Annotated in this window: 63 protein-coding genes (1 of these 63 cut by a window edge); 32 read left to right on the top strand and 31 right to left on the bottom strand. The window is 41.1% G+C overall.

All coding sequences use genetic code 11. From position 1 onward, the window contains the following. The 4 genes from CLV32_RS11745 to CLV32_RS11730 all read right to left on the bottom strand — a co-directional run. Window positions 1-543, bottom strand: the 5' end (the start) of a protein-coding gene (locus tag CLV32_RS11745) for a TolC family protein (RefSeq protein ID WP_133555738.1). The gene continues 933 nt to the left of window position 1, outside the view; 543 of the gene's 1476 nt are visible here — the first part of the coding sequence; it begins with the start codon at window positions 541-543; the stop codon falls past the left edge of the window. Window positions 544-551: 8 nt separating this feature from the next. Continuing rightward, window positions 552-1916 carry an HlyD family secretion protein gene (locus CLV32_RS11740; protein WP_133555736.1) on the bottom strand — a complete coding sequence of 455 codons (1365 nt, stop codon included), beginning with the start codon at window positions 1914-1916 and terminating at the stop codon, window positions 552-554. After that, the gene (locus tag CLV32_RS11735) at window positions 1909-2913 is read right to left on the bottom strand and encodes an ABC transporter transmembrane domain-containing protein (protein ID WP_133555734.1); all 1005 of its coding nucleotides are present in this window, start codon (window positions 2911-2913) and stop codon (window positions 1909-1911) included. The genes CLV32_RS11740 and CLV32_RS11735 overlap by 8 nt, the downstream gene beginning before the upstream one ends. A gap of 62 nt (window positions 2914-2975) precedes the next feature. Further along, on the bottom strand, window positions 2976-3287 hold the full coding sequence (locus tag CLV32_RS11730) for a hypothetical protein (protein ID WP_133555732.1): 312 nt from the start codon (window positions 3285-3287) through the stop codon (window positions 2976-2978). Between the two features lie 251 nt (window positions 3288-3538). Here CLV32_RS11730 and CLV32_RS11725 point away from each other — a divergent pair, with 251 nt between their 5' ends. Further along, window positions 3539-4075, top strand: coding sequence for a hypothetical protein (locus tag CLV32_RS11725; protein WP_133555730.1), 537 nt, complete (start codon window positions 3539-3541; stop codon window positions 4073-4075). Between the two features lie 50 nt (window positions 4076-4125). Here CLV32_RS11725 and CLV32_RS11720 read toward each other — a convergent pair whose 3' ends face one another. Further along, window positions 4126-5883, bottom strand: a complete 1758-nt coding sequence (locus tag CLV32_RS11720; protein ID WP_133555728.1) for a S41 family peptidase — start codon at window positions 5881-5883, stop codon at window positions 4126-4128. A gap of 160 nt (window positions 5884-6043) precedes the next feature. On the opposite strand from CLV32_RS11720, the gene CLV32_RS11715 reads away from it, so the two are divergent. Next, entirely contained in the window at window positions 6044-7084 is a 1041-nt protein-coding gene (locus tag CLV32_RS11715; protein ID WP_133555726.1) for a sensor histidine kinase, read from the top strand. Further along, window positions 7081-7794: a LytR/AlgR family response regulator transcription factor gene (locus CLV32_RS11710; protein WP_133555724.1), complete on the top strand. Its 714-nt coding sequence runs from the start codon at window positions 7081-7083 to the stop codon at window positions 7792-7794. The genes CLV32_RS11715 and CLV32_RS11710 overlap by 4 nt, the downstream gene beginning before the upstream one ends. 23 nt (window positions 7795-7817) lie before the next feature. Here CLV32_RS11710 and CLV32_RS11705 read toward each other — a convergent pair whose 3' ends face one another. Together CLV32_RS11705 and CLV32_RS11700 are read right to left on the bottom strand one after the other, a co-directional pair. After that, a complete protein-coding gene (locus tag CLV32_RS11705) occupies window positions 7818-9410 on the bottom strand; it encodes a serine hydrolase (protein ID WP_166641938.1) in 1593 nt (530 codons plus the stop codon). Between the two features lie 86 nt (window positions 9411-9496). Beyond that, window positions 9497-9844 carry a DUF6249 domain-containing protein gene (locus tag CLV32_RS11700; protein WP_133555720.1) on the bottom strand — a complete coding sequence of 116 codons (348 nt, stop codon included), beginning with the start codon at window positions 9842-9844 and terminating at the stop codon, window positions 9497-9499. Window positions 9845-9959: 115 nt separating this feature from the next. Between CLV32_RS11700 and CLV32_RS11695 the strand changes: the two genes are divergently transcribed. The 3 genes from CLV32_RS11695 to CLV32_RS11685 all read left to right on the top strand — a co-directional run bounded on the left by CLV32_RS11695 (window position 9960) and on the right by CLV32_RS11685 (window position 12027). Beyond that, window positions 9960-10544, top strand: coding sequence for an RNA polymerase sigma factor (locus CLV32_RS11695; RefSeq protein WP_133555718.1), 585 nt, complete (start codon window positions 9960-9962; stop codon window positions 10542-10544). Further along, complete coding sequence (locus CLV32_RS11690; RefSeq protein ID WP_133555716.1) at window positions 10541-10861, top strand: hypothetical protein; 321 nt, start codon at window positions 10541-10543, stop codon at window positions 10859-10861. The genes CLV32_RS11695 and CLV32_RS11690 overlap by 4 nt, the downstream gene beginning before the upstream one ends. A gap of 143 nt (window positions 10862-11004) precedes the next feature. Then, window positions 11005-12027, top strand: a complete 1023-nt coding sequence (locus CLV32_RS11685; RefSeq protein WP_133555715.1) for an LLM class flavin-dependent oxidoreductase — start codon at window positions 11005-11007, stop codon at window positions 12025-12027. Between the two features lie 20 nt (window positions 12028-12047). On the opposite strand, the gene CLV32_RS11680 is transcribed toward CLV32_RS11685, so the two are convergent. The 5 genes from CLV32_RS11680 to CLV32_RS11660 form a co-directional block, all read right to left on the bottom strand. Then, a complete protein-coding gene (locus CLV32_RS11680; RefSeq protein WP_133555713.1) occupies window positions 12048-12821 on the bottom strand; it encodes a hypothetical protein in 774 nt (257 codons plus the stop codon). Between the two features lie 48 nt (window positions 12822-12869). Continuing rightward, window positions 12870-13520, bottom strand: coding sequence for a response regulator (locus tag CLV32_RS11675; protein ID WP_133555711.1), 651 nt, complete (start codon window positions 13518-13520; stop codon window positions 12870-12872). After that, window positions 13517-15754 (bottom strand): ATP-binding protein, encoded by a 2238-nt coding sequence (locus tag CLV32_RS11670; RefSeq protein WP_133555709.1) that lies wholly within the window; start codon window positions 15752-15754, stop codon window positions 13517-13519. Before CLV32_RS11670 ends, CLV32_RS11675 begins: the two co-directional genes overlap by 4 nt. 136 nt (window positions 15755-15890) lie before the next feature. Next, complete coding sequence (locus CLV32_RS11665) at window positions 15891-16418, bottom strand: hypothetical protein (protein WP_133555707.1); 528 nt, start codon at window positions 16416-16418, stop codon at window positions 15891-15893. A gap of 18 nt (window positions 16419-16436) precedes the next feature. Further along, window positions 16437-18221, bottom strand: coding sequence for an outer membrane protein assembly factor BamB family protein (locus CLV32_RS11660; protein WP_133555705.1), 1785 nt, complete (start codon window positions 18219-18221; stop codon window positions 16437-16439). Between the two features lie 186 nt (window positions 18222-18407). Here CLV32_RS11660 and CLV32_RS11655 point away from each other — a divergent pair, with 186 nt between their 5' ends. After that, window positions 18408-19316 carry a LytR/AlgR family response regulator transcription factor gene (locus CLV32_RS11655; protein WP_133555703.1) on the top strand — a complete coding sequence of 303 codons (909 nt, stop codon included), beginning with the start codon at window positions 18408-18410 and terminating at the stop codon, window positions 19314-19316. Between the two features lie 108 nt (window positions 19317-19424). Beyond that, window positions 19425-20942, top strand: a complete 1518-nt coding sequence (locus CLV32_RS11650) for an ArnT family glycosyltransferase (protein ID WP_133555701.1) — start codon at window positions 19425-19427, stop codon at window positions 20940-20942. A gap of 19 nt (window positions 20943-20961) precedes the next feature. Here CLV32_RS11650 and CLV32_RS11645 read toward each other — a convergent pair whose 3' ends face one another. The 3 genes from CLV32_RS11645 to CLV32_RS11635 form a co-directional block, all read right to left on the bottom strand. Then, window positions 20962-22443 carry a Fic family protein gene (locus CLV32_RS11645; protein ID WP_133555699.1) on the bottom strand — a complete coding sequence of 494 codons (1482 nt, stop codon included), beginning with the start codon at window positions 22441-22443 and terminating at the stop codon, window positions 20962-20964. 176 nt (window positions 22444-22619) lie between these two features. Beyond that, complete coding sequence (locus CLV32_RS11640; protein ID WP_133555697.1) at window positions 22620-23063, bottom strand: hypothetical protein; 444 nt, start codon at window positions 23061-23063, stop codon at window positions 22620-22622. Between the two features lie 141 nt (window positions 23064-23204). Beyond that, window positions 23205-23657 (bottom strand): hypothetical protein, encoded by a 453-nt coding sequence (locus tag CLV32_RS11635; RefSeq protein WP_133555695.1) that lies wholly within the window; start codon window positions 23655-23657, stop codon window positions 23205-23207. A 512-nt stretch (window positions 23658-24169) separates the two neighbouring features. Between CLV32_RS11635 and CLV32_RS11630 the strand changes: the two genes are divergently transcribed. From CLV32_RS11630 to CLV32_RS11610, 5 genes are all read left to right on the top strand, one after another. Beyond that, a complete protein-coding gene (locus CLV32_RS11630; protein ID WP_133555693.1) occupies window positions 24170-24637 on the top strand; it encodes a hypothetical protein in 468 nt (155 codons plus the stop codon). A gap of 25 nt (window positions 24638-24662) precedes the next feature. Next, complete coding sequence (locus CLV32_RS11625) at window positions 24663-25106, top strand: hypothetical protein (protein WP_133555691.1); 444 nt, start codon at window positions 24663-24665, stop codon at window positions 25104-25106. Between the two features lie 102 nt (window positions 25107-25208). Then, window positions 25209-26111, top strand: coding sequence for an NmrA family NAD(P)-binding protein (locus CLV32_RS11620; RefSeq protein WP_133555689.1), 903 nt, complete (start codon window positions 25209-25211; stop codon window positions 26109-26111). A 4-nt stretch (window positions 26112-26115) separates the two neighbouring features. Continuing rightward, a complete protein-coding gene (locus CLV32_RS11615) occupies window positions 26116-27036 on the top strand; it encodes a helix-turn-helix domain-containing protein (protein WP_133555687.1) in 921 nt (306 codons plus the stop codon). 139 nt (window positions 27037-27175) lie between these two features. After that, complete coding sequence (locus tag CLV32_RS11610; protein ID WP_133555685.1) at window positions 27176-27772, top strand: hypothetical protein; 597 nt, start codon at window positions 27176-27178, stop codon at window positions 27770-27772. Between the two features lie 86 nt (window positions 27773-27858). Here the strand turns inward: CLV32_RS11610 and CLV32_RS11605 are convergent, their stop codons facing one another. Beyond that, entirely contained in the window at window positions 27859-28563 is a 705-nt protein-coding gene (locus CLV32_RS11605; RefSeq protein WP_133555684.1) for a hypothetical protein, read from the bottom strand. Between the two features lie 250 nt (window positions 28564-28813). Between CLV32_RS11605 and CLV32_RS11600 the strand changes: the two genes are divergently transcribed. Further along, a complete protein-coding gene (locus CLV32_RS11600; RefSeq protein ID WP_133555682.1) occupies window positions 28814-29272 on the top strand; it encodes a MaoC family dehydratase in 459 nt (152 codons plus the stop codon). Window positions 29273-29346: 74 nt separating this feature from the next. After that, complete coding sequence (locus CLV32_RS11595) at window positions 29347-29745, top strand: hypothetical protein (protein WP_133555680.1); 399 nt, start codon at window positions 29347-29349, stop codon at window positions 29743-29745. 17 nt (window positions 29746-29762) lie between these two features. On the opposite strand, the gene tssD is transcribed toward CLV32_RS11595, so the two are convergent. Next, complete coding sequence (tssD, locus tag CLV32_RS11590) at window positions 29763-30272, bottom strand: type VI secretion system tube protein TssD (RefSeq protein ID WP_133555678.1); 510 nt, start codon at window positions 30270-30272, stop codon at window positions 29763-29765. Between the two features lie 143 nt (window positions 30273-30415). Here tssD and CLV32_RS11585 point away from each other — a divergent pair, with 143 nt between their 5' ends. After that, a complete protein-coding gene (locus tag CLV32_RS11585) occupies window positions 30416-30838 on the top strand; it encodes a hypothetical protein (RefSeq protein ID WP_133555676.1) in 423 nt (140 codons plus the stop codon). A gap of 25 nt (window positions 30839-30863) precedes the next feature. Here CLV32_RS11585 and CLV32_RS11580 read toward each other — a convergent pair whose 3' ends face one another. Further along, window positions 30864-31769, bottom strand: a complete 906-nt coding sequence (locus CLV32_RS11580; protein WP_133555674.1) for a helix-turn-helix domain-containing protein — start codon at window positions 31767-31769, stop codon at window positions 30864-30866. Window positions 31770-31784: 15 nt separating this feature from the next. Further along, window positions 31785-32597: an SDR family oxidoreductase gene (locus CLV32_RS11575; protein WP_133555672.1), complete on the bottom strand. Its 813-nt coding sequence runs from the start codon at window positions 32595-32597 to the stop codon at window positions 31785-31787. A 176-nt stretch (window positions 32598-32773) separates the two neighbouring features. Here CLV32_RS11575 and CLV32_RS11570 point away from each other — a divergent pair, with 176 nt between their 5' ends. From CLV32_RS11570 to CLV32_RS11545, 6 genes are all read left to right on the top strand, one after another. Next, window positions 32774-33679, top strand: coding sequence for an NmrA family NAD(P)-binding protein (locus tag CLV32_RS11570; RefSeq protein WP_133555670.1), 906 nt, complete (start codon window positions 32774-32776; stop codon window positions 33677-33679). Window positions 33680-33687: 8 nt separating this feature from the next. Continuing rightward, complete coding sequence (locus CLV32_RS11565) at window positions 33688-34608, top strand: helix-turn-helix domain-containing protein (protein WP_133555667.1); 921 nt, start codon at window positions 33688-33690, stop codon at window positions 34606-34608. 109 nt (window positions 34609-34717) lie between these two features. Then, window positions 34718-35011 carry a hypothetical protein gene (locus CLV32_RS11560; RefSeq protein ID WP_133555665.1) on the top strand — a complete coding sequence of 98 codons (294 nt, stop codon included), beginning with the start codon at window positions 34718-34720 and terminating at the stop codon, window positions 35009-35011. 237 nt (window positions 35012-35248) lie between these two features. Further along, window positions 35249-35965, top strand: coding sequence for an SDR family NAD(P)-dependent oxidoreductase (locus CLV32_RS11555; protein ID WP_133555663.1), 717 nt, complete (start codon window positions 35249-35251; stop codon window positions 35963-35965). A gap of 6 nt (window positions 35966-35971) precedes the next feature. After that, window positions 35972-37219 carry an NAD(P)/FAD-dependent oxidoreductase gene (locus CLV32_RS11550; RefSeq protein ID WP_133555661.1) on the top strand — a complete coding sequence of 416 codons (1248 nt, stop codon included), beginning with the start codon at window positions 35972-35974 and terminating at the stop codon, window positions 37217-37219. A gap of 61 nt (window positions 37220-37280) precedes the next feature. Further along, the gene (locus CLV32_RS11545) at window positions 37281-37616 is read left to right on the top strand and encodes a hypothetical protein (RefSeq protein ID WP_133555659.1); all 336 of its coding nucleotides are present in this window, start codon (window positions 37281-37283) and stop codon (window positions 37614-37616) included. On the opposite strand, the gene CLV32_RS11540 is transcribed toward CLV32_RS11545, so the two are convergent. Together CLV32_RS11540 and CLV32_RS11535 are read right to left on the bottom strand one after the other, a co-directional pair. After that, a complete protein-coding gene (locus CLV32_RS11540) occupies window positions 37610-38488 on the bottom strand; it encodes a hypothetical protein (RefSeq protein WP_133555657.1) in 879 nt (292 codons plus the stop codon). The genes CLV32_RS11545 and CLV32_RS11540 overlap by 7 nt on opposite strands. A gap of 240 nt (window positions 38489-38728) precedes the next feature. Next, the gene (locus CLV32_RS11535) at window positions 38729-39286 is read right to left on the bottom strand and encodes a cupin domain-containing protein (protein WP_133555655.1); all 558 of its coding nucleotides are present in this window, start codon (window positions 39284-39286) and stop codon (window positions 38729-38731) included. A gap of 217 nt (window positions 39287-39503) precedes the next feature. Between CLV32_RS11535 and CLV32_RS11530 the strand changes: the two genes are divergently transcribed. Next, on the top strand, window positions 39504-39947 hold the full coding sequence (locus CLV32_RS11530) for a DUF3592 domain-containing protein (RefSeq protein WP_133555653.1): 444 nt from the start codon (window positions 39504-39506) through the stop codon (window positions 39945-39947). Between the two features lie 192 nt (window positions 39948-40139). On the opposite strand, the gene CLV32_RS11525 is transcribed toward CLV32_RS11530, so the two are convergent. The 4 genes from CLV32_RS11525 to nudK form a co-directional block, all read right to left on the bottom strand. Next, window positions 40140-40763 (bottom strand): hypothetical protein, encoded by a 624-nt coding sequence (locus tag CLV32_RS11525; RefSeq protein ID WP_133555651.1) that lies wholly within the window; start codon window positions 40761-40763, stop codon window positions 40140-40142. 522 nt (window positions 40764-41285) lie between these two features. Then, window positions 41286-41681 carry a DUF3592 domain-containing protein gene (locus tag CLV32_RS11520; protein ID WP_133555649.1) on the bottom strand — a complete coding sequence of 132 codons (396 nt, stop codon included), beginning with the start codon at window positions 41679-41681 and terminating at the stop codon, window positions 41286-41288. 343 nt (window positions 41682-42024) lie between these two features. Further along, entirely contained in the window at window positions 42025-42483 is a 459-nt protein-coding gene (locus tag CLV32_RS11515; protein WP_133555647.1) for a hypothetical protein, read from the bottom strand. Window positions 42484-42615: 132 nt separating this feature from the next. After that, window positions 42616-43197, bottom strand: a complete 582-nt coding sequence (gene nudK, locus CLV32_RS11510; protein ID WP_133555645.1) for a GDP-mannose pyrophosphatase NudK — start codon at window positions 43195-43197, stop codon at window positions 42616-42618. A 299-nt stretch (window positions 43198-43496) separates the two neighbouring features. Here nudK and CLV32_RS11505 point away from each other — a divergent pair, with 299 nt between their 5' ends. From CLV32_RS11505 to CLV32_RS11495, 3 genes are all read left to right on the top strand, one after another. After that, window positions 43497-44000, top strand: a complete 504-nt coding sequence (locus CLV32_RS11505; protein WP_133555643.1) for an RNA polymerase sigma factor — start codon at window positions 43497-43499, stop codon at window positions 43998-44000. Continuing rightward, on the top strand, window positions 43990-44607 hold the full coding sequence (locus CLV32_RS11500; protein WP_133555641.1) for a hypothetical protein: 618 nt from the start codon (window positions 43990-43992) through the stop codon (window positions 44605-44607). The genes CLV32_RS11505 and CLV32_RS11500 overlap by 11 nt, the downstream gene beginning before the upstream one ends. Window positions 44608-44750: 143 nt before the next feature. Continuing rightward, window positions 44751-45074: a TfoX/Sxy family protein gene (locus CLV32_RS11495; protein ID WP_133555639.1), complete on the top strand. Its 324-nt coding sequence runs from the start codon at window positions 44751-44753 to the stop codon at window positions 45072-45074. 9 nt (window positions 45075-45083) lie between these two features. Here the strand turns inward: CLV32_RS11495 and CLV32_RS11490 are convergent, their stop codons facing one another. Next, a complete protein-coding gene (locus CLV32_RS11490) occupies window positions 45084-45794 on the bottom strand; it encodes a LytR/AlgR family response regulator transcription factor (RefSeq protein ID WP_133555637.1) in 711 nt (236 codons plus the stop codon). Further along, complete coding sequence (locus tag CLV32_RS11485; protein ID WP_166641937.1) at window positions 45791-46780, bottom strand: sensor histidine kinase; 990 nt, start codon at window positions 46778-46780, stop codon at window positions 45791-45793. Before CLV32_RS11485 ends, CLV32_RS11490 begins: the two co-directional genes overlap by 4 nt. 258 nt (window positions 46781-47038) lie before the next feature. On the opposite strand from CLV32_RS11485, the gene CLV32_RS11480 reads away from it, so the two are divergent. The 4 genes from CLV32_RS11480 (at window position 47039) to CLV32_RS11465 (ending at window position 49592) form a co-directional block, all read left to right on the top strand. Continuing rightward, window positions 47039-47857: a DUF3108 domain-containing protein gene (locus CLV32_RS11480; RefSeq protein WP_133555633.1), complete on the top strand. Its 819-nt coding sequence runs from the start codon at window positions 47039-47041 to the stop codon at window positions 47855-47857. 129 nt (window positions 47858-47986) lie between these two features. Beyond that, window positions 47987-48484, top strand: a complete 498-nt coding sequence (locus tag CLV32_RS11475; RefSeq protein WP_133555631.1) for a GNAT family N-acetyltransferase — start codon at window positions 47987-47989, stop codon at window positions 48482-48484. 77 nt (window positions 48485-48561) lie between these two features. After that, a complete protein-coding gene (locus tag CLV32_RS11470) occupies window positions 48562-49134 on the top strand; it encodes a Crp/Fnr family transcriptional regulator (RefSeq protein WP_243732295.1) in 573 nt (190 codons plus the stop codon). Between the two features lie 74 nt (window positions 49135-49208). Beyond that, window positions 49209-49592: a DUF4260 domain-containing protein gene (locus CLV32_RS11465; protein WP_133555627.1), complete on the top strand. Its 384-nt coding sequence runs from the start codon at window positions 49209-49211 to the stop codon at window positions 49590-49592. A 40-nt stretch (window positions 49593-49632) separates the two neighbouring features. On the opposite strand, the gene CLV32_RS11460 is transcribed toward CLV32_RS11465, so the two are convergent. Both CLV32_RS11460 and CLV32_RS11455 read right to left on the bottom strand, forming a co-directional pair. Next, window positions 49633-51207 carry a S41 family peptidase gene (locus tag CLV32_RS11460; protein ID WP_133555626.1) on the bottom strand — a complete coding sequence of 525 codons (1575 nt, stop codon included), beginning with the start codon at window positions 51205-51207 and terminating at the stop codon, window positions 49633-49635. 210 nt (window positions 51208-51417) lie between these two features. Next, the gene (locus CLV32_RS11455; RefSeq protein ID WP_133555624.1) at window positions 51418-52302 is read right to left on the bottom strand and encodes an alpha/beta fold hydrolase; all 885 of its coding nucleotides are present in this window, start codon (window positions 52300-52302) and stop codon (window positions 51418-51420) included. Between the two features lie 268 nt (window positions 52303-52570). On the opposite strand from CLV32_RS11455, the gene CLV32_RS11450 reads away from it, so the two are divergent. Then, window positions 52571-53698, top strand: a complete 1128-nt coding sequence (locus CLV32_RS11450; protein ID WP_133555622.1) for a dipeptidase — start codon at window positions 52571-52573, stop codon at window positions 53696-53698. A gap of 16 nt (window positions 53699-53714) precedes the next feature. After that, on the top strand, window positions 53715-54308 hold the full coding sequence (locus CLV32_RS11445; RefSeq protein ID WP_166641936.1) for an O-methyltransferase: 594 nt from the start codon (window positions 53715-53717) through the stop codon (window positions 54306-54308). A gap of 46 nt (window positions 54309-54354) precedes the next feature. Here the strand turns inward: CLV32_RS11445 and CLV32_RS11440 are convergent, their stop codons facing one another. Together CLV32_RS11440 and CLV32_RS11435 are read right to left on the bottom strand one after the other, a co-directional pair. Further along, window positions 54355-54714 carry a hypothetical protein gene (locus CLV32_RS11440; RefSeq protein ID WP_133555618.1) on the bottom strand — a complete coding sequence of 120 codons (360 nt, stop codon included), beginning with the start codon at window positions 54712-54714 and terminating at the stop codon, window positions 54355-54357. A gap of 553 nt (window positions 54715-55267) precedes the next feature. Continuing rightward, window positions 55268-57067: heavy metal translocating P-type ATPase (locus tag CLV32_RS11435; RefSeq protein WP_133555616.1), on the bottom strand; the 1800-nt coding region annotated here is incomplete at its 5' end.

The raw sequence follows: 57067 nt of genomic DNA, 5'->3' as shown, positions 1-57067 counted from the left end.
ACTATTGATCTGCTTCAGCTGCTCTGCTTCGGCATACTGCACCATAATCCTGGATTGACGGAGCGTATTCCGCCGGGCATCAATAATCAAACCCTGTCCCAATGGAATGCTTAGGCCTACGGCCGATAAACCCTGACCATTGGTTCTGCTTTCGGGATTCACATAGGTGCCAACATTACGGTCGTAACCCACCTTTAAATCTGCTCCCGCCAGCCACAAAGGGATCTTAAGCTCGTTGCTCCATTTGTTATAATACTCCGTGTCACCAAATAACTTCCTGCCAAAGCCCGACTTCAGCTCCGGGTCAAAATAGCCCAGCGACTGCAGTACATTTGCCCTTGCCGTTTCGCTCAGCAGTGCTGCCTGCTTAATCACCGGGTGATATCTGAATACCAATAACTGCAAGTCTTCCAGTGCAAAAACTTTTGCAGTATCCGGCTGCATTTTAACAGCAACAGTATTCTGTGCCGACACATCGTATATATTGCCCAGCAATAGCAGAAACATTGCTATTTCATAAAGTCTTTTTAAGATTCTATCCATCTCCTCTCCTATTTCTTCTCTTTATCACTCAGAACGGGCTCTTTTTCCAAACTTGGCGGGAAACCGTTAAGCTGTCTCCAGATCTCATACCACAGCGGCACAGATCTCAGGATAACGCGACCAAATACACCTGAGCCCTGTCTCAATTGTGGTGGCCAGGGTTCATCTTTAGTTGGAACAGGATTAGTCTGACTAACCAATAACCTATACTTACCGCCACTGCTACTGATCTTATCAATGGAAAATACTTTGCCCGCAAAAGTTCCCACAGCTACCGATGGCCAGCCGGAAAACTGTACCGATGGCCAGCCTTCAAATTGTAATCGTACATCACTGGTATCCAAGATCAAAGGAACATCCATTGCACTTACAAATATTTCTACGGCCACCAGTGGCGATTTTGGTTGCAGTGTTGCCACCGACTCGCCCTCTTTAATGTTTTCACCGATACCTGCTTTAAGTGTTTTAACCACAAAGCCGTCCTGCGGTGCCCGCACTACATACCAGCCTCGTCTGATGCTGATATTGGAGATGTCGTTCCTGAGTTTTGCAATGTCTCCCTGTGCACTCGCTCTGCTGGAAATTGCTGAACTCATGTCTGATTGTGCTTTAGAAATCGACTCCTGATATTTTGCCCTTATGTTATCGAGTTCTATCGTTGAATTCAATAAATTCTGAGTGGAGTTGCTAAGCTTATTCTGCTGACTAATCACCTTTGCATTATCTTCCTGCAGCTTTAACCGCCGTGTTTCGATATCCGTTAACGAGAATAACCCGTTTTTATAACCCGTTTCATAACGCTCCAACCTGGTTTTAGTAGTCTCGTAAAACTTCTGTACCGCAAGCAGGTCTGCACTGTCTATAGATACATAATTCTTTGCCTGGCGCACCTTGTTTTCTGCGGCCTGCATCTGAAAACGCAGTCCATCAGTCATTGCCCGCATCTGTGCCTTTGTAGCATCTATTTTTTGCACCGCAGCAGTTTCAGTTCCGCGTTTGGCATCGAGCTGTTCATTTAAACGTTCGGGTAATTCCGGATCGAAATACGACTGACTGGTTTCAGAAATCACCATGATGGTATCACCTTTTTTAACTTCCTGTCCTTCGCGTACTGCCCAATGTTCTATTCGTCCGCCAATCTGATTCTGGATGGTCTGCGGCCGGTCTTCTGGTCTTAATGCCGTTACTGTGCCGCGGCCAGGAATGGTTTGCCTATAGGGCAGAAAAAGCAGGATAAAGAAAAATATCCCGATAAATAAAGCTACCCTGCCAAGCAGTTCCGGCCCCCTCACATTGATGATTTTCTTTGTGGCGTTTACCGAGAGGCTTTCCCATTCTTTAAGTTGCGCGAGGTGCTGATTTGATTTACCCATTGTTCAGATCTCCTTCCTCCAACTCCAGGTCGGTTACCACAGCAAGTTTTTCACTTCCCGTAACCATGTCAAACACGGTATTCAGGTTGGTCATTAACTTCTCAATGGCATAGCTGATCTGCACAATGATTACCTCGGCAGCAACAAATTGTCCGAATGTGATCTGGCGTTCTACAACAAAGTAAGAACCCAATAGTAAAAGTGCGCCCATCAGCATCGTGCGCATAGCGACGGCACTAAAGAAAAATCTTTTCAATACGCCGAAGTGGTCGTTACGTGCCTGGATGTAATTGGCAGTAATCTCATCAGTCCGGCTAATGATCTCTTTTCTTTTGGCAGCACTATTCCGGTAGGTATCCAGATCAGCCGCTACTTCTTCCAGGTAGCCAACTACTTCGTATTTATAGCCTGATTCTTCAATACTGGTCTCCACACCCGGGCGGTAATAAGCGAATAAAATGATACCGATAACAACGATTACAAGAATCCCAAATACCATAAATACCGGATGGTAAAAAGAAAGGAGGATCACACTAAAAAAGATTTGCACGCCGGCAGCAATAATGTCGACAAGCAATTTGGTGAGTCCTTTCTGTATAGTCAGGATATCGAAAAACCGGTTAATCAGCTCAGAAGGGTTTTCACCTTCCAAAGCTCTTTTTTTGATCCGGGGAAGGCGAAACGCAAACTCCAACGCCGCTTTAACAAAGATTTTCTGTTCAAGAAATTCAACCAGCGTAAGTTGACCGATCAACAGGAACCCACCCACCATAATACCCACTAATATCACTGCAATGAGGATATAAGTAGAACTGTACATAGCACCGTTTGAGAGCAGGTTAAATACTGCACTGGTGCCCAGTGGTAAAGAAAGTCCGATTAGGCCAATTAACATGGCGTACACTAAAATATAGTTAATGGTTTTACGCTCGTAGTGTAGCAAGCGTACTAACCTTTGCCAGGGCGTAGGCGCGCCGGCAACGTGATGATTTTTCATTAATTTAAAATTTGTAGGTAAATGATACTTCTTCTAGGGCATAGCATAGCCCAGGCATAGTACTAAGACTGGAAATCCGGAGGCGGGGTAGGTACATTCCTCGGTGGAAACGCACCTATGCGTAACTGATCTAAACGCTTAAAAAGCGGCAGATGTTTGGTAGCAGAAGGGTGTTCGTAAGCTACGCCAAGGTAGTCGTGGTGTAGCAGCTGTTTCTTAGATTTATCGAGAGACTCTTCTTCTTTATTCTTATTTTCTTCCGAACTCTTCTCAATAGAATATGAATCTGCAGGAGATGAAAATGCAGAAATGGAATACGCACAGAACTTAATGAGCAAAATACTCAATAAAGCCAAGCCTATTGTACATTTCAATATTTTATTCCTGAATATCCCCATTATCAGCTGCAAAGATAATCGGGCAATACACTTTTCAATATCAAATAGCACAATTCTTATTCAGTGAAAAGTCAAATTTCTCATTAATTACTAGATTATTAGAAAATCTCAACTACTTATTAAAAATTGATTATAAATTAAGACCCAAAACAGTGTGTAGTGAATTTTATATCCACCATGAATCGAGGTAGATTACATTTGGGAGGAAATATGAAAGAGACTTTTCCATGGCAAGAAACTATTATATGGCCCTAATCACTAATAAAAGATTCTACGTGCTTATTATAACTACTTTGTTGTTGACAAATTGTAGTTCACACTATTTTGATGATCATGGATCAGAGATTACGGATAGCATAAGTTACGTTACTGTAACAGGCAATTATGAATTTAAACCTCAATCATATCAGACAGAATATCTCAAAATCGCTCAGACAGATTCATTAGTATTAACAATTTCGCAAGATTCAATAGTCAGTCTTCAAAATCGAATATTTAAGGGAAAATATACCCTAGTTAAGTTTCAGAAAGATAGCAAAACCAAGCCTACAAAAATCAGGTCAGGACAATGGGAGTTTCTCTGTGTCAAAAATGAAAACGGGTCTTATAGTAGTTGGATGCACTTACAGGATCTAGACCAGGGTAAAGTAGGCATATCATTCAAAATAACACAAAATGCATCTGGCAGATATTTTATTAACGGTTATGAACAAAATGAGGAGGGTGCTGAACGCTATACGTTTAAAAAAATAGAGCCTGATTGATCTGTTCGGAGAAGCCGTTCACAATCATTTTTAGTGTGAATAATTACGTGCTAATGGTGCGTAAGATATTCAATTGATTTTTCCAACTGCATATCCTTTTGAGAAATCAAATCTTGCAGGGTAGGCTGGTACAATACATCGGGTATAATCCCTATACGCTGCGTTTCCTTGCCATCCTGATAAAAGATTCCGTTGCCGGTAAATAGAAATTGATAACCACCGGGAAGGTTCAGGTATTTCAAGTCTCCATCCGCACCGGCAGTCTGCGTACCGAAAACGGTAGTATTCTTGTTAATCTGACGGAGCATCATGGTAAACCACTCGCCCATGCTTTGGGTGTTTTCGTCAGTCAGGATTACAATCTTACCTTGATACAAGGGCATCTTCGTTTTGATGTCTTTAGAAAGATAAACTTCAACGCCATCTTTCAGCGCAAAGGCACCAGGATTACTGATATCGGCGGCATAGTACCGTGCAAATTTAAAAGCTGGTTTACCCAATGCCATAGGCAGGTAATAATAGAACAGACCTGGAGAAGCGGGATATTTACGCATATCAAAAATGATCGCTTTCTTTTGATTGAGGTTCTGCGAAAAAGCTATTAAACCACTGTCTGAAGGCAAAGATTTGTCCAAAAAATACCCTGCTCTAATCAACGCAATGTTGCCCGGCAAATCCTCATACGGTTTTAGTAATTGAGTCTCATTATATTTTTGCGTGAAGAACTTGTTCACAATAGCGCCAACATTTTTGTCCTTGCGTACTAAAAGCATTAACGACAAATCCAACTGCTGGTTAGCCCGTTTTACGCGCAACTTAAGTTCAGCACTGTTTACCCCGGAAAAGGCCAAAGCATTGCTGGTTTCCAAAAGTCTGTATTTCACAGCCTGGTTAGAGGCTGGCAGCAAAGTAGCACGCTGTTTTAACCAGTCGTGAACGGGAACCCCATTGATAGCACTAATGATATCACCTACTTTAAGATCGTTGGCACGGGCAAGGGAATCGTTCAGAAATTCTTTAACCACAATCTGATCATGGTCAATTTTATAGGTAAATGGCGGGTAGTATTTCAGATCGAAGATGGTAGTAGTTGTTTTTAGCTGATCTAAAAAACCCGCGGCATGCGTATCATCTATGGCTGTTTCCAGCATCAGGATACTTTTTTCGTATTCTGTCCTGGATTTTACACCGCGAAATACCGGGATCAATTGCTGCAGGGTAACCTCCAGCTTTTGATCCATCACATAGCGGTAGGGGAACAGATAGGCAACGGCATTCCAGGCTTTAGCCAGTGCCAATAAATTCATGGGTTCGTTATCAAAAGTGTAATCCGGATAAGTTTGCTCACGTGGGGCTGCCGATGACTTGGCAGGCTCAGAAATAAACCAGTGTTGTTTACCGGGGTTGAATGTTTTTGTCAGGGCTAACAATTGCTGCTGTATCCCAGTAGAAAATATATTATCCTTAATCCAGGCATAATCGATGTTTTTAGTAAGCACCTTTTTGCTATCAACTGCGAGGGGCTTTAAGCTGGGCGACCCTGGATTGTCTGTCAGGACTGCCGTAATTAACGTCGTCCATTGCTTTTCATCTGCCGACTTCACTTTTTCTATTGATGCAAGAAAAATACTGTCCGCATGAAAGCCACCTGCTGCAGCATTTAACGACCTATATTTTACCATGCCCCAAACCTGAATAAATGCCTTAATCCGCTCGTTTGTTCCAGGCAAATCGCCAGAGGCATAAGCAGCATTAAATGAGCTGATGAATAGTAAGAAGATGACGTTGTAGTAGTGATATCTTTTCATGCCTATGTGTTATTTTTAGTTTGGTTAGCTATGTTGTCTTTTGTTTTGAATACCCAAATGTTCGTCAAAACGCAATCAATGAAGAAAGTAATTGACGAACGCCACGATAACCTTGACAAGAGGAGTATGCGCAGTATATATTTTGAAGTAATTTTAGGCCATGAATAAACAGAAGATAATTTACCTGCATCTCGGCTATTGGCTGCTTGTTATTGTGCAGGTGTTGCTGGTAGGTTTAGGAACCGGTGTTCTGGGCACACAAATCGACTGGAAGCTGTTTTTTACGATCGTGCTACCAGTAAAGGTTTTACAGGTAGCCTGTTCTGCAGCTTTTTTCTACCTCAATTATCTCTATTTGATTCCACGTTTCTTAAAGAAAAAGAACGTGCTGCAATACCTCATCGCGCTGAGTATGGGTTTACTCCTATTTACTCCATTGTACTATTATCTGGAACAATACTTTTACCCAGCTATCGGCTGGAAAACCTACGAACTGGACCTTACCTTTTCGTCGGCCCTGATGATTACCCTGAGCGCCAATTTCCTTCATATCTTTTTAGGGATTTCCTTAAGTTATCTAATGGACTGGCGAACTATGCGCATGCAGAAAGAAATAGCCGAAAAAGAGCAGCTGCAAACAGAGCTGGCATTTCTTAAGTCGCAGATCAACCCACATTTTCTTTTTAATACCATTAATGATATTTATTCGCTGACAGAACAACAGTCGGAAGAAGCCCCTGAAGCGCTCCTTAAACTTTCAGAATTATTGCGTTACATGTTGCGCGAAAGCAACGATTCCTTTGTACCCTTAGTCAGGGAACTCGTATACCTGGAAAATGTAATCGAACTGCAAAAAATCGGACAAAAGGGCCATGCCTACATAGATTTTGAAATTGATGGTGAGCCTGGCAAACTTAATATTGCACCCTTAATCCTGATAAATTTCATTGAAAACGCCTTTAAACACGGTGTTTTTACAAGTCCGGATTCTCCCATCCACATCCATATCCAACTAAACGGCAACACCTTTCATTTCAACATTACCAACACCATTAATGCGCTTAAAAAAGATAAGACAGGAGGGATCGGTTTAGCGAATGTGAAAAGACGGTTAGCCCTGATTTACCCAAATAAACATAAACTTGTAGTAGCGCAGGATGCTGCGCATTTTACTGTCGACTTAAAAATTGATTTATCATGATCAGATGCATTGTTGTAGACGATAAGCCACTGGCTATCGATTTGCTAACACGTTATATTGCCAAAGTACCTCTTTTAGAACTGACGTACAGCACAACCAACCCGCTTGATGCTTTGAATAAAGTTGCCGAAGGCGAAGTAGACCTCATCTTTCTGGATATCCAGATGCCTGAATTAACAGGACTTGAATTCATGAAAATCGTAAAAGGAAAATGTCAGATTATCCTGACAACAGCCTATAGTGAATATGCACTGGAAGGTTTCGAAAATGATGCTGTCGATTATCTGCTTAAACCTGTTTCTTTCGATCGTTTTTATAAAGCGGTAGAGAAAGTTAAAGTAATCATTAAAGGCTTGTCGAACCTGACTAACGAAACCATTGATAGTAAAAACGAAAAGACACTTGACCATATTTTTGTCAAAACGGAATACAAGTTAATACGGGTAGCACTTTCAGCAATATTGTATGTGGAGGGGATGCAAAATTACGTAAACATCTACACGGTGAACGAGAAGATTACCAGCTTGCAGACTATGAAAAAGATGGAAGAGCAGCTCCCCCATCCGTATTTTGTTCGCGTCCACAAATCCTTCATTGTAGCGATCGATAAAATTGATAACATAGAACGAAATCGTATTGCAATTGCAGATAAAGTGATTGCATTAGGCGATAATTATCGTACCGCCTTCTACAGTGCTATTAATCAGTAAATACCGCTCTCGCTTGTCTAAGATCACATTCTGAATCCTACCATTTCACTGTTTTGAACTTTTGTTACCGAGATAACGATTCCCTTTTTGTCTGAATTAAAAATCAGCACCGCATCCAGGTCTTTGGCATAAAACTTATTCTTGCCGAAGGGGAAAAGCACTTTCTGGTCTTGCCCCATACGTCCATAAAGTTGCCCATCCTGTAGAAACACTTCGAAGACCATTTTCCCAAAAGCATATTTACCAATATAGGCTTCGAGAACTTTCTGCGGCAATTTAATCTTTTGAGGAACCGCAAACGGCACTTTGCTCTTTTTCCAGATACGCGTATTGCCGACACCCTTGATCTGATAACCCTCGATGTTGCCCTTGCTATCACGACTAAATAAAATAGTGTTTAACGTACGCTCCATATTAAAAGCATCTTTTTGATAAGGTATCAATAGCACTTTATTACCACCGCGTGTATAATGATACAATTCACCATCCTGGTCGGCAATGAAGCGTTCACCTTCATCAGCATTCAAGTATCCTGACTGGTAGCTATGACGTTCTTTATCCGACAGCGCAATTTTATCAAACCGGTAAGGCCTGCCTAATGCCGCAGCTGCTGCTTTGCTGGCTGAGATATCCAAATTGCTATTATATTCGTTGTTAGACAATACAGCGACAAGGATTTTTTCTGCTGGCATGTAGACCACATCGGTAAAAAAACCGTTAACTACGCCGGTATGCTTAACCGACTTACTACCCTGGATATTACCAATTTCCCAGCCATACCCATAACCAGTCTCCTCTCCATTTGGAAGCACGAAACTAGTGAAAGCCTTTTCCAGACTTTCGTTACTAATTATGTGGCCTGCAGACAGCGCGGTGTACCACTTTAACAAATCTCCGGCAGTAGATAACAAAGATCCCGCAGCATAAGGCAAGGTCATACTCAGGTAGGGCGCATTTACGTAGTTGCCATTACCACCCCGATATCCCGCTAACCGGTTAGAGATGATTTGCCTGGTATCATCATAACTTGTATGATCCATATGCAGTGGTTTAAAGATGTTTTCTTGAACAAATTGCTCATAGGTTCTACCACTAACCCGTTCAATGATATAGCCCAATAAAATATAACCGGAATTACTGTAAAGCTGATTGCTCCCAGGCTCAAAATCCAGCGGTTGGTCTTTGAATAATGCAATCAGTTGCTTCGGACTAAGATCCTGCCGCTTCAACTGCTCTGTAAACGCGGGTAGTGCGGTATAGTTTTTCACTCCTGCAGTATGGCCCAACAAATATTCGATGGTGATCCTGCCGCCATTGGGATAATCTGGGATAAATTTGGAAAGGCTATCACTTAGGGATAGTTTACCTTTTTCAACAAGCTGAAGTATACTTACTGCAGTGAATTGCTTGGTGATTGAGCCAAGCCGAAAGACATGATCTGTAGTCATAGGAGCCCCCGATTCAAGATTTGCCAGACCGAATGCCTTATAGTACAACGGCTGCCCGGCCCTTGAAACGAGTACTACCCCTCCTGGAGCACGGGCGCTAAACACGCTCAAAAACATAGAGTCAAGCGTACTTTGAAGTGTCTGAGCCTGCATTGAAGCACTGCTCATAAAGATTAAAAAATGGCATAGGAATAGCCTGAAGCAAATTTTCATTATTCTGAATGTTAGTAAAAAATAATAGTTGATTAGGTAGATTAGTTGGTGTTGTTACGACGCTCGAAAATATTCAACAGCCAGTAACATACAATTAAGCTAATGCCTATAAAGCAAAAAACACAGGCAGACATGATCAATATCGATGGCAAGGCAAGGTAAGTTGTTATCAGAGATCCTGATAATATACCTATCGATGTCCCCATGCAGATCACGCCCAGTAACAACAGCAATTTATGCCAGTGGCGCTGATGCTTAAAATGATCCGGAGCAAGTCCATTCTCAATAATTGCCATACGTTCTTTATGACGCGTAGTAAAAAAGTAATAGACCACACCGAACAGGACAAGTGAAACAGCGATGAGGACTGCAGCGGAAGTCATCTCCATAATATTATTTATTTGTTAGCTATAAGACCCTATAAAAGAAAAGGTGGTCACATAATTCGAAAATAAAATTCAGGTTTCCTGTGACCAGCCCAGGAACGCCAGCGTCTAACAAACAATGGTATTTAAAAAAGCTGGGTACACTGAGGACGATTATCTGAAGCGGGCAATCCGCGGAGAACGGATTGGACTTGAGTACCTTGTACAGACGTATCAGTCCATGGCCTATACCATAGCGATTAGGATTGTAAAAAACAGTGAAGATGCTGAGGAAGTTGTTCAGGATAGCTTCTTAAAAGCATTTAAATACCTGAGTGATTTTAGGGGTGCTTCCAAATTCTCGACGTGGCTCTACCGGATTGTTTATCATACTGCCCTTAGCAAAATTCAAAGGGTAGTATTGCTTACCAGCGTTTTAGATGAATCGACTCAATACATTACTGATACTAATGAGAAAAATGATCCGTGGCTGGGCCTGGTCAATGCCGATCGGCAAAAATATATAGGAAGGGCTATTGACCAGTTAAAAGAAGATGACCGGGTAGTTATTACACTACACTATATTGCCGAAAAAAGCATTACAGAAATCAGCGAGATCACTGGCTTGGGACGTTCGGCAATCAAAATGCGCTTACTGCGTGGAAGACACCAACTGGAAGTATTATTGAAAAGATTATTGATTAAGGAATTTAAAGAGCTATGAAAAACAAGCAGGCTAAAAATGATAAACTCAAAACGCTGATTAGCAAATACGGAATTACCCAGCCGTCAGAACAATTTTCGCTGCGGCTTAAAAACATGATTGTTACTCAATACAGAATACGTTATGCATTACGCTATAAAAAAGAGGAACGGCTCGGAAAGTTCATCCTGACTTTTGTAGTTGCTACTTGTTTTTTGATTTTATTTCAACTCACGCTATCTACCCTCGCAATCGAGGTTATATTGATTGTAACGCTGTTCGGTACTGGTGTTGCAGCAGTAATTAGCATGCTCCATACTTACGGAAGATCTGAATAACGTCATTTAATAGGATGTGTTGCGCGGCCTGATTTTGATTATTTACATTTGAGTTTAATAATGAAGAAGAGCAGGAACCAAAATCATATAGGTTTGTTAAGGTCATTATAGTTTTCATCATTATTTCGCAAATAAAAAATTTTATGAAGAAAATAGGATTTTTATCATTTGGACACTGGTCTAATCATCCTTCCTATCAAACACGTACAGCGGCCGACACATTACTGCAGTCGATCGACCTGGCTGTTGCTGCTGAGGAAATTGGTCTGGATGGTGCTTATTTCAGGGTACACCATTTTGCAGCTCAGCTGGCCTCACCCTTTCCGTTACTTTCGGCAATCGGTGCTAAAACCAGCAAAATAGAGATTGGCACCGGGGTGATTGATATGCGTTATGAAAACCCTTTATACATGGCAGAAGATGCCGGTGCGGCAGACCTTATCTCTGGTGGGCGCTTGCAACTCGGTCTAAGCAGAGGATCGCCCGAGCAGGTAATTGAGGGATGGCGTCACTTTGGTTATGCTCCCGCTGAGGGGGAAACCGATGCAGATATGGGACGAAAAAAGGTCCTGGAATTTCTGGATAAACTCAGTGGTAAGGGATTTGCCGAGCCTAACCCTAACCCCATGTTTCCCAATCCACCGGGATTATTACGCTTAGAGCCCTATTCTGAAGGATTACGTGAACGCATCTGGTGGGGCGCTGCATCAAACGCAACAGCCGTTTGGGCGGCCGAAAATGGGATGTTCCTCCAAAGCTCTACCTTGAAATATGACGAGAATGGAAAGCCGTTCCACGTCCAGCAGGCAGAACAAATCAGATTATATAAAGAAGCCTGGAAAAAAGCAGGACATACGCGTGAACCAAGAGTTTCAGTTAGCCGTTCTATCTTCCCCATCGTTAATGAACAGGACAGATATTATTTCGGACAGCAAGGGAATGGCGCTGATAAGATCGGTTACATCGAAGCTGATAAACGTGCCATTTTTGGAAAAAGCTATGCTGCAGAACCAGATCAACTGATTAAGGAATTAGCAGAAGATGAGGCTATCCAGGAAGCAGACACACTACTGTTAACGATCCCAAATACTTTGGGCGTCGATTATAATGTACACATATTGTCTGCTATGTTACAACATGTGGCACCTGGATTGGGCTGGCGTTAAGAAGTGGTTGTAACAGGATTTTACTCGTAGGTTTGCTCTGTAATACCGATCAGGATGTGCGCGCCTTCGCGCCATTTTGTCCATCCGGAGTAATTCTTTGCATCCTCAAAATTAGACTCCCTGCCAAAACCCTTTTTTAATTTGATCCATTCACCCTGTACGGCCTCCACACCAAATGGCAAAAAGGTATTTTCCTTATTCTCGAAGATCGCTTTGCCATTTGGTTTATCATAAATAACCAGCTTGTCTTTCGTGATAAATTCAACACGCTTCAGATAGCGATCCCATGTTTCGTAAACAGACCATTTAGGATTGTATTTGGAACCCGGACAATTGATGCAGTTGTTATCAGCAAGTTGATGCTCTGCAACATAGTAGGCCGCAGCAGGATCCCTCTTGATGACCAAAGTATCCCAGGTTTGTTCATTACTCACAATAGTGTACGACGAGGCCGTGGTATCCAGCACCCTAAATTTAAGCACAGGAGCAAAGCGGATCAGCCCCATCTGGATATTCTTTCGCCCAGCTTCATCACTATCGCCCTCACTCATCTGGTAAGGGTTCAACTTTCCCTTGGTCACAAATTTAGTAGCCCCTGATTTCCGCTGTTCAAATTTTAGCGTATCAAATGGCGCACTGTCGTTGGCCTTGCGAAAAAGTGGAAGTGGATATTGCGTATTTACAGTGATCAGCCCAAGGCCAATAGCTTTCGCCTCTACAGGATTATTTCTTTCTCCTTTACACTGATACAGGAAGAAGATCACTGGTAGTAATAAGATGAGGTATCTGTACATGTGTTGTTGAATATGCGTATTTCACTACATGCAATCACCAGACCAATTCTACTCCAAACCACTTTTGATCGCAAATTTCACTAAGCCAACCGTACTCTTGGAATTGGTTTTTTCCAGCAGATGCTGCCGGTGGTTATCCACCGTTTTTTTGCTGATAAACAATTTATTGGCAATCTCCTCACTCGTCAGTTCTTTAACAATTAAAGCGAGCACTTCTTTTTCGCGCTGCGACAGCTGACTCAATTGCTCATCCTGCATCTTCTGCTTGTGGTATTGGTTGTAAATGATGGGCACAATATCCTGCGAAAAATAGGTGCCGCCAGCAACAATGCGATGCATGGCCTGTAAGAGTTCATCACGACCGGCATTCTTCAGAATGTATCCATCAGCTTCGGCCATTACAGCCTCTTTAACGGCAGGTGTGTTGTTATACATACTTAAAATAAGTACCTGTATATGCGGAAATTTATCCTTGACCATACGGCACAACTGTGTACCGGTAAGCAAAGGCATACTGATATCGGTAAGCAGAAACTGAAACTTGTCAGGCTCAGCCGCAATGCGTTCATAGGCCGCCTGACCATCGTTGGCCTCATCACATACATGATAAGCTTCATGCCCGCTCAGCAGACTCTTAAGTCCGTCGATAACCATCTGGTGGTCATCGGCGATCAGGATATTTATTGGCGTGCTTATCATCCGGGAATGGTTATTTCTATTTGTGTTCCTGTTAATTTTTCAGAGCGTACTTGCAAATTGCCATCCAGCAGGTTAACGCGGGCGGCAATGTTTTTCCAGCCAATCCCTTTCGAGTTTTTGATCTGCTCAATATCAAAGCCGCTGCCGTTATCTTTAATGGCAATGATGATCACGTTGGGGCGCTGGGTCACGGTGAGTTCAATTACCGAAGCCTGAGCATGTTTTACAATATTGCTCAATGCCTCCTGGACAATGCGATAAATAGACAGCTCATTTGATTTTTCAAACTGATGTGCCCGCACTTCATCAGGAACATCCAAAACCACCTGCGTGCTGCCCGCCTTACTTACCTTGGCTGCCAGGTCTTCCAGAGCAGAAAACAGACCAAAGTTCAGTTCCTCCGGTATCAGGTTGTGCGAGATATGCCGTACCTCGGTAATCGTTTGGTCAACCAGGCCAATCGTGTGCATTAAATTAGGATCCTCCTGATGTTGCGAACCGAGATTAGACAGATTCATCTTGACTACAGAAAGCAGCTGACCGATGCTGTCGTGCAGATCACGGGCTATACGAATCCGTTCCTTTTGCTCCCCTTCAAACAAAGATCTGGTTTCAATTTCCTGTTGCTTATAGATCTCTGCCTGCAACCTGGCTTCCTGACGCAACTTATATCGCCTGTAATAGGCATAGGCAAGTACCACAGCAGCCAATATCAAAATTATGATAGCAGCGATCACGCTATTGCGCTGCCTGATTTTCAGTTTCTGATTCGCTAGCTCAAGCTCTTGAACGCGGCTTTGCTTTTTAAGATACGTGATACTTTGTGCTTTCTGCCGGTTATCCAATACCTGATTGGCTATTTGCTGGTGTTGGTTTTTCAGTTCCAACTGGTTAATCAGCAATGCCTGATCCTGTTTATCCAGGCGTGATTGTTTCTGTTGGATGCTAAGCTCCTGATTATTGAGCTGCAGCAGATTAAGTTTAATCTGGGCATCTTTCTTTTCAGTTTCATAGCGGGTCTGCATTTCGCTGATCGACTTGTTAACATCTGTACTGGCCAGGCTATCTCTCAAACCAAGATATTGATCAAAGGTCTGGTTGGCGGCCTTCTGGTTACTGGTGGCAATTGCATACAGCATTCTTAGCTTATAAAGCTCCGCACGGTCTTCCTTGAAATCATATTTTTTGGCCAGGGGTTCTGCTTCATCCAATGCAGCCGCCATCGTCGGGAGGTCATTCTTATCCAGGGCGGTCTGTGCAATATTCACATTGGCAGAAACAATCCCATAAGAGTCGTTCAAACGTACAGATACCTGTTTAGAGATCTGAAAATGTTTTAACGCATTGGTAAAGTCCATTTTCTCTGCGTAAAGCAGCCCAATATTATCATTGGCATTACGGATCCCCGCATTATTCTTATACTTCTCAAACAAGGGAAGTGCTTTGTTGATATACGAAATTGCCTCATCATACTTTTTTAAGGAGCGAAGAATAGAGCCCCGCACAGCGAATGCCGTTGCCAGTTGCCCTTCGTTTTTAAGCAGGGTAAACTTTTCAATGGCAAGCTGGTTATATTTCAGTGCTTCATCATAGCGCTTCAAAAACTTATATGGAAGCGTAATGTTGAAAGCAACAGAACCAATGCCTTTATCGTTGTGCAGGCGCTCTCTGATGGCCAGCGACTTCAACAGATATTCAATAGCTTTTGGATAATCTCCGCGCCTGCTGTTGTTGGATCCCATATTGGCATAAATCATTGCAATATCCGCCTCCGAATTTTCAGCCTGGTATGCTCTAAGCGCTTTGTCGATATACACATCTGCAAGCTGATTATTTTTCGTGTCTACATACACATTGGAAATGTTGTTGTAAATATCACCAACTAAGATCCCATCGTTAACAGCCTGAGCCAGCTGCAGGGCACTGTTGAGCAATTGCAATGCTTTGGGAAAATTGCTGAACTCCTTATACATCAGGCCCTGCTGCCGGTACACCTCGGCGTCCGATTTTTTATCCTTCAGTGTCAATGCCAGCTGGTGCGCCTCTTTCGCATACCGTTCGGTCTGCACAGAATCATAGTCGCTGATTGCATCCAGCAACTGCAGGTAGATCCCCATTTTCTTTTTCGGATTTTGCTCAGCCTGGAGCTCAGCGGCTACTTTCTTCGCGGCATCAGCATTCTGGGCATTTGCAATGCCCGGAGCGAAAGCTAAAAAGAGCGACACAACAGCCATCAGAAGCTGATTACGGCAGGGAAGAGATGTGATCAAAGCGCTAAAAATTAATTAGTTAATGATAATAAAAGTATCTGAAAAAAAAGAATACAAAAAGCCATCTGCATGTTGCAAATGGCTTATACTTACCTCCGACTTATTGAATTTTACCAGAGAAGGTTCCTTGTTCAACAAATGCCTCCTTACGTGCATTGTTATAGGCAATGGCATAAAAGGTTCCTTCGACGGAATTTCCATCAACTTTGGTGATATTAACCTCACCACCGCCTGTCATAGCACCGCTGTTATCGGTCGAATAATTTACAGACCCATCGGCGGCCTTCATGTAATCTTTACTGATGATGATTCCACCATTGCTGAGCGAGGATCCCAGCTGTACCTTACCTACCGCGGCCTTTTTTAGCAGGATAATGGTGATGGACTCGTTTGTTCCATCTTTAATTGCACTGATGCTAAACGTGGTAATACCTGCCACGGTTGTTTGCGTAATGCCTGCTTTTGTGGACGAGAATTTACCCAGACTTGCAGAGCCGTCAAATCCATAGTTTCCAGCAGTTACTGTTGCTGCGCCACCAGTTGCAGCGGGGTTTTCGGAGTTGTCTTTTTTACAGGAAGTCATAAATAACATCGCCATGGCGATGACAGTTAGCATTGATTTTTTCATGATATGTTTGTTTGTTGATTAATTGTTTACTTTGATTTTCTCCACCTTTTTGCCGTTAAATGCGAAGATGTATTCACCATCATCGGTGATATCGATACCATCACCGTATCTCGGACTGCCTCCTTTACCTTTAGAAGTAACAGAGCCCTTCACCTCGCCATTAGTCATATTTATTCCGTAAATGGTGTTTTTTGACCCGTTCTGGCTGCGCAGGAAATAGTTGTCGCCTACCAGATAATAGTAGTCTATCTCTGAGAGCTTGGCAGTAGCATAATTGCGTGTACCATCTGCTTTTTTATAGCTGGCCAGTCCTTTTTCAGAGATCACCACTACGTCGTCTCCAAAGTCAATCACATCTGTGGCTTTTCCCACTTTCGCATCATTGTGTTTTACAGCAAATTTCTGCTGACCGCTTGCGATGTCATAGGCAAAGAATTCATCCCCATCACCCGCAAATACAGTCTTATTCTCGTGAATCACCATATCGGTAATGCGCTTATCAAATTTATCAGAGCGCCATGCTGTTTGCCCGGAGCTTTCGTTGAGCGCCAGGAGGCCATTCTTTTGATTCACGTAGTCGTTAAAAATCTTGTAGGTAGTGATCATGCCATTGGCACCACGGCGGGTGCTGATCTCTTGCACTTCTACCTTTCCACCAACCTGCACCATGATCTTATCGCCGGTGAGGTACATGTGCGGCAAACAATAGGCACCTGTGATCTTCTCTGATGTCCAGATGAGTTTTCCGGTATTTAGGTCGTGCTTCTCGATATACTTGGATTTACTGCTATTGGCAAACATGGCCAGGTAAACCGCATCGTTGGTAAACAAGGGCTCAGCCAGCGCACCATATACCCCTTTACTGCCTCTGCCGCCTATCCCTAGTATGCTCTTTTTTGCCTGTTCGGTATCATTTTCGTAGGCTACTTCCCACAACTTTTTGCCAGTGTTCAGGTCAAAAGCTTGTAGTCCATCCAGCCACAAAAATAACTTGTCTCCTTTAACTGTCAGATCCAGCAGAGGCTCCCGGGTGATCAGTTTCTTATCTATAGTTCCCCTAAATTCTGTATCCCAGATAATCTGTCCGTTTAGCGCATTGATTTTAACGATTTGATTTTTGAAGGCCGAAAACAGGCCCGACCAGAATGTAGGCTTGTAATTGAGCATCACGATCTGATTGGTTTTCTTGTCGTAAATGTATTTGCCTACGCTACCTTTAAAAGTTTTTGTAGTCCAGAGTTGCTTGCCTGTCTGCGCTTCAACCATACTTATCCCACCACGTTGGGCTATCAGGAACGCATCCAGCTCGTTGATATATTTTACCGTTTCTATGTCGGCTTCCTGCTCTTTTTTATCCAGCAGGTCCTGATACGCTTCAGAGTTCCAAAGTTCCTTGCCAGAGGTGAGGTCTAACACAGCCACACGATCTGTGCCCATAGACCGCGCATCAAATAAGAACAAGTAGCCGCTTTTATCTCCGCGGATCACGTATTGAAATTCTGAGTTATTGGTTTTATTGGTTGTGAGTTTCTTGTAGTCGCCACTCCAAACCTGCTTACCTTCAGTATTGAGCACCGTGGCGGAGTTGTCATCCGTGCCAATGATAATTGATCCATCGGCATTTGACAGTGCAAGTCTGGAGGCCTTGTTGTCAAATTCAGATTCCCAGACACTTTTAAAATTGCCACTTTTTTTTCCGGCCTTGCCACCACCGGTTAGGCTTTTCAACATGCCAAACTGTGCATTTACTACCAGGTTACAGCAGGTCAGAACGGTGAGTAAGAGTAACGTATTTCTTTTCATAATTAACTGATTTATTGAGGTTAAGATTACCAGACAAAAATCAATTATGGGGCAGTAACAGGCAATAAGCACAAGTGCTAATAATGATAGGTATATATCCCTATTCAGATGAGAGGTTTTAAGTTCCGTACCAGAATAAATTACCTGTAATTTTCCAATGCTAAATCATTCTGATACCTTTAACGCGTGTTTATTGCCACAGGAATTATGTTGTCTATACCTTTCAGGAAAAATATTTTTAATAGTGAAGTGAACTTCCCGGCAAGATATCAGCCCGAAAATTTAGCTAAAATTGTTTCTGCACAGTTTTTATTGGTCTTCCTGACGCTTTACTTTTTCAAGCCCTTTACTGTAACGCTGGCAGAACAGCGCTGGAGTTATTTAACCAGTTGTTGTTTGCATGCGCTGCTGCCTGCATTGATCGTTTTCGTTTATATGAGCCTGCTTAGTCGCAGCAGCAATAAACAGCAGATCAAGAACTGGACGCTAATAAAAGAATTGCTGCACCTGGTGATACTTTTTCTGCTCATCGGGCTTTCCAGTTTCTTATTACGGAGCGTGATCTATACCAATTCAGATAATATTTCGTGGCATTACTTCTGGATTGAAATCAGGAATGTTTATCTGGCGGGGACGGTATTTTGTCTTTATCTGATAACAACCAAGGTCTATTTTAATTTATCAATGGGCAAGTCAACCACCATTGAGCCCAATCTTGCTGCCGTCAAAACAGACTTTCATCCGGCGCCGCTCTTCATCAAGGCACATGTGCGCATAGATGATTTTTATCTGAACGTTGCCGACTTGCTGTTTGCCCGTGCAGAGGGAAATTATGTGCAGGTTTATACAGTTGAAAAGGGGACTGTACATAGCGACCTGAAAAGAATCTCGTTGAAGCAACTGGAGCTGCAACTTGCTGCTTATCCTGATATCCTCCGCTGTCACCGGGCCTATTTGTTAAATATCAAAAGGGTAGCCCGGCTCTCTGGTAATGCTCAGGGATATCTGATTTCATTTGATGAAACTGACGATAAGGTCCCTGTATCGCGAACTTATCTCAGTTTATTCGACAGCATCTATCAACCAGAGGCGTAGCTTTTTCCCAACAGGCTTGTTGTCCGTAACAAAAGCTTGTCAGCCGTCACAAGCCACGTTCCCCTGCCTTTTTGTTCATCTATCTTTGGACTTTCAACTCGGGGACCCATGAAGCCAATCAAGACCACTACCTCAATCATCATAGCTTTTTGCGTGATCAATCTGATTATGCATTTGCTTGCAGATTATCATTCCGGATTTCAGGGGGATGAGTTGCTGCACATCGCTACAGGTAACCATCCAGCCATCGGCTATATGGAGTTTCCCCCAATGATTGGCTGGCTGGCCTGCATCCAGAATCAGTTTGGATCGAGCTCGGTATTTGTGCACCACATTTTTAGTCACATCGCCACCCTATTGATTTTAGTACTTGTAGGATTATCTACCGTTGAGCTTGGCGGAAAGTCCAAAGCAGTTTTTTTGGCGCTGCTCTGTATCATGATATCCCCCGGATTTGACAGGTCGCACCAACTATTTCAGCCCGTAGTATTCAGCGAGCTTTTTTGGGTATTGTCCTTTTACCTGCTGACAAGGTTTATCAAAGTACCCGACAACAAAAATTTATTTTGGCTAACGCTGTCTCTGGCGTTTGGCTTTTTAACAAAGTATGATATCGTCTTTTTTATCGCAGGAACTTGCAGTCTTTTCTTTTTCAAAAGCACACAAAAAATATTGCTTAGTAAACAGGTGTGGAAGTTTATCTTACTGTTCGCTATTATTGTGGCTCCAAATTTATGTTGGCAATATCTGCATAACTTCCCCATGTTCCAGATGTTCTCCCGCCTGTATGAAACGCAACTCGATAAGTTGAACGTGGGCAGCGTTATCGTAATGTTAATCATAGACCTTAATCCCTTTACACTGCTCCTATGGCTGCCCGGATTATTCTATATGTTTATGAGCAAATCCCTGGCAACATACAGACCTCTGGCGGTATGCGTAGCCATATCGATATTGGTTCTGGCATTGGCAAAAGGGAAGCATTATTACTTTTTCTCAGACATTATCTTTCTGATCATTTTTGGCAGTATCTGGTTTGAACAAAAGGTGTTGGCCTGGCAAAAATGGCTACTATATCCAGTCAGCATTTTGTTTATTGCAACAGGATTATTCCTAATGCCATGGGGGTTAATGGTCTTGCCCCTGAACAACTTTATCCATGTTTACAGGCTAGATAAGAGAAAAAGTAAGTTCGGGATCCCTGATGAATATTATACAGAAAGCAAGTGGGTAAAGACTATGCGTGCACTGAAAGCTGTGCATGACAGTTTACCCGCACAACAAAAACAAGGATGTCTGATCTGGGGTAAACATTACAGTCAGGCTGGAGCGGTAAATTTATTCGGCAGCGCGTATGGTTTACCAAAAGCATTTTCTTATCATGGTAGTTTTTACTCGTGGGCACCAACGGGGCCAATACCAGAAACAGTTATCGCATTTACCAATGGCGAAGCAGATGTTGAATTCTTCAAATCATTTTTCAGCTCCGTTGTCGCGGTAAATAAAGTATATAATCCTTATGCAGGTTTTGACGAAGACAGGTATCAGACAATTTTTATCTGCACAAAGCCTAAACAAAGTTTTGAGGGCCTACATCAGATTTTCAAGACAAGGGTTTTCGAGTAATGGTTTAAACTGATGCTTTTTATTTGCCCATTATCTTTAGTTTCGCTTCACTGGGCTCGTCGAAGGCATTGCTGTTCTCCAAAACCATCTGCATTATATCCATCTCTTCTCCCCGCACGGTCGAACTAAAAAGCTGGGCGCGCTGCAACATCCGGATATAAGCATCTGGTATGTGTTGTTTACTAAACTGTTTTAGGGCTCCCATATAATCCTCTCTGTAAACTGTTGGAATAATAATTTTTGCTTCAGCTTTAGCGCTTAACTCTGCATTCATCATTACCCTCGCAATTCTACCGTTACCATCAAGAAAGGGGTGTACTTCACTTACCATAAACATCATAAAGATGGCTTTTGCCATTGGATCATTTAGGTTTTTATAGTAGTCAAACCCTCTTATCAACGTACCACGCACTAATTTATAGTCAACAAAAAAAGTATTTCCAGCACGGTTGTTCTGATCTTTAAACTCCCCTGGTTTTTTTGATGGTCTTGCAGATAATAATATCTGATGCCGGTACTGAAGGATATCAATCAGTTGTTGAGGCGTTTCGGGAGTAATCTGCATCTCCTTTCGATTACTAAGAATTTTGTAAGTTCCCAATACATCATGAGAATCTGCATCTCTATTTGGCATTGGCTGCTGAGTCTCGATTATCCGTTTCGCATCTTCAATTCCAAATTCTGTTCCTTCAATATAATTGGAGAAATATGCATCAAAAAATGCAAAATTCCGGAAAGCTTTCACAGAAAGATTTGGGTCTGGAACTGGTGTAAACTCCTTTTGTTTGAGCTCAACAAATAGATTAATAAATAATTCATTCCGTTTAGCATCATAAGGTATACCTTGTGCTCTAGCCCTGGAACCTGGAGAAGTTAATTGAACTGCGCTGTTGGTGCGCAACATTGCCCCAATCAATTTATTGAGATGGACAAACTCCTTTTCCAAACCGATAATGGTAGAAATTTCTTTTGCCTGATCTCTCAGTAAATTTAAGCCATCTTCTCCTTTTGCATTAATTACCTTTTCCAGGATATCTTCAATTTCAGGAAGTGTTAAAGTCTTAGATTGAGGACCCGGCTTCCGTGTCTCCTGCATGTTTTCCAGCAGTGCCCTTGCTTGTTGGGACACGAAAAGCCCCGCGGTGAACGCATTATCACCAGCTAGCGCTTTTGGCCCCTCCATAATATTTAATGTCACGCCAGGAAGCTTGATCTTTCGGTGATGAGAATTCGTTAGAAAAAGGTCACCTGAGGATGTTGGTCTGAATTCAAGAGCACTTCTATGACTTAACAGGACGCCTGGATACAGCGTTCCTATAATCAAGAATATATTTCGTTTGATAATATCTTCTGCGGCATCTTCCAGATTGCTTGTGAAAATTTTAGGTGCCAACTTCTTCAATGCACCTTTTTTGACCAACGCATTTATCTTTCTGCTCTCCTCAGGAACGCTGGAAGAGAAAAGGATTTCATGAAGGTGTAATGGTAGCTTGCTTTTCATTTGCTTCTTAATTTGAGCTGTCAACACAAATTTTTCACGCTAAGTTATCCATTCGTGGGTATAAAACACAAATTTTTCACGCTAACTCGGCAAAAAACACAAATTTTTCACGCTAACTCAAGAAAGCGAGTCAGGATAATGATCTTCTATATTTCAAATGAAAATAAAAATTGGCACTAATGAGTAAATGATGTAACATTTATTTTCAGTTTGACGGTAATTTCAACATCCCTATCCTTTAATTCACTAGCTGGGATATAAGCGGGCCAATACCCTATAAACCAAACAACCAAATATGCCACTTGCTTATTGTTTTTGGAATAGTAAGTAATTTTAGCCAATCCATCTTTATCAGTTAAAACAGACCATAGCGCGTTTTTCTTTTTATCGGTGAAGCCGTAAAAAGCTACCTGAGAAGATCCCGAACCTGAATCCAGTATCCGAATACTTACACTTGATGATTTAGCCTGATATCCTTTATCTATCAATATATATTGAGAGACAGAATCCACTAAAAATGTGGTATGAATTTTTTTATCGTTAGCAACGATATTAGATAACGACTTTGTTTTCCCACTAAATTGGCTGAAAAACAAACTAAAGAGTACACATAACATCATAATCGATCCCATTTTGATCTGCTACCAACTACATTCTCCGGGCGGTAGCTACTAGCATTACAAGGCAATCACATAATTACCCTTTTTTTTGATATAGTGGTCATCAAGAGTAATCAATGCCAACAGCATTAAAATACATTTTTAATGCACTGCCTGTTCATTTTGCCATTTTAATTTAACTGTAATTTCGACATCCCTATCCTTTAACTTAACCAAAGGAATATATGCTGGCGAGTAATTTAAAAAATAGACCACAAGATAGGCGGCTTCCTTACTATTTCTTGAAAAGTACGTTATCGTGGCCGAACCCTGCTTATCCGTAACACATTGCCACAACTTTCGCTTACTTCTGTCAGCGAATCCAAAAAACGCCATTTGCGTATCATTAGATCCAAATTCAAATACATGAAGTTTAATCTCAGAGATATCCGGTTTGTAACCCTTGTCTAAAATAATAAATTCAGAAGTCGTATCTACGGTCATTACAGATGAAATGCTTTCAAAGTTAAGTGTCAGCAAATATGTTTTAGTTTTAGCATTTGATTTAATAGAAGTTGAAATAAGAACAAATAAGATGAAAATAAATTTCTGCATAAACGTGACTTTATAAACTATAAAAACTGAGTTTGGTATTTATTAGCACTTTGGGATCGAGCCTTTCGGCATACTACTATTGTTGAAAGCGTCCCTCTGATTTTACTTAATCCATTCCTGCTCCCATTTTACTGACTTTTTAAAAGACTTACGCATTTTTATTCCGCCAAGTCTTGGATTTAAGCTTGTGCTCGGGTTGACGAATCAATTAAAACTGTCTCAGAAAAACCAGCATATTGCCCGGCCTGAAGAATTGAGATTGCGAAAATTCATTACAAGTTAGTTAACTTATGCCAATATAATTATATTTAAAAATTAATACAAATTGACAAAACTATTCCTGCCGATAACTTTACGATGATCCGTAAAATAAGTGAAACAGAATTTAATAAAGCGCATTCTTTATGTGATGCCATTGTACATTTATAGCTCCCGCCAAACCGAAGGCTATCTGCCTGAGGACTGCCTAAGACTTTAAATACATTGTCAACCGACTGTCCAGATTAAAATATATGAAACGACGCATTACCATAAATATACTACTATCATTTGTCCTTGTTCCGATAATAATGGCAGCCAGGGATTACTACTTCATTGTAATACTTAAAGACCACAGCTTTTTTTACGGTACCTTTTGGGAATATGAAACTTTAGAATTATTAATCACCCTTCTGATAACGCCGCTATTTTGGCTAATCTTCTTCATGCTTCCTTACAACCTGATCATTCTTAAGAAAGAGAAAAAACGACGGCTGAGGTTTTATGAAAAGGTACTATACTTTGAATTACTCCTAATGATCGCCTGGTTCCTACTGGGCGTCATTGAAAATTTGTGGAGCCACCCTTTCTGGAAAAATCTGAATGCAGTCTTTTATTTTCTACCGTTTAGCATACTGTTCGCAGGGTTAGTTCATCTTTTTGTAGACCGGAAAGAACACAGTTCTACCATGCAAAAGCTCAATGCCCCATTAGCCCAATAATCAAGTAAGCGTTAAAGGTAATTTTATGAAAAGACGTATTATCGTAAACATTATACTATCATTTATTCTCTTTCCAATCTTATTCTCTATCAAAGATTATTACCTGATAGAGATTCTTCATGATCAAACTTATTTCTACGGTACTTTCTGGGAATATGTTGGCGCAACACTGCTAAGCCGTTTCATAGCAGGCCCTATAATTTGGCTTCTTTTTGTAATGCTTCCTTATAATCTAATTATAACTAAAAAAGCAAAAAAAAGTTCGCTAAAGTTTTATCAAAAGGTATTATTTTTTGAATTGATTTTAACATTACTCTGGTGCCTAATCGGTACTTTTATTAATTTATGGGCTAATCCTTACTGGAAAAATCTTGAAATGCTACTCTATTTTTTTCCGTTAAGTATACTGTTCGCAGGGTTAGTTCATCTTTTTGTAGACCGGAAAGAGGCAAGACATCCATCAGAGTAAATAATTCAACATTTATATTCAGTAGATTTTAGCACAAGTCCGATAGATTTGCTTAACTGCATCTTGCGCCATATCTGGAACTTTGTACTATAAAATCAACATATGAAAATTGTAGTAACAGGCTCCTTAGGACATATCAGTAAACCACTTGTAGAACGTTTACTTGAAAGCAATCATACCGTAACAGTAATCAGCAGTGATCCCGGTAAAATAGCAATCATTGAAGACATGGGGGCTACTGCGGCTATCGGCTCGGTGCAGGATGCAGACTTTTTAGCAACAGCATTTACAGGAGCAGATGCGGTGTACACAATGGTGCCCCCTGTAAGCTATATGGAACCAGGCTTGGACCCAATAAAACACTTTAGCCAGATCGGTAACAACTATGCATCGGCAGTCACACAAGCCGGCATTAAGCGGGTAGTAAACTTAAGCAGTTGGGGTGCCCATCGTGATAGTGGAACAGGCGGGATTGTTGGTACCTACTATCTGGAGCATATCCTGAACGGCCTCCCCGAATCTGTAAGCATCACACACATCCGCCCGGCATCATTTTATTATAACCTGTTTAGCTTTATCCCAGCAATTAAATACACAGGTAAGATCTCAGCGGCTTATGGAGCCGGCGACCGCACTGTACTGGTGGCTCCCGAAGATATCGCTGTTGCAGTAGCTGACGAACTTGAAAATACCGCAGGTAGCCGCAGCATAAGATACGTTGCCAGCGATGAGCTAACCTGCAATGAAGTAGCCCAAATTTTAGGTGAAGCCATCGGTAAACCAGACCTGCACTGGGACTTAATTTCAGCAGAGCAGGCACAACAAAGTCTGGAAGCGGCAGGGCTGCCCCCAACTTCAGCTGCACTATTGGTCGAATTGCAAACCGGGCATCATAATGGATTTATCTCGGAAGACTACTACAAACACAGGCCAGAATTAGGCAAAGTTAAACTAACCGACTTTGCTAAAGAATTTGCACTGGCCTATCAAAAACAGGTATCTTAGAACAATGGCTGATCAACCGCAAACTATTAAAAGCATCACTGAGTTTCACCGGCTCCGGGGACTACCTGGGCCGGTGCATCCGCTTGTAAGCGTAGTTCGTTTTGAAGACATGAAATATAACAGCAAACATCCGCAAAGCTGGGTGCTCGACTTCTACTCCATCGCCCTCAAAAGTAATTTTAAAGCTAAGCTTAAATACGGCCACCAGGTCTATGATTTCGATGAGGGCATCATGACGTTCATGGCTCCCGGACAAAAGATAGGCATTGAGTATAACCCGGATCAACCCGTAGATCATTCTGGCTGGCTCCTGATCTTCCATCCAGACTTTTTATGGGGCACACCGATGGCGAAAAGTATCAGGCAATATGAATTCTTTGACTATGCTGTGCACGAAGCACTATTCCTTTCTGCCGAGGAAGAAGAACTTTTAAACGGAATCATGGCTAATATAGGTGATGAATACCGGCGAAGCATTGACCCCTTTACGCAAAACATCATCATCGGCCAGTTGGAAGTTTTGCTGTCCTATGCACAGCGCTTTTACCAGCGACAATTTTTAACACGCAAAATCAGCAACCATGATGTGCTTATGCGATTGGAAACGTTTCTTGACGCATGCTTTCATGACCAGCAGCTCAATCGTAATGGAATCCCTACGGTATTGTCTGTTGCAGAAGCGCTGCACATATCACCTAACTACCTGAGTAATCTCCTAAAAACGCTAACCGGCCAAAGTACTCAGCAACACATTCAGGATAAGCTGATCAATAAGGCCAAGGAAATGTTATCTACCAAGAGCCTTTCCATAAGTGAAGTAGCGTATGCACTGGGGTTCAACTATCCGCAATCTTTCAGCAAACTGTTTAAAAGCAAAACACAGGTTTCCCCGGCAGAATTCAGACAGCAAATGACTAATAGTTAAAGCGCAATGACGCCTAATCTCCAAGGTGCAACTTAAACTTTCAGAGCTATTGTATAGTAAGGATTAATTTATATTCATGGTAAAGTTTTTTGCTTTCTATAAAACATAATTTTATATTGCTGCAAATTAATCCGTCTCAGTGAACATAAACACTTTTAGCTTCCGGCGATCAGCCACAATAGCAAACACGCAGCACATCAGCCTCATAATCAGAAAAAGCCAGAGCGCTGAGTTTAATTCAGGTAATCTAAAGAAATACTCTTTTTTGGTGCTTTTTATAGCGATATGCCTAACAGGCTGTAGCGTAGATCCTGAAAACACAGGATGGACTGTAAAAGATTCTTTAAGCTGTAAGGAAATTTTGGGGAGCTATATGTTTATTCAGAACCAGTACCGAGCAAGCAGGAACAAAGTATCTCCAGCAGATAGTTTGATCTTGAAAATTTCTGATCCAACTTTAAGCACAAGAGGTGGATATGTGTACCGTGGAAAGTATCAGCTTACTAACAATAATAATCGAAAAGATAGTATAATTAAAGTTGGATCCTGGAGGTACATTACCACATTTGTTGGCCATGGTAAATATTCTAATTCAATAGCTTTTGATGGTCTAAAACCTGATTCGATCAACATTAACTTTGTCTTTAGTCGACGGGCCGGTGGTGCACTTTACATTACTGGTTATGAAGAAAATGAAGAATCTGCCGAAGTATTTAAGTTCAAGAAAATCAATTAATCAACCCCCCCAGTTGACCAAACCAACTGGGGGTTATTCATTGCTATACAATTGGTCAGGTAAACGAAGCAAGTTTGATGCGAAACTTACCGCACCAGTTTTTTCAGATAATAGTCACTCCCCTCGGCCTTCATCTCATTCAGGAAATCATTATAAGTATAGACTTTTTTAGTACTTTTCTTTTTCGCATTCAGATAGTCGGCATAATAGCCAAAGCCGCCAGCCATGATGTAGTTGTAAAAGGTCTCCGCTTTGTTATTCACCACATGCAGGTCACTAGACACCGTATGTTCACCATTATAGACCGTTGTTGAATTTACTTCCAGGAAATACGTAATCCCATTAAGCTCCCAGATCCTGAAACTCATGTCAGGATCTTTATAGTAATAGAAAGTCTTGCCTAATTTGGCTTCCAGTACCTTAACCAATTTTTCAGTTTCTGCAGTTGTTTTAATGCCTAAACGGTAAGCTTCTATCTGCTTTGTTTTTTGATCGATGAAGAACTTTACTCCATTCGCCAAGTACGAAGTTGTCGGGCTGTTATCTATGCTCCCGTACAACGATTTTCCACCAAAATATAAAGCTTCTTTTTCCAGCGAACTATATTGACTCAGGTTAGCCACCAGAAACTTGTCGTCCTCGAGTTTAAATTTCGAGGTAATGGAACTTTCGGGAACCGGCAGCTTTAATGTTGCCAGATCAAAGTTCTGAGAATGGCAGGATTGAATGATTAAATTCAACAGGACAATTCCTGCGATTTTTAGGGAGGTAAGCGGTTTGTTTTTGGTCATCGGTTTATATTTGATTTGCGTTTTTACTGCTCACAACTTGGTCATCATTCTTCTGCAGCTACAGGAAAAGCAGTGCAAAACTCAAGCCAATCCCAGATGATCAAGTATACGTTAGCAAGCTTTAAAAGGATGACGGAATCCATCCTGGGCTTCCTCGCCCGGGCTACAAGCACATCGCCAACAACTAAAATTAAAAAACACTTGTTCTTATCATCAGTATGCATATTTTTATCGGCGAAAAAAGAAAGCTATGTTAGTGATAAACAGTTTTGAAGAATATCAATCGCATCTAGGCAAAGATTTAGGTGTTTCTGAATGGCACAGGATTACCCAGGATCAGATCAATCAATTTGCAGATGCAACGCTAGACCATCAGTGGATTCATGTTGACAAGGAAAAAGCGGAACTTGAAGGACCGTTTAAGGCAACAATCGCGCATGGATATCTTACCTTATCTTTAATCCCATATTTGTGGAAGCAGATTGCTGACGTACGCAATATCAAGATGGAAATAAACTACGGAATCGAGCATTTTAAATTTGGGCAGGCAGTCTTGGTAGATAGCGAGGTGCAGCTAAAAGCTAAGTTGCTCTCCATTGTAAATCTTCGTGGCACAACTAAAGTAGTTATAGAATCAACATTAATGATCAAGGGCTATGCGAAACCCGCTTATACTGGAGAAGTGATTTTCTTATATCATTTCATATAAAGGTCCAGACATAAAAGAGCTCCTCCCCAAAATTCAATTGTGGCTTACTGTTTGCGCATATCAATGAAAAACTTATGCTGAGCTACTTTAAATTTATCGCAAAACTTCTAGCCTTCACCCTGATAGGCCTCAGCCTGCAAAATAACCAGGCTTTTGCCCAACACATTCAGGCTAACAATGCCAAAGAAAAAAAAGTGCTGTTACATATTGCGGCTTTGCCGGAGGTACAAAAACGTTCCAGGGAAATTAAACGGCTTAGCAAGGGCAAGACCGATATCACGTTAAGGATTAGTGCAGATCCCGAACTGGAGATACCCTATTATCAAGTGAACGTAAATGACGGCGCGCCAACTTACAACAACCACTACCAGTTTGCCGTAGATCCAAAGACCTATCAGGTGTTCTTTTATGACGCAGTAAGCAACCGTCAGTACACGCTGGCCGAATGGCGAAAAAGTAAAATGTACAAATAGCGGAGTCCTGTATCAGATTACTGCTCTATCACCACACCATTAATGGAGATTTCCTTACACATGATCGCGATTGACGTGGCACCATACGCTTCATTGTAAGAATTAGTTGAGAACTGATCTCCGAAACTATACAAACTCGCATTAGTGAACTTGATGGTGCGGGTTGGGTTTTTACCATACGTGTCTACAATGGTAATAGTACCATCAAAACGCGTTTGTTTCTTCGAAAAAACTTTAAGTAAATCATCACTAATCTTCTTAGCATCCATCGTCAGATAACATCCGCCAGGATAAATGGCAGCTGATTTATTTTTCGCTGTATCTGAAACTGCATTGGCAACAGGAGCCTCGTCATAACTGCGGGAAAGGGACGTACTCACCGAATTCAAATCTGTAACGATCGTCTTTCCGCCGGAGTTGATGGTGAGTTGGAGCTTTGTACGGTTCTCATCAGATTGGGCGTAGATTTTATTGAACAACGAAACGGACAGGATTAATGCCAGGGCGAGCGCAAGTGATTTTTTCATAGTGATGTCTTTTAGATTGATCACGCTATTAACAACGATCAGATCGCATTGTTCGGAGACTGTTAATTTAACTACAGCAACATTGAAACAAAAAATACAATTTACCCGTTAGCCTATAAGGTTATCATTGAAGAACAATTCTTATGAAATATATCTTAATCCTTGCATCGTTATTCATTTTCAAACCGCAAGTTCAGGCCCAAATCAAACCTGTACGCACAGGCTCCCACTCATTTACGATCCAATGGATCAGTTTTAATAATGATAATCCGGGAAGCGTAAATATCAAATTAATTGGTGATGATGAATACAGCATTGAAGGCGCGCAGCGTGATGCAAAAACCAAAGAATATGTGACCATTAAAGGAACATTCCTTAATAAAGGGCGCACACTCAAATTCAACGGGAATATTGTATCTAAAATTAATTCCATCAACGGTGGCAAGCCCTGCGAACGTACAGGCTTGCAGATTTTCAAGGCATCAGGTGTAAGGAAATACTGGCGACTGCAGCAGATGCTGAATTGCGATGGTCAGATTACAGACTACATCGATATTTTCTTTTAAAGGCTCATCCAGCATTAGATCAAAATCAATTCAATCCCCGAAAGCTAACCGGTGTTTTTCCGGTCTTTTGTTTAAACAGTTTATTGAAATATTGCGGGTAATCGAAACCCAGTGCATAGGCAATTTCACTAACCGCTTTATCAGTGCCCAGCAATAAGTTCTTGGCCTCCTCTATTAAGTAAAAATGAATATGGTCCTGAGCATTTTTGCCAGTCTCCTTTTTGAGCAGGTCGCTCAGGTAACCAGGTGATAAAAACACCTGCTCTGCCAGCTCTTTGACGGTGGGTAGGTGTTTCTCCTTACCATGATCAAAATAACCCCTCAAAATCTTGTCTACCTGCATCACCACTCCGTTATTGGAACTTTTGCGGGTGATGAACTGCCGACTGTAAAAGCGAGTACAATAATTCAGCAGCTGTTCAATTTGCGAAACGATGATGTGCTGACTATGCTCGTCTATGTTTTCATTTAATTCTGCCTCGATGGCAGCTACACACTGTTTCAGGATCTGGTTTTCCTTATCCGACAAGTGTAGCGATTCTGCAACTTCGTAAGTAAAGAAATTAAAGTCCTTCATTCTTTCAAACAGTGGCGTTGCCCGGATCAGGTCAGGGTGGAAAACCAAACCCCATCCGGATATCACTGCACTGGAATCAAAATCATTCTCTAGTTCCAAAACCTGGTTAGGTGCCATACAGATCAGGCTGCCATTTTGAAAGTCGACCACCTTACGCCCATACTTAATGTTGTTGCGGTTATAGCTCTTACAGATCAAGGAATAAAAATCGCATGACAGCAGGGTTGTTTCAGTTACGTCTTCCTGAACCTTTCCAAAATCTATTACCGCCACCAGCGGATGTTGCACAGGCTGATCCAGTTGGAAGAACCGAAAAACATCTGCAATGGTTTTTAAGTGGACGAACATACTCATTACCGTAAATATAGCTTAAATCCCAAACAGTGTTTTCATACCGCCCATAAAAGTAGCATCGTCCTGCTGCGCGTGTTGTGCAATAATTGCCTTAGCATCATCACCTGCAGTATAACGTAACTGCTGTTTACCGTCTGTAGCAGCCTCAAAGATCACCTCCGCAACAACACTTGCTGGCGAAGCATCTTTAAAAAACTGAGGCATGCCGATCAATACCTGCTGGGTGATATGCTGGTATTCGACCATGCTTTCATCATTGCTGAAATCAAGAGAACGCCCACCAAAATCTGTTGCAATAGCTCCAGGTTCAACGATTTTAACCTGCGCACCAAACTGTTCAACTTCGAAGCTTAAGGCTTCAGAAATCCCTTCAACCGCGAACTTGGTTCCATGGTATAAAGTACCTAAAGGGAAAGTCATTTTACCGCCAATAGAAGATATATTGATGATAATCCCACTTTTATTTTTGCGGAAATGCGGCAATACGGCTTTAGTTACATCAATTAACCCGATCACGTTGGTATTGAACTGGCGGATGATCTGTTCCCTGCTGAAAGACTCCAATACGCCATAAGCACCATAACCCGCATTGTTGAGCAATACATCCAGCTTACCAAATTTGTTGATGCCCTGATCAATGGCATTTTGAATAGATTCCAGATCCAATACATCCAGTCTGGTTACCAGCAACTGATCAGAATTGACAAAAGTTGTTTCCTCTGGCTTACGCATGGTAGCGATAACATTCCAGCCTTTATTTAAAAATAATTGTGCAGTTGCTGCACCTATACCGCTGCTTGCTCCTGTGATTAATATTGTGTTTTTCATTTCGTTTTCTTTATAATTCAAAGGTCTCCCGAAAAGACGAGGGTCGAGCCATACAAATTCAGGATGTTTGTATGCTTTTTCCGGATTTTTGTCCCTTTGGCTACAAGATCAGGTCATCTGGCTAAATTTCCTGAGCAAAGCTTCCAGACTTTTGTATACATCAAATTGAGCACATTATGAAAGTTGTATTAACAGGTTCCCTGGGGAACATCGGCAGGCCATTGGTCAAGGATCTGGTAGCCAAAGGACATACCGTTACCGTAATCAGCAGCAATACAGCAAGAACAGCCGAAATAGAAAGCTTAGGCGGCAGCGCAGCAATCGGCACCATGCAAGACACCCCATTCCTGACCCAGGTATTTACAGGCGCGGATATCGTTTACCTGATGGAAACCATGGAAGCAGTGGGAGATATGTTTGATCCTGCGGTAGATTTTATTGGTGAGATCAGTCAGATTGGCGAGAACTATAAATCCGCAGTTCAAAACAGTGCCGTCAAAAATGTGATCCACCTGAGCAGTATCAGTGCGCATACCAACCAGGGAAATGGGATCCTGCTTTTCCATTACCATGTGGAGCAATCACTCAGGTCATTACCCGCAGATGTGAACATCAAATTTATCAGACCGGTAGGTTTTTTCAGCAACCTATTTTCCTTTATCAGGGAGATCAAAAGCAAAGGCACCATTACCTCCAATTACGGAGGCGATCAAAAAGAGCCCTGGGTGTCGCCGTTGGATATTGCTGCGGTAATTGCCGAAGAGGTTGACTTACCTTTTAACGGAAAAACCGTACGTTATGTGGCCAGCGATGTAGTATCGCCAAATGAGATTGCCGCAGTTTTAGGGCAGGCCATTGGCAAACCCGATCTGCCATGGAATGTGATCTCAGACGAGCAATTGCTCAACCGCTGGCTGGAGATTGGTTTTAACCCGCAGGTGGCACTGGGTTTTGTAGAAATGCAGGCCAATCAGGGAACGGGCGAACTTTACGAAGACTATAAAAGGCAGATACCAGAACTGGGCAAGGTAAAATTGAAAGATTTTGCAGAAGAGTTTGCAGCTGCATACCACGAAGCGTAGCTTTATATATGACAAAACTTAAAAGGTTAAGCACCATTACTGAGTTTCACCGCAGCAGGCAATTGCCACCGCCGCAGCATCCGCTCATCAGCGTTGTTGATTATGCAGAGGTGAATATGTTGCCTGAACACCGCGACTACAGTTGGGTGTTTGACTTTTACTTTGTTTCGCTCAAAAGGAACTTTGTTGCCAAGATCAAATACGGACAGCAGCTGTACGACTTTGATGAGGGCGTGATGTTCTTTATCGGCCCGGGCCAGGTTTTTAAGGTTGAGCGGGATCCTGAAGCTTCAGAAGAGCGATCGGGCTGGATGCTAATGATCCATCCCGATTTTATCTACAATACAGCACTTGCCACACAGATTAAGCGTTACGATTTTTTTGGCTATAGTACCCATGAAGCGCTGTTTGTATCCAACCAGGAGGAAACCATGATGATGGGGATTATAGATAACATCAGCAGGGAGTATCATGCCAACCTGGACCAGTTTAGCCAAAATATTATTATCTCACAGATCGAGACCTTACTGAATTATTCGGAGCGTTTTTATAACCGGCAGTTCCTGACCAGGAAAAAAGCAAACCACCAGGTATTGGAACGCATGGAAGAAATCCTGACCCAATATTTTAATGGTGATGACCTGATGGGCAAAGGCCTGCCAACGGTCGGTTATCTGGGTGAGGTGCTTCATGTATCCCCAAAATACCTGAGTAGTCTGCTGCGTGTGTTAACCGGGCAGACTGCGCTGCAGCATATTCATGATAAGGTAATTGAAAAGGCAAAGGAGCAACTTACCACAACCCAACTTTCAGTAGGCGAGATTGCGTATGCACTGGGCTTTGAACATCCGCAGTCGTTTAGCAAGTTTTTCAAGAGCAAAACCCACAGCTCACCGTTAGAGTTTAGGCGGTCTTTTGAGCGTAATTGAAGCAAATGATAAATTGACACTACAGCAAGTAAAATGCTTTAGTATTTAGTACTCCAATTGCCATATTCTGGATCGGGGCACCATTATTGGATGGTGTTATAAAAAACTTATGAATTCTATCAACAACGTACAACAATTAAGCCCTGAAAGTTTATTCGATCTTTTAAAAACCGAATTTCCTGCCTACGTCAACGAACAGATTGGCAGTAACCTGGCCGTTGAATTTGCCCATGTAGCCGATATTATCAACATCAGCTTTCCTGAAGTTATCGAAGGTAATGCCTACACAATCACAGTTAACAATGATAGCCTGGAACTTACTGACCACACAACTGAAGGAACTTATAACACAGAACTGCTGGAAGAACAACTGGTTTCGTTTTTGACTTTAAAAGCAGGGTAGTTAAATCCTTCTTCCTATCTCATTTCATTTAGTATAACCGAATTAACAGCATTATGACATTGCTAATGTTATACTGTTAATTCGGCTTTTTCATCTTCTGCCCCACCAGGCAAATGTTTCCGTTAACCTTAGTAACTTCATAGTGGTACATTTTTATACTATTATATAAAAATAAAATACATTATTGCACTATATTTGATGAGATACCAAAAAAGAATTTCTTAACCACATTGGATTATGAGTTTAGCAGGAAAAAACATGCTGGTTGTTGGCGGCAGTTCGGGCATCGGCCTATCTTTGGTGAAACTGCTCCAAGTGCAAGGCGCAAATGTATTCGTGATTTCCCGGAGCCGCTCTGAGCAGTGGGCGGAGGATGTTCATTTTCTACAGGCCGATGTTACAGAAGAAATAAACTTGCCCCCAGATTTTCTACCTGAACAACTACACGGACTGGTCTATGCCGTTGGCAGTATCACACTCAAACCCTTCAACAGGTTAACGACAGTAGATTTTTTAACCGACTTTACCCTTAATGTGCTTGGAGCAGCCCGCATCGTTCAGCAATCGTTAAAATCACTAAAAAGTGCAAATGGTTCTTCTGTGGTACTAATTGGCTCCGTTGCTGCCAGGGCAGGAATGCCATTTCACGGAAGTATTGCTGCGGCAAAAGGAGCTTTAGAAGCAATGGCCCTGACTATGGCTGCTGAGTTTGCCTCCCAACAAATCCGGGTAAACCTTGTTGCTCCCTCACTTACTGATACCCCTTTGGCGGAAAAGCTGCTGAATTCGCCCGAGAAACAGGAAGGATCGGCAAAGCGACATCCACTGGGCAGATACGGGCAGCCTGAAGATATCAGCAGTATGATTGCATTCTTGTTATCAGATCAAAGCAGCTGGATGACCGGACAAGTTATTGGTATAGATGGCGGTTTAGGAAAGTTAAAAACAATGTAAAAAGCAATGGTAAAAGATGCAGACGTAATTATCATCGGTGCCGGGATTGCTGGCCTTACAGCTGCTAAAGTACTGAAGGCAGCTGGCAAATCGGTATTGATTATCGAGGCAAGTGATGCCGTTGGTGGCCGGGTAAGAACAGATGAACTGGATGGCTTTCTGCTCGACCGTGGGTTCCAGGTGTTCTTGACAGGTTATCCAGAAGCTAAAAGATTTCTGGATTATAAGGCACTTGATCTCCGCAGTTTTGATCCCGGCGCATTAATTCTGCAGGACCACGGAACCACAAAAATTGGTGACCCGCTCCGAAAGCCTGGCTCTTTAGCAGCTACACTGCTTTCACCGGCAGGTACCTTAGCAGATAAATTACGGATGTTGAGGCTGGTGTGGAAACTGGGGCGTAAAACTGTAGCGGAGATCTTTTCTACCAAAGAAACTACCACGATCACATACCTGGAAAACCAGGGGTTTAGCAACAAGATCATCAGTCAATTTTTCCGGCCTTTTCTTACCGGAATTTTCCTTGAAGGTCAGCTGAGTACTTCCAGCAGGATGTTCGAATTTGTCTTTAAAATGTTTAGCGAAGGTGATGCCGCGATTCCGGCAAAAGGTATGGGCATGATCCCAGCCCAATTAGCAAACTGTCTTTTACCTGAAGAAATCCTGTTCAATCAATGGGTGTTGAAAATCGATGGCGGCAGTGTTACAACAGATACCGAAAAGGTTTATACCGCTAACTTCATTCTTGTAGCAACCGATCATCCTGGAATACCAGCCCCACATAACACGAATTCCAGTGAATACCATTCGGTTACTAACCTATACTTCAGCTCGAAAACACAACCTTTTTCAGAACCGCTGATCGCGCTAAATGCTTTAGGTGCCAAGCTGGTCAATAATATAGCAGTCATGAACCGGATCTCTCCGGATTATTCCCGAAATGGGGAAGCGTTGATTTCCGTATCGTTAATTGGCGATCACCGTCAGGAAAAAGAGACCGAATTACAGCACAGGGTAATCCATGAACTCAGGCGATGGTTTCCCGAAGCAGACAGCTGGAATCATCTGAAAACCTATCACATCGACTATGCTTTGCCCAATGACGACTGGGTTAATAATGAACCTGCTGAGAAGGCCATCAGGCTTGATGCGCATTGTTTTGTTTGTGGCGATCACCTGATGAATGGCTCAATTAATGCGGCCATGAAAAGTGGCAGGCTTGCAGCCGAGACAATAATTAAATCAGCGGTATAAATGAATAGCAACATCCTGTATACAGATGAGTTTTTAGGTCCTGATTCCAGAAAACATCAAAATGGCGCAGCAGCTGGATAAGGTCATCAAAAAGCGTCAGTTCTCCCAGTCTGATCATGGAAAAGAACTGACACGATCGCTGATTGATCATATCTTAAAAGTAAACAAAAGTAAAGCATCCGCTCAGGAAATCGTGGGTTTAATGCGCTATTTACTCGGAACAGAAATCGCAGATATGCTGGAAATTGAGGCGCCCGACTTACCCGGCTATAAAATCTCCCTGCTCAGAACGATAAACTATCTCAAAGGCTTCCAGCGTGCAGGAGATTTTAAACAGGCGTACCGTTTGGGCTATGCCAAATTCAAGAAACAAAGCGCTGAGCATCATAACTATTGATACGGCAAGGAAGAATTTCCTTTAAACCTTCCCCGGTATAACCTTAGCAGCTGATCAAGTTTTTTTCTTCCAACAGTTAAGCCATCCAGTGCAAATAGCGTTTCACCTCCATAGGCCCAGTACTGCAAATAAAAGCTTCGATATCGCCCGTTTCCTCTGGCGATTACCGATGCACCTGACACTGCCGACCAAGGCTGGAATGAATGCCCCGAAACCTGGATACCTTTATCGCTAAGCGTAATTTGCGGCTTGCGATCAAAAAGTTGTCTAACCGTTGATCTTAACAAATAAACACCAATAGCCATAAATACGATCCCCATAAACATGGACCAAAGGGAAGACAGGCTCCAGAATTCCCCTTTAAAAAAGATCACCAGAAGCGCGCCAAAACCAAAGACCACCAAATTCATCAATATGGAGAGTATTTTTAGAATAACGGAATAATAAATGCGCGTTTCGGGAGGCAGGGCCGGATCATTCACAAACAGATCAGGTTGATTAAAACGCTCGTCCAGTTGCGCCCACTGCAGTCTTTGTGCATCCGACCATATTTCTAACTTGCGTAAATTCTTATTGATCTCGCCAGGAACCAGGTAAGCATAGCCAGCACGGCGCTTTAGCTCATGAACATTGCGCACATTGGAAAACGCCCATATCATCCATGCAGGCAGAGCATATGCCCTGTAAAATCCGGCAAGAAGTGCAGCAAACAAAAGTACTGCTGGCGACAGCAAGATCAGATAGGTGTTTCGAGACAGCAAATAGGTAATTACCGGAAGTCCGATAAAAATCAACAGCTGAGGAATTAAGATTACCTTCCGGCCGCGGGATATGGCCTGATCAACAGAAACAGGATACATGAGTTTTTCCATGGGGCTATTGTACAGCATATAACGGCAAACTGTTGATATTGTTTATGCCAGCCTTCTCTATTTGCTCTGGTATTAATAAGTAACATGAAAAATCTTACGGCATAAACCATCATCCTTAACAACATTGCTGGGATGGCGTTGGTTTAGCTGTATGTTATAGGATTAACGATATGTACGATGCTATAAACTATCCCTTAATAGCTTTATGTTCGACCCCATTTTATTGGATGGAAAAGTGGTTTAATTGACTTCAATAGGTGGCCCGACTACAGGAGAATCTGGATCTATCTCTTTCTCTGGCATTTTACCGTAAGTACAGAGATACTTAAAGAATTCCTCGTTTTTGCCAACCGGCTGGTGTATAGAAATGATACTACCTGGATTGTTTTCTATAGGGTTAGCGTATGTGTGCGGGGTGCCTCTTGGTATAAAGACAGTATCTCCCGTAGATACTTTATGCACTACATCCCCAAGTTGAACAAGAAATTCGCCATTTGCCACATAGAAAACCTCATCTTGATTTTTATGGATATGTAGCGGCGGCCCCCCTTTAAAGGCGAATGTCTTTGAAGTGGGTGCAACAATGAGCAACTCTCCCTGGGTGTCTGCTCCTGATACAACACAGCGCCCTATTGCATCAGGGGTTGTGGTTTGAATGCCATCAAAACGACTTTCATTGGCCTTTACAATAAATGCTTTTTTTGCCTTATTGATTTTTATAAACTTCCCTAATTTGCTAAAAGCTGTTGCTGGAATGGCAAGCATTGTGGCCAACACGAAATTCCGTCGTTTCATCATATTTCAAATATAGAAAATAAACCATTTTAATTCAACGGCTTAACAATGTTGACGCTATCGGAGAAGTTTGGTTCTAAAGACTATATAGAATTCATCAGACCCCACTAAGTTACAAATGGATTTCCCTTTTTGCAATTAACATCTATTGAACAATTGCGCTGTACATGTTTTTGTGAAGTATATTTGATATCAAATAATCGCTCATTTTTAACGTTATATGAACATCGGCAGATTAGACAAAATTTTCTCCTTCATGGCCATGGTAGTGGGTCTAGCTGTTATTGTGCTCAGCATTTCTACCAGGAATGACGATAATCAGATTAAGAAAACCGGGCAGAAAGCTACGGCTATAGTGGTTGATACCGTAATAACGATAAGAAAACCAATGAACAGGCCATACGATGCTTTCAAAGATAAAAGTGTCTGGGGAATTTATGAGTTTAAGACAACTGACGGCAAAACGTACCGGGTACAGGCTAAAACGTCAGGTTCACATTTAGGAAAGAAGAGCATCATTTATTATAATCCGGCCGCTCCAGATCAGATTTACTATCTGGATAGCGACGCTTATGGCTTCTATTTAGGCGTAGCTATTGGTTTAATTATTTTAATTGTTGGCGGCGTGCTATACTATAGAGCACAGAAGATTTCGGCAATCTAAAGCAGTAAACCGTTACGTTTAATAGGTGTCGTTCTTTCAAAAAACCAAATTTACCCACAATTCAAAAATAGCCAATGTGAATACCGCAACTATCATAGACAATATCCTTATTCAATTGAAAGTTTAAGACCTTTTATAACAATGAAGCTGCCCTTTAACACATTAAATCTATGCGTTGATACTTTGTTATCATCACCAAAATGCTGGCGCAACCTTATTATTCTGCGGTAGCTCAAATGTTTTATCTGCTAACTTCATAGGGGTAATGCTTACAGCGGTACTAGTTAAGGTAAACTGGTTATTTTCTGATATTATTTTTAAAGGCAATGTCTTTGTTTTTGATATCACATAATACCAATTGCCATATGCGTGTTTGTTAAAAAGCGCGGGGGTTACCCCATATTTATTATTGTAGTAATAGGTCGTTTTACTTGTTGGTGTATACACAATTAATGCATCGCACAGCACTCCCATAACTGTTTCCTTACCCTTTTGGACTTCAAAATTTGTTGCTACGTCGCTATTTTTGCTATAATCCTCCCAATAAAGGGAATCAGATTTAGATGTAAGGGTATAACCTCTATTTTCTTTACCCTTGTACAACTGCATTTTAATATAGGATCCGTTAAAGTCTGACTTGTAATCAGCTCCCTTAATATAGTAATTTTGAGTAGTGCCCATCATGGTTGCCAACTGCGCATCTGTCAATTTTGATGATTTGCTTTGATAACCATTAGAGTAGGTAATCTTTCCTTCAAATGACTGGGCTAAGCACATTAATGGACTAAGCATTAATAACAATACAAGTTTTCGCATTCCTTTAAATGATTAATGACAATATTTATTCTGTAACTCAGTACTTGCGGGTTTCGGCTTATCGGTAGTATATGAAGATTAAAAATCCTCCAGGCCAAGATTAGCTCCTACTGTTTCTTGCATCCCGCTGCGCGTTAAAAACTGACGCGACAAAAAAAGCCAATAAAAACAATAAATGCAAATAGAGGCTTACCCAAAACCTATCATATTTTGTTTCTAATTCGAATAAGGTTAGTAACGGTGCTCTTCCACTTAAAAAACACCATAATATTTAAGATTAACAGACCTAAAATTAACCTAATGGCCATCAAATAAATGGAAGAAGACTTAATTACCTGATTAATTAAGATCCAACCAGCAGCGCCAACTATTGTATTGATTAGATTAAACCATATCACAAAACCCAACATCTCAGTTGACCTTGCAATTAGTACAATTACTATGGATAGGATTATGAAAGTCGAATAAAAAGCGATAAGGAATTTCATAGCATGCTAGTTAGTCACCCAATTCTCTGAGTATTTAATTTATAAGTCCCCAGAGACAAAACATGATACCACCCAAACCTATTAATACTACAACCATTTCTACGATAACGGATTTTTTGCTACCGATGATGAAATTTGTGTTGTCACCCTTTAAATATATCACAGTTATGTTCTCATTTTTAGTATATAAGGATGGATAACTCCCAGAAGAATGTTTTTTTGTAACTTCTACACCTTCAACCGTTGTGAATTTTACTGTAGGATAATATAAAGGTTTGCCTGATGAATATTGCAGTGACAAATCTGAAATTATCGCACTGACCTTCGATCCATTAGCCTCATATTTTTTTCGTTTTAAAATCATCAACAGTCCTACTGCTAAAAACGAAACACTAACAACTAAACCAATGAGTAAATTATTACTTTCCATATATATTATTCGTAACAGATTAACTGTGATGTTTGATATTACCTTCGAAAATGATGGGCGGGTTGATCGACTACCATTTTTACTGTCAATAGTGCTAATACCTTTATCGCATAGGTTTTGATCAAACGGCTAACAAAGCTTACTCAATTTTTCGTTTACGTCAGAAGAGAAATAATCTGTCATAACATAGACCCAAGCCAAAATCACCTAAGTAGTTCATGTTATTTCCTTGAATGTATTAATGTCCTGTTGTATATCCTTCGGAGCTTCAACAATAGCTTTTGCAGCCAAACCAACAATAACTCAAGTGTGTTTCTGCAAAAAAAATTAAAGGTAAGACTATTTACTTAAGATCGAATTCGGCACTTAACCCTCCCATACACTGCACTTTAATTCTGCCGTTTTCTATTTTCATCTCTTCAAATATGTCTGGTAATTGAAAGTGATTTAAAATCTCATAGGTCAATCTATTAATTCTAATAATCTCCATTTCTGTAATTACATATATTTGGTCCATCACATAAGTGTCGAAAAAAAAGGAGAAAAGGCGCAGGTTATGAATAACCGTTCCATCTTGAAAATCAACTACTGCAAAATGAAGGTCAATCCCTATGCTATACGTTAAATCAACAATTTTGGTTATTTGCGGCTTGATCATATCGCTATGCCATCCAAATTTATACCTCATATCATTTAAAGCTGTTAACCCATAACATTTTGACATATCCTCAGCAAAAAGCACAAACGCATCTGTTTTGTTGAAATCAGTTTCCGTCAAAAAAGTCATTGATATCTCGTCCATAATTTTTTTCTAAAGATTCAGATGAAAATCACTGTATTCAGAGATAAAGTTTAGTTTTTTTAAATCAATATCCAATCCCAAATTGATGAAAACCTCCGAATAATGCTACTGCTAATGACAAACTTACTCAGTTTACAAAGTATGCTTCAACCGCAAATGCTGCAGTAGCATAATAGTCTTACCATCTTTAATTTCATTGCTGTCGATCATTTCCAGGGCAGTCTCAAAACTTACTTCTAACACTTCTATATTTTCCTGCTCATGCGCAAGTCCGCCGCCTTCGCTTACTTTCATGTCGCTTGCATATTCTGCAATAAAAAAATGTATAATTTCAGTAACAGAGCCTGGCGACATATACGCTTCAAAGATCTTCTCCACCTTAGAAATCTGATAGCCTGTTTCTTCCTGAGTTTCTCTTTTGATACATTCCTCTGCATTGTCCTGATCCAATAGTCCTGCACAACTTTCAATGAGCATGCCGGATGGATTCCCATTGATGTAAGTAGGGAGCCTGAACTGCTTGGTTAGGATAACAGACTTTGATTCCAGGTTATACAATAAAATTGTAGCACCATTTCCCCTGTCGTAGGCTTCACGACTTTGAGTTGTCCAGGTACCATCTTCTTGTCGTGATTCGTAGGTAATTTTACGAAGTGTATACCAGTTATCGGAAAGTATTTCTGTGCTAATAATTTTGATGGGATCGTTTTGCATGTTTAAGTTCTACGGCGCTAAGAACGACAATTATTTCCACTAGAAAATTAAGGTATCTTAAGATCTGGATTATGGGGATAAATACTTTTTAAAAAAGCCATTCGGTAATACTTGATGTCAAATAAATCGATCATTTTGATGTTATATGGATATCGACAGATTAGACAAAATTTTCTCATTCATGGCCATGGTAGTGGGTATAGCTTATCATCTTTTCAGGAGAACAATGTTAAATTTAGTTGTAACAAAAATCAAAACCTTATACTAATGAGGTATAATTAAAATTACCAGCAATTAAAGTGACTGATAAAGAGCAACTATTTATGCGATTAATTGATGAGCACAATGGAATGTTGTTTAAAGTCTGTCGTATTTATCAGGATGATGATGATGATCGTAATGATCTGATGCAGGAAATAGTATTGCAATTGTGGCTATATTTCGACTCCTTTAAAGGCCAAAGTAAAATCAATACCTGGATGTACAGAGTTGCTTTGAATACGGCTATAACGTTCTTTAAAAAGCAGAAACGCAGGCCGGATAGCGAACGGCTGCATCATATTGTGGATCAGCCTGAAGAGCACCCCGAAGCCATAAAAGATGAACAACTGCGATTATTTTATAAAGCCGTAAAACATCTTAATAAAGTAGAAAAAGCGCTCATATTTTTATATATGGAGAATCAATCCTATGAAGATATTGCCTCCAATCTAGGGATAACCGAAGGCAATGCAAGGGTTAGATTGAACCGCATTAAAATTAAACTTAGAGAGATTATTAAAACCTTTGATTATGAATATTGACGAACTAAAAGCTGCCTGGAGAGAAGATAAGGCTCCGGAAGTTAACATCCTTACACCGCAAGTTATAGGCAGAACCTCATCTGCAATTACTAAAGTACGTGCTAATATGCGCAATGAGTTCATAGGATCTATATTATGTTCCGTAATTCTAATTTGGTTTTCAATGACAAACCAAAAGACGCCGCTGATATTGAATCTCACCTCCATCATGCTTTTTACACTATTATTTTTAACTGCTTTCTACTATTTTAAGTTTTACACCTTTTACAAATCTGTGGGTCTTTCCAACTTAAATCTGAAAGAAAGTCTCAGTAAAGCAGCTTATGATCTGGAGCTTAACATAGAATTATATAAAACATATAATTTTTGTATCACCCCATTGGCGCTGATCGTGTCAATAATTGTTATAGGTAGAAATGAGGCATCAGACTATATCATACATACGCTTTCAACAAATCTTAGCATTAAGAGCATTTTAATTATCTCTGTCGTCATGCTTGGATCATTTGTCATAACCTATTTTTTTATCACAATGCATGTCAAATACAGCTACACCAAGTACCTTGCTGAGCTAAAAGAGGTTTTGAATGATTTAAATGCGGGATAATAATGGTCTTACCATATTAACTTTTTAAAAAGCCTTTCGATAACGCTTTAAAAGCTTTCTCTAGTTAATCTTACCTGATTATTTTAGATTTGATTGTTCTTATGACTTAATTTACAATCCTCAATGCAACTAAAAAACTAAACATGGCATCCGACCAAAATTTCGTGGACTTTGTTATCGAACAAATCCAAAAATCAGGAGAAATAACCGCTAAAAAAATGTTTGGCGAATATGGCATTTATGCTGATGGAAAAATATTCGGACTGATATGCGACAATAAACTATTTATCAAACCGACAGTTGCCGGACGGGCATTTATTGGTGATGTTGTTGAAGCAGCACCCTATGAAGGTGCAAAACCAAGTTTCCTGATCGAGGAACAAATTGAGGATAGCGATTGGTTAAGTGAACTCGTCAGAATTTCACTCTCCGAATTACCAGCACCAAAACCAAAAAAGAAAAAATAACGGAATAGGTTAAAACGCCCGCTGCTTAATCATCTCCATAAACCCGCTGCGAAACTTATCACTGATGGGTATTTGTTTATTGCCTATGTAAATGTGGTTATCCTGCACTTTATCCAACATTTTAATATTTACAATATAGGAATGATGTACCCTGATAAACGGCGCCTGTAGCTGCTCTTCTATTTCTTTTAGCCGTCGGTAAATGAGTAGCTCGTCAGCCGCAGATACCACTCTTACATATTCTTTTTCGCCCTCGAAATACAGGATGCTATCGAGTAAAATGTTCTTCCAGGTCTTACCTGATTTTACGAAGAAATAATTGTCACTATCTTTTTTCCCGGTAGTTTCGTTCGCTACCTCCTGACTAAAGGCAGATTCTATTTTTTCGGTGGCTGATAAAAAGCGTTTTAGGGTAATTGGCTTGAGTAAATAATCGATCGTGGCAAAGCCATAACTTTCAGCAGCATATTCTGCATAGGCGGTGGTGAATACTATTTTTGTTGATTTAGGCAGCAGGGCGGCAAGTTCCATACCAGTTAACTGTGGCATGTTGATATCTAAAAAGATCAGGTCTACCTTGTTCTTTTTTAAGAATGCTATGGCCTGTATGCCATCATAACATTTGGCCAGCACCTGCCAGGAGGTAGTTTGCCCGATAAGTACCTCTAATAGGCTTACCGCATTCGGTTCATCATCAACTAGGATACAGGTCAAGCTCATGCCAGTGGTATGTTTAAGGTAGCGGTAAATAGATTATCCTTGCGCAGTGTTTTGAGCTCAAAATCTGTTCCGTATAAAAGTACTAACCGTTTACGCAGGTTCTCAATTCCCAAGCCAGATGGTGCCGGGATAATCGGTTTTAATGGGAGCGTATTGGTGGTGGTAAAGAGCAACCTCCCTTCTTGCTGTACTATTGAAATTTCTATTTTATTTTCGCTGCTTCTTTTATCCATACTGTGCTTAAAGATATTTTCGGTGAAAGGCATGAGCAGCATGGGTGGGATGTTTAATGAGGCATTGAAATCTTTGGTTAAAAGTACCTGAACTGGGTAACGCATCCTGATCTTTTCAAGTTCCAGATAGTTTTCTATAAATCTGATTTCGGCATTCAAACTCACCTTTTCCGCACTGCTGTCGTCAATAAAATAACGCATCATTTCGGCCAGTCGTTCTATTAATGCCGCCGTACGTGGTGCTTCAAGGTAAGCCTCGTAATAAATATTGTTGAGCGTGTTAAACAGAAAATGTGGCTGAACCTGAGCCTTGAGCAGGTTAATTTCGGTAAGGGTGTTTTGGGCAATTAATTCTTCCGATTGCTTTTTAAGCGTAAAATAAGCAAGCACCAGCCTGAAAGCGAAGCTGAGTAAAAACACCATCAAGCCGCCAACAACAACACTGATAATAGCCTTTTGGCTCATTTGTTCGGGATGCCTGGCAAAGAACTGGTTATAAATTTCCAGGGTGAGCCATGCACGAAACGCACCGAGTGCAATCAGGAATACGACAACGCATAATAGGTATAAGCCGATACGTCCACGCTGGTAAAATCGCGGATATAAAAACAGGATATTAGCGTAAATAATTGCTGCATAAAAACTGGTATTCAACAGGGCATATACCAAAGCTTGCGTAAAGCCATCCATCGGTATCAACGAGAACGTGAGCACGAGGAAAATAAAGACCCAAACCAGCCATTGCAATTGCACTATATTAGGTTTATTACTCCATATAAACATGCTTAAAAGTACATTGATTTTGCTGAATTGCCAATTCAGCTAAACGGCCGGCTGGTATTATTCAACCAATGCCACATAAAGTTAAATATGTGGCTAAATCAAGGCCGATTGCTAAGTATTGAAATATGGCACCAGGCGATTAAAAATAAGCCGGACGCGGTTTAAACCAGTTGCTGCCAAATACCCAAATCGCATAGTTTAGCAGCTGTAAAACAATCTCTTATTCCCATGAAAAATCAATTCCCCACCGCTATTGCCGCTACGTTGTTAGTGGCATTGATCCTTCTTCTGCAACCAGAAGCAAGCACCGCACAAATTGATACCATTCGCCTTAAAGACAAACGGCTTAATACTGCAACCCTTAAGCCTGGTATGCGGCAATACCTCGTCTATTTCCAGCAGCCTGCCAGCCCCAAACAGGTAAGATTCTGGTTGTGGCTGCGCGAAACTCAAATAGAGGATCGAAAGGGGGAAAAAGTGTTTGTAACTCGCCAGAACTGGTATGGCAGCGATACTGCCAGTTACAGAAGTGTTTATTCGGTTAACCGCATAAATGATTTTTCGCCGGTATATCATTCAGAAACAATAGCTGGCAAAAACCGATCGTACAACTGGTATGCTGATCACATTGTAGGTTCCGATACCGTCAAGACCAACAATACACAAAAGGACTTTTCGCTCAACTTTGAAACGCAAAACTTTAACTGGAACCTGGATATTGAAACCTTCGAAATGCTGCCTTTATCAGCAGGAAAAACATTTGCAATCAACTTTTATGATGCCGGTTCTGGCAAGCCAGCCTACATCATTTACAAGGTTATCGGTAGTGAAATGCTCAAGATGCCTGACAATCAACAGGTGGACTGTTGGATGTTATTTAACGAGAGTGACTATAAAGGACAGCACGCCACACAAACCTTCTGGATCAGTAAAAAAGGCCACGAGTTTTTAAAGGAAGAAGACGTCTTTCCTGGTGGATACCGTTACAAGGTAAAACTTCCTCAGTCGTCTTTTGATCTTACCAAACGGTTTATTGTAAAACCTTAACTTGATCCTCATGTATGCCCTGCGCATTAAAGGCAACAAATTTTTTCAAAGCGCATTGTAATTGTGTAATGAACAAGGTGCTCATCACGTGCATTATTATTATTTTCACACAAGAATAATCAGATCAAAATGATAGAGTTAAAGACTATACAGGATATTAGTCCAAAAGACATTCAGCAATTGGCAAATAATTACGCTGTTAAAAAAAACCTGCGAGATTCGTTTCCATTTCCTTATTCAATTGAAGATGCCACAAGTTTTCTTGAATTAGTATCAGCTGGCCAGTTAGGGCATGTATTTGCCATAGTCTCCAATAACAAATTTATTGGTGTTGGCAGTCTTATTCCTCAAAACAATGAACATCGATTTAACGCCGAGATTGGTTACTGGATTGGAGAACTATATTGGGGCAGCGGATATGCAACAGAAGCAGTTAATTTATTAGTTCAATTTGCGTTTGGCAATCTAAATATGAGTCGAGTTTATGCCTACATATATGATTTTAATATCGCCTCTATGAGGGTGCTGGAAAAATCCGGATTTTATAAAGAAGGAGTACTTCGATCCTCAATAATCAAAGAAGGAAAACTTTATGATGAACATTTGTACAGCATTTTAAATCAATAGACAAAATTGGCAACAAAGGTGTTTTGCGTGACTCACATTATGCTTAAATTAGCCTGATGGATGCAAACCACGTGGCGATGCTCAGGACTGCCATAAATCGCTTAGTGCAACTGACGGATCAGGATTGGGAGCTTTTGGTTCCGCATTTAACTTACCGCCACCTCAAGAAAGGGGAGTATTGGATAGGTGAAGGCAAGAAGGAACAACAGATCGGATTTGTTTTACGTGGCAATATGAGACACTATTATACACACGATGGTGAGGAAAAAACAACTTATTTCTATTTCGAGAATCACCTTGTAAGCTCTTATTTCAGTGCACTCAGCGGCCAGCCGTCACAACTCACAATTGAAGCACTCACGGAGTGCCAGCTCCTTATCTTCCCCTACAAGGTTCTGGTTTCCCTGTACGACAGCTCACACTTATGGGAGCGGTTCGGCAGAAAGCTCGCTGAATACCTGGCACTGGGACTGGAAGAGCGCATGGCCGGACTACTCATTCTTACGCCCGAGGTGCGTTACCTGCAGCTACTTCAGGAGCATAAAAAGAAAATTATTGAACGCATACCGCAGCACCTCATCGCCAATTATTTAGGGATTACTCCGGTAAGTCTAAGCCGCATTCGCGGCAGGATCAGCGGTAAGAAGTAGCCCGATTTTTCTTATCTTTTGTTAACGTTTTGCGCACCTCAGATTGATGAAATTTGATCATCAAATAAAAGGTCATGAAAAAACTCATTCAGGCAGAAGCCATCGTTCCATTTTTAATCTCAGTAATGCTCATTAACAGATTACCCATCCATTTTGCCTGGTGGATCTGGATACCAATCTTTTTAGCGCCAGACCTGAGCATGCTAGGCTATCTGATCAATAACAAAATAGGCGCATATTCTTATAACCTGTTCCACCACCAACTGGTAGCCATCGTTATCGCCGCAACCGGAATGCTGCTCCAATTGCCTTATGTAGAATTGGCTGGTCTCGTGCTCCTGGGTCACAGTAGCCTTGATCGAGTAATGGGTTATGGCCTCAAGTTCACAACAGGCTTCGGCTTTACCCATTTGGGCACCGTTGCGAAAGCGCCTCCCACTGCAGCAATACCAGGTTAGTTAGTTGCAGCCCGGCGGCTGGTTCCCGGCCAATCCATTATTAGTCTTTCTTCTCCAGTTCCAATACTTTTGCAAACATTGGGTCATGCTTTTGAAGGAAATCTTTTCCGTAGATATCTTCTTTGGTTGTTGATCGTAAATATAAATCGCCAATGGAATACTGAACAGGATATTCCACATGATTCTGAAAAATATCATCCACTGTTTTGATATCTGTGAGATCGATCTGGGGCTCAACCCTGAAAATGAATTTGCTGTAAGGCAACATCATCATCAATGTACTTGCCTGAAGTCCGCCAAGCAAATCAGGCGTTTCACCAATGCTCACCAATTGCTCACTGTTATTGGCCAAACTGGATAGGTTGCTGGCGGATGAATAGATGAATTTATCCTGAAGTACGTATATCTTTCCCTCAAAAGGTAAGGTAACACTATCGGGTACAACAAAATTAAAGTCTTGTTTAATGTAATACATCTCCTGCAATTTTAATGTAGGTACGCCCGGATTAAAAGTATACGTATTGCTCTTCAATACCGAATCCCTGTTAATATGGTATTGCGCCTGAATGTACGGACTGAAGTTTCTTGCCACAACCACCTTTTTCTTTAAAGTATCCTGAACAATTTTGCTCAGAAATTTGCTGTAGGTATTGTCGCTTCCTCCGCCATTACCCCTGATATCGATCACAATGCTTTTCACCTTATGCTGAGCAAAAGCAGCCATCAATCGACGCTTAATTGTATCACCAAGCTCTTCCCGCATCGCTGGAATTTTAGCATAGAAAATGCCAGATTTCTCGAAATAATGAGTGACTACGGTATCTGTCTGACTGAAATAGCCATACTCGTTATTTTTCTTGTTAAGGTAAGTGACCGTATCCTGTTTGCCAATATTTAATTGATGCCTGTTATTGTTTTTATCCAAAAAAACAAGGTTAAGCACGCCGTTTTTATAGATTTCTGCCGGCCAGTAAAAATTCTCATCGTAGACCCTGTTCCTGACACGGTCCCAGCGTAACGGCGAGACCAGTTCAGTTAGAGTTTTCACAAAATCGTGGATGTTTTTACCATTACAGCTTAAAAGCTTCATGCTTGAGGGATAATTTTTCCCCTTGTAACTAAAGGCAAGCAGGTTATAATATTCCCCGGAAGTATAGATCAGATTGAGCTCCGGTTTAGCATAGTAGGCCTCCTTTAAATATTTTACGTATTGATACATGTTAGCGGTACTTGCGCTGTCAAATGTTACCAGCTTTGCCGGTATCCAATATTTTTTGACAATATCCAGCAAAGTTGAATTTACCTGGCTGGTATGACCGTCTTGGGCAGCATTAAGTGTTTTTTTTATGATTTGCAGGTATTCACCCATTGTAGTATTGGGTTTGATTCTCTTTTTGAGCTGCTTAGCATGCTGCATGAAATCAATACCCCTTACCTCTTTATTGTAATAAATGACCGGGCTTATCTGCTTGATATAGGATACGAGTGTGTCATACTCTTTAAGCATTTCCGGGTATTTAATATTTGGCAATCCATCTGGCCCCTTAATCTGGGCATTTGCAAGTGAACAATTAGCTAAAAGAAAACAAATAATTATTGAAAACAGGTATTTCATCTGGTGATTTTTTTACAAAGAAACTCATACGCGCTTTTTAAAAATTGTAAAAATCGTGCACCGCTATTTTTTCATTACAAGTCCGGGCCTGATGCGATTATTCAATAGAAATTTTGTACTGAGCTGATTGGGGAATAGCAGAATATCAACTCGTCATCAAAAACTAAAATTTGATGTAATAAAGGAAGTATAGCAATACATAGCTAACCCTTATTTAATGAAGGTATCAATTTCATTAAAATACCATGCGGGCGAGTCGTACATGATAAAATGTTTTGAGGAATCCGTTGCCTTCACCACGCAACTCTTGCATTGTTCATATTGTTGTTTGTAGGATGATAGCACATAATCTTTGGTGAATGTAGGATATTGCGCAACCGGGGCAAAAGCAGCCATCACCAATACAGGAATTTTAATGTCCGCTATTTTTTGGCGTATATCATTTCCAAGCATTTCGTACATGCTGTAAGCCATAGTCTGCCGATCAGATGTTGCGCCCCAAGTAGCAATCATGTCCCATTTTGTTGAATCAGCACATAAAAATTTTGCGGTGTTCAGCTGACCAGCTTTAATCGCTTTATAGTCCATCTTTTCAAATTGAGCAAATGACTTTTTAGCTGCATCTTCATCAAAACCATCTTTTGCATTTGGATTCATTAAGCCTGCATAAAATGGCAAAGCATCTACGATAATAGCTTTTTTCAAATGCTGCTGCATTTCTGTAGCAATACGCAAGGCCAAAAAACCACCTATCGAATGCCCAACCAAAATAACATTATCCAGCTTTTTGTCTTTGATGTATTGAATAATCGCATTCTTATAGGCGTCCAAATAAGGTGGCTTTTCAATTGGAGCCTGCCCTGCGTAACCGGCAAGTGTTAATACATGGCACTCGTAATTTTTGCTGTATTTTGCTATGGTCTCATCCCAAACCGTGCCGCTACAAGTTAAGCCTGGAATAAACAAAATAGGTTCTCCTTTTCCTGTTACTTTAACAGAGAAGGGTTTTTCATTCTGGGTTTGCGCGAATAGACAGTTTCCTATTAACAGGAACATCATTACCAGCATGGAAGTTGCTAAAATTTTCTTTTTCATCTTACTATTGTTTCCATCTTAGTAAGGTGGTACGAAAATTTATTACAGCTTTTACAAAAAATTCTTTCTTACATTCTTTGCCTTTTTTCAAAAAAACTCTTCCTAAAATTTCATCAAAAAGCAATGGTTTTGATAAATTGGCGTCGTCAGGTTATTTAGGATAATTCCCCACAAATAAACTTTCGTCGATTGATTTTTGGATCCTGCCGACTACTGTGTTTCCATAGGAATTTTAATGATTACATTAGACCATATCAAATCAAACTAAATGGGAAAATCACATCACATATGGTCACGTCGGGATTTTATTACTTCCTTAGCCCTAGCCGGCGCGGCCGGAGCGTTAATGTCTAACCCGATGATAGCTTGGGCAGCGCAGGAAGAAGACCCCCAGATAGCTTCCATTGTGTCTTCTATGATCGGAATTGATACCCATAATCATGTGGATGTGCCATTTAAAAAAGAAGATTTTACACGACAAAAATATGATTTGAGAGCAGAAATCAATAAGTCGGGCTTTGCTGCAATTTGTATGACATTTTGTGTTGATCGCCCAAACTTGATTAACGAGGGCGATGCTTACGAAAGGTTCCTCACCAGTTTGGATGAAATGGATGATATCCTTAAAACTAACAATATGAGCCGGGCATTAAATTTAAAGGATCTGGTAAATGCGCATAAAAACAAACAACCTACTGTAATCCAATCCGTAGAAGGAGGCCACTTTTTGGAAGGTAAAATTGAACGTCTGGAAATCGCCTATAAAAGAGGCTTGAGACACCTGGGCTTATTACATGATAACCAATCAGCATTTCCGCTGGGGGATATCTATACAGACCCTGCAAAGTTTGGAGGTCTTACGCCATTTGGTATAGAGGTTGTACAAAAGAGCAACCAATTGGGCATACTCGTTGATCTTGCACATTGTAACGATGAAGCCATTAATGATGCAATTGAAGTATCTACCAAACCCTTACTTGTGTCGCATACCGGACTTAACACCCAGTTAGGTTCTAATCCGGAAATGGCAAAGGGAATGATGAAAAGGCTAATCAGTAAAGAACAGGCTAAAATTTTAGCAAATGCAGGTGGACTTGTTGGGGTTTGGAATCATTTTGCAGAAACCCCACTGGATTACGCAAAGAACATTCGGGCGATGGTCGATGTGATTGGAGTTGAGCATGTTTGCATAGGCACAGATACCGTGATGGCATCAGGCGAAGTGAATAAGGACCGTCCAAGGAGAACAACAAATACCACCTGGAGCAATAGTAAATACGGCTTTTTCTATGAAATTGTGAATGCAATGCTAAAAACAGGATTTACAAAGAATGAGATTGTTAAGATTGGAGGAGGGAATTATTGCCGAATATTTGATAAGGCAACCCGTATCTAGGCTAAATATTATAAAGATGAAAACACTACTTGATTTGAGAGTTAGCGCTAAATTAAATGAGTTGCATGACTTAGCTGCAAAACAGCAGCAACACGATTTTGGTTCAATAACTAACGCTGAGCGTTTCATGGCCGTATCACCTGAACAAGGTCGGTTTCTTAATTTTATTGCCGGGCTAAACAAGTCGCAGCACATTGTAGAATTCGGTTGCTCTTTCGGCATATCCGGAATTTATTTAGCCTCAGCAGCAAAAGACAACCAGGGCCACTTGATCACAACCGAACTGGAAGCCAACAAAGCAGGGACTGCCATTCAAAACTTTTCAGAAGTTGGTTTATCAGACCTGATTGATGTGCGGATTGGTGACGCAATACAAACCTTATCAGATGTTACAAAGGCTGACCTGCTTTTCCTGGACGGTGCAAAAGACTTGTATCTGCCTGTTTTTAAATTGCTCTATCCTAAACTTACAGCAAATGCCCTGGTTATTGCGGATAACATAGATAAACCAGCAACACATGATTTGGTAGACTTTATCCGTTCTTCAGACGAGTTTACATCAGTTACGTTGTTTGATGATCGGATGCTGGTTGCTTATCGGCAGGCTTAGATTTTCCGGTTAACAACATCAATGATAATACATCTGAAAAGCCAACTTACTTTCCGCAATTAACTGGCCTATCCAGTAGCTCACCATGTGCAAGTTTAAATTCAATGGATCGATTGAGCTTTTCTTCATCTTTACCCGTCTCGGGATTGAATGCTGCACCATAAACAGAGAGCGTAAGTTTATGCGCCTTTTTCAATGCAACTTTAAAAGCAGCCAATTGATCACCGCCTTTTGCAAATGGATCACCATAACTTTTGGCATCCAGTAGAAACTGGATCCTGTTCCCATTTTTAACATTTGAGCTTATAAAATCTATACCTCCATAATCACCATTTCCATAGCTATCGCTGTATTCGATAAGAAAGCCGGGCTTCCCTGTTCCTGTACAATTAAGCCACAGGCTCAACTCATAGTTTTTATTGGAGTAGTTGAATAGCCGGCCGCCTACTTACTAAACTAGTTTTATTTACAATGTAAGGTCCGTCTGGATCATCAAAGGCAGTATCGAGGCTTTTGTTTTATAATACCAAATTCTTAATCATTAAATAGCTCCTGCAAGCGAGACCAATAAATTGTATACACCCCCCTTCTTTTCATCAACCTGGAAATAAGCAAAGTACTGCGTATACGGAGACCACATTTATAGTCATTGGTCTATAAAATAAAATATCAAAAACTCATTATCAAAAACAAAAATTTTCATTTGAATAATGGAATGAGTTTTTGATAATAGTTAATAAATGTGTTGGGAATCATATCAGCTATACCCCAGATGAGATCTTAATTACCACCGGATTATCATTAAACGAGGGTTTTATGATAGATTAACGAATATGATCTATACTTTGCCTAAGCATATAAAAGAGAAAGCGGAAACAATCATACTGATCATTCCCGCTTTCATATATTAACGCTCCATATTTAACTACGCCTAAATGCAAATTTTATTATACATATGCTTATAGTTTCATCTTCTGTATCCTCACCGCATTAAGTATCGCTAGCAGCGCAACCCCAACATCTGCTATAACCGCTTCCCAAAGGTTTGCAATCCCGCCAGCTCCAAGGATAAGGACAATTACTTTTACGACCATAGCAATGGTTATATTTTGCCAAACAATCTGGCTCGTGATCTTACCAATTTTAATAGCTGTTGTAATTTTTGAAGGCTGATCATTTTGAATAACTATATCAGCAGTTTCAATCGTGGCATCACTTCCAAGTCCTCCCATAGCAATGCCTGCATCAGCCAAAGCAACTACAGGGGCATCGTTAACCCCATCGCCAACAAAAGCTATCCTGTTACCTGCATCTTTGAAACCCTGCACTTTTTCAACTTTTCCTTCGGGCAATAAATCCCCGAACGCCTGGTCAATGCCAAGGGCCTTAGCCACTTTATCTACAACAGCCTGCTTATCTCCGGACAACATGACCGTCTGGATCTTAAGATCGTGCATCTGCTGGATGGCCTGTTGTGCGTCTTCTTTTATTTCATCAGCAATAGTAATATAGCCTGCATACTTATCATTAACAGCAATCACTACGATCGTATCAACAAGCGCATCGACTTCTGAGGGATAAGCGATGTTGAATTTTTTAAGCAGCTTTGCATTCCCCGCAAGAATTACTTTTCCTTCTATAGTTCCTTTTAAACCATGTCCTGATATTTCCTCAACATTTTCAGCTTTCAAACCTGCGGCTTTATCACCGGCATATTCTACGACGGCCTTTGCAATAGGGTGAGTAGAATTGGCTTCAATCGCAGAGGCTAGCCTGATCAGTTCATTTTGATCAAAGTCTTGGGTAATGACTTCCTGAACTTTAAACACTCCTTTAGTCAGGGTACCGGTCTTGTCCATAATCACGGTATTGATTTTGGTCATCACATCCAAAAAATTGGAACCCTTAAATAATATTCCATTCCGGGAAGCAAGGCCAATTCCGCCAAAGTATCCCAGCGGTATAGAAACTACGAGCGCACAAGGGCAACTGATTACCAGAAAGACCAGCGCACGGTAAAACCACTGGTGGAAGTTATATGGATCCACAAAAAAGTACGGGGCAAAGCAGACCAGCAGCGCCAGTGCAAAAACAATGGGTGTATAAATCTTTGCAAACCGGCTAATAAATAACTGCGTCTGAGATTTCCTCGCTGTTGCATCCTGTACCATTTCAAGGATCTTACTCAGCTTGCTGTCTTTAAATAAAGATTTGACCTGTATCTGGGAAACCTTATCCAGGTTAATCATTCCCGCAAGCACCTGTTCACCTTTTCGCTTGGTGTCAGGTTTACTTTCCCCGGTTAGCGCCGCAGTATTGAAGGTTGCCGACTCAGAATCAAGAATACCATCAAGGGCTACCTTTTCTCCGGACTTCACCTGGATCAGCTCATCTAAAACGATTTGTTTAGGGTCAATAACTTCCGGATTGCCGTTTCTAAGCACAGTAACCTGATCAGGCCGAATGTCAAGCAGGGCCTTAATGCTCTTTTTTGCTTTATTGACAGCTGCATCCTGGAACCATTCACCAATGGAATAGAAAACCATTACGGCCACCCCTTCACTATAAGAACCAATGCTAAAAGCTCCGATTGTGGCCACGCTCATTAAAAAGAATTCATTAAAGAAATCAAAGTGTTTAGCTTTCCTGAAAGCCATACCCAGCACATTATAACCCGCCAATAAAAAAGCAATGGTATAAATAATCAGGTTAATAGGAAATGCCGGCTGGAACTTGAAACCGTATTCCAGGGTTAGCAT

Source organism: Pedobacter duraquae (assembly GCF_004362245.1).
Lineage (GTDB): Bacteria > Bacteroidota > Bacteroidia > Sphingobacteriales > Sphingobacteriaceae > Pedobacter > Pedobacter duraquae.
This window is presented reverse-complemented; position numbering and strand designations above follow the sequence as displayed.

Bases quoted from the DNA above. Each gene is read 5' to 3' on its own strand.
- CLV32_RS11740 (WP_133555736.1), bottom strand. From the start codon at position 1,916: ATGGGTAAATCAAATCAGCACCTCGCGCAACTTAAAGAATGGGAAAGC.
- CLV32_RS11735 (WP_133555734.1), bottom strand. From the start codon at position 2,913: ATGAAAAATCATCACGTTGCCGGCGCGCCTACGCCCTGGCAAAGGTTA.
- CLV32_RS11725 (WP_133555730.1), top strand. From the start codon at position 3,539: ATGGCAAGAAACTATTATATGGCCCTAATCACTAATAAAAGATTCTAC.
- CLV32_RS11720 (WP_133555728.1), bottom strand. From the start codon at position 5,883: ATGAAAAGATATCACTACTACAACGTCATCTTCTTACTATTCATCAGC.
- CLV32_RS11715 (WP_133555726.1), top strand. From the start codon at position 6,044: ATGAATAAACAGAAGATAATTTACCTGCATCTCGGCTATTGGCTGCTT.
- CLV32_RS11710 (WP_133555724.1), top strand. From the start codon at position 7,081: ATGATCAGATGCATTGTTGTAGACGATAAGCCACTGGCTATCGATTTG.
- CLV32_RS11705 (WP_166641938.1), bottom strand. From the start codon at position 9,410: ATGAGCAGTGCTTCAATGCAGGCTCAGACACTTCAAAGTACGCTTGAC.
- CLV32_RS11700 (WP_133555720.1), bottom strand. From the start codon at position 9,844: ATGGAGATGACTTCCGCTGCAGTCCTCATCGCTGTTTCACTTGTCCTG.
- CLV32_RS11695 (WP_133555718.1), top strand. From the start codon at position 9,960: ATGGTATTTAAAAAAGCTGGGTACACTGAGGACGATTATCTGAAGCGG.
- CLV32_RS11690 (WP_133555716.1), top strand. From the start codon at position 10,541: ATGAAAAACAAGCAGGCTAAAAATGATAAACTCAAAACGCTGATTAGC.
- CLV32_RS11685 (WP_133555715.1), top strand. From the start codon at position 11,005: ATGAAGAAAATAGGATTTTTATCATTTGGACACTGGTCTAATCATCCT.
- CLV32_RS11680 (WP_133555713.1), bottom strand. From the start codon at position 12,821: ATGTACAGATACCTCATCTTATTACTACCAGTGATCTTCTTCCTGTAT.
- CLV32_RS11675 (WP_133555711.1), bottom strand. From the start codon at position 13,520: ATGATAAGCACGCCAATAAATATCCTGATCGCCGATGACCACCAGATG.
- CLV32_RS11670 (WP_133555709.1), bottom strand. From the start codon at position 15,754: ATGGCTGTTGTGTCGCTCTTTTTAGCTTTCGCTCCGGGCATTGCAAAT.
- CLV32_RS11665 (WP_133555707.1), bottom strand. From the start codon at position 16,418: ATGAAAAAATCAATGCTAACTGTCATCGCCATGGCGATGTTATTTATG.
- CLV32_RS11660 (WP_133555705.1), bottom strand. From the start codon at position 18,221: ATGAAAAGAAATACGTTACTCTTACTCACCGTTCTGACCTGCTGTAAC.
- CLV32_RS11650 (WP_133555701.1), top strand. From the start codon at position 19,425: ATGAAGCCAATCAAGACCACTACCTCAATCATCATAGCTTTTTGCGTG.
- CLV32_RS11645 (WP_133555699.1), bottom strand. From the start codon at position 22,443: ATGAAAAGCAAGCTACCATTACACCTTCATGAAATCCTTTTCTCTTCC.
- CLV32_RS11640 (WP_133555697.1), bottom strand. From the start codon at position 23,063: ATGATGTTATGTGTACTCTTTAGTTTGTTTTTCAGCCAATTTAGTGGG.
- CLV32_RS11635 (WP_133555695.1), bottom strand. From the start codon at position 23,657: ATGCAGAAATTTATTTTCATCTTATTTGTTCTTATTTCAACTTCTATT.
- CLV32_RS11630 (WP_133555693.1), top strand. From the start codon at position 24,170: ATGAAACGACGCATTACCATAAATATACTACTATCATTTGTCCTTGTT.
- CLV32_RS11625 (WP_133555691.1), top strand. From the start codon at position 24,663: ATGAAAAGACGTATTATCGTAAACATTATACTATCATTTATTCTCTTT.
- CLV32_RS11620 (WP_133555689.1), top strand. From the start codon at position 25,209: ATGAAAATTGTAGTAACAGGCTCCTTAGGACATATCAGTAAACCACTT.
- CLV32_RS11615 (WP_133555687.1), top strand. From the start codon at position 26,116: ATGGCTGATCAACCGCAAACTATTAAAAGCATCACTGAGTTTCACCGG.
- CLV32_RS11605 (WP_133555684.1), bottom strand. From the start codon at position 28,563: ATGACCAAAAACAAACCGCTTACCTCCCTAAAAATCGCAGGAATTGTC.
- CLV32_RS11600 (WP_133555682.1), top strand. From the start codon at position 28,814: ATGTTAGTGATAAACAGTTTTGAAGAATATCAATCGCATCTAGGCAAA.
- CLV32_RS11595 (WP_133555680.1), top strand. From the start codon at position 29,347: ATGCTGAGCTACTTTAAATTTATCGCAAAACTTCTAGCCTTCACCCTG.
- tssD (WP_133555678.1), bottom strand. From the start codon at position 30,272: ATGAAAAAATCACTTGCGCTCGCCCTGGCATTAATCCTGTCCGTTTCG.
- CLV32_RS11585 (WP_133555676.1), top strand. From the start codon at position 30,416: ATGAAATATATCTTAATCCTTGCATCGTTATTCATTTTCAAACCGCAA.
- CLV32_RS11580 (WP_133555674.1), bottom strand. From the start codon at position 31,769: ATGAGTATGTTCGTCCACTTAAAAACCATTGCAGATGTTTTTCGGTTC.
- CLV32_RS11575 (WP_133555672.1), bottom strand. From the start codon at position 32,597: ATGAAAAACACAATATTAATCACAGGAGCAAGCAGCGGTATAGGTGCA.
- CLV32_RS11570 (WP_133555670.1), top strand. From the start codon at position 32,774: ATGAAAGTTGTATTAACAGGTTCCCTGGGGAACATCGGCAGGCCATTG.
- CLV32_RS11565 (WP_133555667.1), top strand. From the start codon at position 33,688: ATGACAAAACTTAAAAGGTTAAGCACCATTACTGAGTTTCACCGCAGC.
- CLV32_RS11560 (WP_133555665.1), top strand. From the start codon at position 34,718: ATGAATTCTATCAACAACGTACAACAATTAAGCCCTGAAAGTTTATTC.
- CLV32_RS11555 (WP_133555663.1), top strand. From the start codon at position 35,249: ATGAGTTTAGCAGGAAAAAACATGCTGGTTGTTGGCGGCAGTTCGGGC.
- CLV32_RS11550 (WP_133555661.1), top strand. From the start codon at position 35,972: ATGGTAAAAGATGCAGACGTAATTATCATCGGTGCCGGGATTGCTGGC.
- CLV32_RS11545 (WP_133555659.1), top strand. From the start codon at position 37,281: ATGGCGCAGCAGCTGGATAAGGTCATCAAAAAGCGTCAGTTCTCCCAG.
- CLV32_RS11540 (WP_133555657.1), bottom strand. From the start codon at position 38,488: ATGGAAAAACTCATGTATCCTGTTTCTGTTGATCAGGCCATATCCCGC.
- CLV32_RS11535 (WP_133555655.1), bottom strand. From the start codon at position 39,286: ATGATGAAACGACGGAATTTCGTGTTGGCCACAATGCTTGCCATTCCA.
- CLV32_RS11530 (WP_133555653.1), top strand. From the start codon at position 39,504: ATGAACATCGGCAGATTAGACAAAATTTTCTCCTTCATGGCCATGGTA.
- CLV32_RS11525 (WP_133555651.1), bottom strand. From the start codon at position 40,763: ATGCGAAAACTTGTATTGTTATTAATGCTTAGTCCATTAATGTGCTTA.
- CLV32_RS11520 (WP_133555649.1), bottom strand. From the start codon at position 41,681: ATGGAAAGTAATAATTTACTCATTGGTTTAGTTGTTAGTGTTTCGTTT.
- CLV32_RS11515 (WP_133555647.1), bottom strand. From the start codon at position 42,483: ATGGACGAGATATCAATGACTTTTTTGACGGAAACTGATTTCAACAAA.
- nudK (WP_133555645.1), bottom strand. From the start codon at position 43,197: ATGCAAAACGATCCCATCAAAATTATTAGCACAGAAATACTTTCCGAT.
- CLV32_RS11500 (WP_133555641.1), top strand. From the start codon at position 43,990: ATGAATATTGACGAACTAAAAGCTGCCTGGAGAGAAGATAAGGCTCCG.
- CLV32_RS11495 (WP_133555639.1), top strand. From the start codon at position 44,751: ATGGCATCCGACCAAAATTTCGTGGACTTTGTTATCGAACAAATCCAA.
- CLV32_RS11490 (WP_133555637.1), bottom strand. From the start codon at position 45,794: ATGAGCTTGACCTGTATCCTAGTTGATGATGAACCGAATGCGGTAAGC.
- CLV32_RS11480 (WP_133555633.1), top strand. From the start codon at position 47,039: ATGAAAAATCAATTCCCCACCGCTATTGCCGCTACGTTGTTAGTGGCA.
- CLV32_RS11475 (WP_133555631.1), top strand. From the start codon at position 47,987: ATGATAGAGTTAAAGACTATACAGGATATTAGTCCAAAAGACATTCAG.
- CLV32_RS11470 (WP_243732295.1), top strand. From the start codon at position 48,562: ATGCTCAGGACTGCCATAAATCGCTTAGTGCAACTGACGGATCAGGAT.
- CLV32_RS11465 (WP_133555627.1), top strand. From the start codon at position 49,209: ATGAAAAAACTCATTCAGGCAGAAGCCATCGTTCCATTTTTAATCTCA.
- CLV32_RS11460 (WP_133555626.1), bottom strand. From the start codon at position 51,207: ATGAAATACCTGTTTTCAATAATTATTTGTTTTCTTTTAGCTAATTGT.
- CLV32_RS11455 (WP_133555624.1), bottom strand. From the start codon at position 52,302: ATGAAAAAGAAAATTTTAGCAACTTCCATGCTGGTAATGATGTTCCTG.
- CLV32_RS11450 (WP_133555622.1), top strand. From the start codon at position 52,571: ATGGGAAAATCACATCACATATGGTCACGTCGGGATTTTATTACTTCC.
- CLV32_RS11445 (WP_166641936.1), top strand. From the start codon at position 53,715: ATGAAAACACTACTTGATTTGAGAGTTAGCGCTAAATTAAATGAGTTG.